Origin of the sequence: Companilactobacillus bobalius, from assembly GCF_002179915.1 — a bacterium.
Taxonomy (GTDB): Bacteria; Bacillota; Bacilli; order Lactobacillales; family Lactobacillaceae; genus Companilactobacillus; species Companilactobacillus bobalius.
Window position 1 is genome coordinate 1 of the sequence record NZ_MYFM01000010.1, and the last position, 57,671, is coordinate 57,671.

Here is a 57,671-nt window from a genome sequence, read left to right on the forward strand (position 1 = left end):
AATGATATCGGCAACGCTATTTTGCTTACAAAAATCATTAACTTTATTCAAAACATTAGTCTCAGCCCAAATTGCTTGATCAGGAATAAATTCTTTTACTAATTTCATTTTTCCACCTCATAGCCGTCGAATGCTGCTAAATATAGTTTCATGACTAAACCTCCAAAGCAAATGCCATGTAGCGTGGATCAATAGCTTTGATTTCATCTTCAGTAAACTCATATTTATATCTTTCTTCTGGATAATCGCTCCAATCAAATGTTCCGTTTTCTTCTTCAATTAAAAATGGATATTTAGATTTAGCAAGGAATACATAATACTTTTTGAGCCCTGGAAATTTGGCGGTGCCGGCAAAGTAATCGATCACATCTTGGACTAAATGGTTAATAGCTGAATCATCATATTTGTTATCCATCAATTTCTTATACTTCTCTCCTAAGGGAGATTCACATCGCATATTGCCCGTCCCACATGTACGAACATAATCATCATTAATTAAAAAACATAAATTAATTACATTATAATGACCTGATTTTTTACATTTTTCTAATTGTTCACGTTCCTCTTTAGTCCAAGCCTTTAAAGTTCTTTTCTCATTCATTACTTTCTACCTCGAATCCATTAACTATTGCATCAACACAAATCTGGTATCTCCAAGGGTCCCGATTGATCCATTCCCTTAATGTGGCCTCATTGTCATCTGATAATGCACCACTAAAAGCGACTTTTGCCAATAAATACAATTGTGCACAAATGTCTCCATAATTTTTGTCAGTCCACAATTTGAAGAACTGTGGCATTTTGGGTTTCTTATCCATCACATCAAGTTCTTCGGCCAATTGTATTGATAGCTGTATTGCTTCGTGCCACTCTTTTGGAGTTTTAGCACTTCTGACAGCAATTGAACCTAAGAAATCAATTTGAGATCTCATCGTTGTTTTGTTCATAATCTACCTCTAACTAAAGTCACTAAGACTTAATCGTCCTAATCTAATCATTTCCAGCTTGGCCACGTATTCTTGATTAGCCTTATCAACAAGTTCAACGTCCTCATCACTAATGTGTAGAGCATCAGCAATCTCAATAGTCGGATACTTGTTACAACGCATTTCGTACACGGCGCAATTTAAATCTGTAATCATCTGCTGATCTCCAATGAAATATCTCTAAGAATTTTATTTTTAACTTGGTTTGGTAACTCACGTTTCGCGTTATGAAAATCGGTGGATATATAATGACGTCCCAAATAATTTCCAACACTTTCAAGGCTGCCATTGAATCGTCTATATACTATTTGACACTCGTGTCTGTATATTTCTTCGTAATTCATAGTTAAGTCTCCTATTCATGTGCTTTGGCAATTTCCCAAAGGAATTCACTAGATACACGCTGTCTGTGTGTTCCTGTACCTTCACGCTGTGTATAAAGTTTTGACCAATTTTTATCTGGAACTAAGACCTGATCAACTTGCCAAGGTATTATCATTTTTTCATACAGCTCTTGGCCAAACTCCTTTGTGGTTACTAAATAATTTTTATCTCCATAAAATGTTAATCCATTGCCAGATTTAAAATCTGCCATACACGACTTGACCTCGTAGCATTCAAATCTGCCTAATTCAACACTATTGAAATCAGTAACCATGTCAGGCGTGTACGGCTTAAAACCAACAAAATCAATTCTTCGTTCATTTTGCATCCCTTTATCAAAACTAACTTCTGAACTCCAATACATATGGTTAGAGTTCAATCGCTTTTCAACTAGCTTGCTTAGTTTCTCTGTTATTTCTGGCCTAATACTCAATTAATTCTCCTCCTCAAATCCGAATAATAGTCGTTGCCGGTAGCCATCAAGTGTCCAAAATCACTAACGTTAAAAATATGGCCATCGTTAATCTAAAGCTATTTCCGAACTAATCAGTATCAATGATTGCAACATCCTCCGGATAAACTTTTCTGATACAACGGTTACTAATTGCAACTAAATACACTGTCTTATATTCATAATCAGATTGAATAATTTTTTCTGGATTATATGAATCAAGCCCATACTCTAGAACCATCCATACTTTTAAATTTCTGACCCCAATTAAAATACCTTGTTCTTCGGCTTCTATACGTTTGTACTTTTCTATGAATAACTCTTCATCAAGACCGTGTACATACTCATCCAACGACTGCCTATCGCTATTAGGATATTCAATGGGCTTCTTATTCAAATGTGCATGTATATTTACTTTTGACCCGAAAACAAACTTATTTTTCATTAGTTATCCCCTTATTCCGACCGTTGCAAAATATGCAAATATCGAGTTTAGAATGGCAAATCGTCATCTGAAATGTCTATTGGCTTGCTGTTGTCAGCAAACGGATCACTATTCGTTTGATTTGCGTTCGAATACGTTTGATTTGCGTTTTGTTTCTGTTGGCCATCTGCACCTTTACCGCTAAAACCGTTGCCATTACTTGGTTTATTCTGCTGGCTATCTGTTGGTTTTCTGTCACTTCTAGATTCAAGTAATGAGAAATTATCAACAACAGTTTCAGTCACATAGACACGCTGTCCTTGCTGGTTCTCATAGTTACGTGTTTGAAGTCGTCCATCAATTCCAACAAGTGAACCTTTGTGGGTGAAATTAGCAAAGTTTTCAGCTGCCTTTCTCCAAATAACACAATCAATAAAATCGGCTTCACGCTCACCTTGAGAATTAGTGAATTGTCTATTTACGGCCAGTGTAAAACTTGCTACTGCTGCACCATTAGCTGTGTATCTTAATTCAGGATCACGTGTTAAACGACCAACCAATACAACTCTATTTATCACTGTATTTCACGTCCTTTAGCTTATCTAGTAGCAATGCTTTCATATGAATTCCGGAATGATCAACATGATGTTTATCAAGATATTCCTTAATTTCATTGATAGTGCTAAATTCATCGGGAACATTTTCTTCCTTGGTTGAATAGACAATACTGTCAGTAGAATCATTGTTGCTATTGCTAAAATTGTGGTCCTTTTCTATGTACACATCTTCAGCCCTGTATGTCATACCTCTGGCATCCTTAGCGCCCCATTCAACATTGGCTGGTCTAAGGAATAATTTAACGTGACAACTGGGACAGTACGTGTATCTCAATCCCATTCGTACTTCGTGAACTCCAACGAATCCACATTTACGACAGCGTATAGATGCTTTTACATTCGAATCAAATTTGTTAACTGGTCCTTCTGATTTTTTCGTGTCCATCACATCAGCATGATCAGTTTGAGGTTCTTCATCGTCTTCCTCAGTAACCGATAAATCATCGTTGCTATGAGTTACCAAGTTGTAGACCTTAAAGAAGTCTTGAAACTCTAAATCGTTTGTTGAATCAAGTTTCAAGTTCATATCTTCCGTACTAATTTCTAATTTCATAATGTTTAGCTCCCTGTTATTTAGTTGTTGCCATTTTTAAAAAATCTTGAAAAAATAAAGAATAAAATTACTATTCCGATAGCTGCTCTCATGATAATTGCCTCTTACTTTCATATCCGAATAATTGATTTGGCGTGACGTCCAAAGCTTTACAGATTTTCTCAATATCAGTAATCTTGATTGACTTGTACGTTCTCTGTGACATATGAGCTATGGTCCAATAATTGATTCCTGACATTTCAGATAAATCCCTTAGCGTTAAATTTCTTGGTATTAACAAACCTCTCAAATCAAATCTAATCACTTTCAGCCACCAACTTTCTAAGCTCAGCATCGTAACATTTCCGCAAGCTGTAGGCATTAAGAAGCGAGCCCTCAAGTTTCAGCATTAGAAATGGACTTGAAAATAAATCAGAATAATTTTTTCTAAGTTGATCCATGTGTTCAAATTGGTGCTGTAAATTATCAATTGCTCTTTCCAAGTACACACTCTCTTTGGATATTTCGTCTATAACTGTCTGTCTTTCATCTGAAATGGGTGTCTGTGAACGCCTATATATCACACTTTTTGGCTTAACTTGTAACATTTTCTTCATCCCTCAACTTCTTTAATCTATCTTGTAAATTGCTCGAGTCATCCGAAGGTTCTTTAGCTTTCAATTTGTCCCAATCAGTTGCCTGTTCTTTAGGCTTATGGCTGAAATTCTTGTAGCTTCCTTTCGGCTTGCGTGACTTATTTTGATATGACTTGATATTGTCCAAATCAAATAAACTATGATTAACCCAGTCATCAAGTATCTTGGCTGTATAATTCCAATACCGCTTGTTATAACTAACAGCAATGCTAATGGCATACTGGATAATTTCAGAAGCCTGTTGATCAGTTGCCCCACCTTTAGTAAAGTCGTTGACTGAATCAAATAGCTGCTGCTTTGCTGTCGGTGACATAATTCCGAATTCCTGTTGGTACATTTGGAAAAGTGGAACGAATGTATTGTCGTCATCATGATTATTATTTGATTTAGTTTTATTTACTTTACTTTTATTTACTTTACTTTGTGAGTTAATGTCGTCATTAACCCCCTTTGAACTAGGGTTAATGTTTACATTTACTTCATTTGAACCATTATTATTGTCTTCATTTATTAAATAAGGCATTTTCCCACGATTTTTTCTTCTTTTTGTGGCTTCTAAATATGTCTGTTGAATATTGACGCTTGTTAGAACCTTAGCCGAGCTGTACAGGTCTTCATTAAAGAAACCCCACGCAACCAAGCGGTCTACAACTTGATTTGCTAAATCTTTGCTTACACTAGCATCGTTAGCAATCTTCGATTGTAATAAATCACTCCACACAGCAAAGTATCCTTTTCGGTATACCGTACATAGCAGCTTGACCACTACAATCTCGCCTTTAATTCCAAACATTCCAGAAATTCCACCTATAATTTCATTGTCAAAAAAATCAACCGGGAAGGGAAAATAGTCTAGTCCTTGTTTTGAAGGAGCTGCCATATATAACACCTCCTCCTATTCTATTAAGTCATCCATATCCACGATGTCATTTAGTATTGCTGTGGACTTGCAATAATCACAATGTTCACATCTTGTGGGCTTAACAATGCCATTTCTAACATCTTCAATATGTTCTTGTACTCCATCAATCTGATATTCCGCTTCTTGTAGCCTTTCATCCGAAATAGATATAATTGCTTTAGCTGGCACTTTTTCCTTCGTGACAGCCACAATATAAGGTACACACATAACTCCATATTGCTGATAAATTAGTTGCTGATAAACGTACATTTGAAGTTGATAGTTGTATGCCGCTACAAAGGATTCCCAAGAATGCTCATCGTTGTTCCAATACTTTTTATTGATATCTCTCGTTGTTTTCAGATCAATGAAGTAACCGCGTTCAAGATTTAAGCAATCAATTTTGCCTTTCCAATCAATGTCATTAATCTTTCCTCTAACAATTACTTCTTTGCGTCCCTTGTATAACTTTTTGAACATTTTGTCTGATGATAATGTGTCTATCATTGTTTCAGCCTGTTGATAGGGGGCTCTTAGCGTCCCTGAACGTGTTACAATATCGCTTTTGTGTTGATCAATGAAAGCTTGGTGAGCCTTGCTACTCTCAAAATATGAATGTAAGTAATTTCCTACGATCAATGGAGTAGAATCAGAATCGGGCTTATAGTTCAATTGAAGTTCCGCGAATGCTTCAGCTTCACATGACAGAAACTTTTTAAAAAAAGTAGGTGACTGATAGTATCTGTCGGTTGAAATATTATAGTAAGTTTTCTTGTTTAAAGTCTTGGCCTTGTGTCTCAGTTTCACTGTTTTGAATCTTTTCGTTTCCATCATCATCAATCGCCTCTACACTGTTGTCTGTATTTGTTTTTGTGGTTTTAGGTTTCAATCCTAATAGTTCATTAACGTTCTTTTTAGGCTCTAGGTTTGATTCAGTGCCATTAACTTGTTTAGGGCTACTAATATCTTCGTTACGCTTATCATCTTCTGTATACATAGCCCCTAAGTCTTGAGGAAATGCCTCACGTAAAGCGTTGACCATTGCAGTTTTACGAATCATTGTTGATGGCATTGAAGCCCATGTAGAAGATGGTTGACCATTTTTTGTTTTCTCAAATTCATGTAATGATATTTCAATTCTTGTAGGTGTTAGTCTATCCTTGCGATATACTTCAGCCCAGCCACCTACCAATTGATCTGTGGGTAGTACAAATGCGCCTTTCGTATAGTTCACCTCATTATTTCTTAGGACAATACAGCCAGCTTTTATGCCGTCATAATTAACATTTGATTCAGCACGTTTCATGAAAGCTTCCTTAGAAACGATAATTTGTGCTGGTGCTGATCCGAATTTAATAATGTATGCTTCATTTAAAAAAGGATTTAAATGTTGATATCTGCATAGAGACATAAACATCATGGTTTCTTGTGGTGTAATCTTTGAATTTCCTTTAGTTATAAAGTTTTGAACCATATTAGCAGTTAGTTTTATTTCTTCGCCATTGACTTCATAGCTAATTACTTTTTCTTCTTTTGGAGCTGTCATTTCTTGCATTAGTATTCCTCCGCCATATCTTCTTTAATTGACCATTCTTCTTGCTTACTTTCATATAGTGACTTTTCAGCATTAACAGAGTCTTCGTCGGCTAATTGAGTGTCATAATTTGAATCATGCATGTTTAAAGCCCCTTTTCGTGCTATAATTTTCATATAAAATATTTATTTAAACCTTGGACTCTCTATTTAGTAGATAGAGAGTCTTTTTTTATGACCTCAGGCGTTCTGTCTGTGTACGTCTCAACCTTGTTTGGAACGTCTGGGCCAAAGAACCAATCATCTAATTTCTTCCAAAACTTTTGTACGCTTTGAATCGTATTTTCATCGAAGTCGAATAGGTTCATAAAGCCATGTTCCTTAGATGCTGCATAACCGAAAACATAGCCGGTTCCTAAAGTAACGATCAATAATCCCATTATTTACACCTCCTTAAAATGTGAAATGGTATGTATATCTTCCCAGCTCGGCGCGCTTAAGCTCTGCTTTTAATCCTGCTTCCGACCACTCCCACAAAATTTCTTCAGGAATTTCCGTTTCAAATGATTCTTCCATCGTTGAAAATCCTTGCTTAATTAGTAGTAATGTCTTTTCTGGAACTTGCTCAACCTTAAAAGATGTTCTAGCTAGTTTTCTTTGTTTCTTGTATTCTTCTGGATCAAACATTTAAATTTCCTCCGATTTTGCAAATTCCTTTTTATGTTCCAATACAAACTTTCTGAATTCGGGTGCTGAAAACTTCCAAGGGCTACCAGAACCAGTAGAATATCTAACGCACCCACCCTTATCCATATCTAGGACATCACGGTATCTTTCTAGTTTTTTTACTAAAGTTGGGGCTGAACAACTAGCAATTTTACATGCCCAAGGAAGCAATTCGATACCCTCGTCAGCAGGCTTGCTGATCAAATCCTTCAGTTTATCTTTTCGTACCCAAGCCAGTACGTATCCATCTTTTTCCGGAATACCAAATGGTAAAGTCTCTGGTTCTTGCATTTATTTCACCCTCTTTCGCCTAATGCAACTTGTTTAAGTGATATGTGGTACCTATGTGACATTGCTGTCGCACATGCTTGCATAATCGAGCTTGTTCTGAGCATTTTGAATATTCCAAACTTTATTACATTCTCATCAGGATTGCTTTTGCTTATTTCCTTGAGTGCATTTTCGATTGCACGATCACTATTCAAATCTTCAATCTTCGTGCCTATCAGCAATGATGATGTTTCTTGGTTATAATTATTAGAAATATTTAGTAGAACCGGTGGCAAGTTGAATAGATAACAGTTAACTGCTAACGAGAACCTTGTATCATCGATTTCATTTGATAAATTAACCAAATATTCATCTTTGATTGGGGTACCCTTAAACCATTTACCAACAGTCGTTTTTGACGTTCCTGCTATTGCGGCCAAATCGGTATCACTAAAGTTTTGACGATTTTGCATTTCTAAAACTTCTCGTACTATATTTATATCTCCCACTACTTATCACCTCCTTTAAGGACCTTTCGTATTCAGACATAACGTCTATAATTTGAATAAGAAAGGTGGTGAAATTTATGGCTTATATACAACCAATAAATAATCTTAAAAAATTAAATCTGAAGTATAGATATGATTTTTCTCATAGTAATATGATCATAAACGGTGGTCCTAATGCTAGTACTGCCACGGAAATAGTTATTCAAAAAGCAGAAGACTTTCATGCTGGTTGGGATAAGAGCATACTCATATATCAAAATGGCTTTATTATTTATACCGAAATGGAGCACGAAGATTCAGGCGCTTTAAAATCAACCTACGTTTATACCAATCTAAAATTGCAGAACATATCAGACAACGAGAGTATGTATGAACCGCTATTCCCTGAACAGAATTAATTTGAATTTCTCCATATCGTCCCAGCGATAATTGAGTTAATTCGTATTGATCTGTTTTATAAGTAACAATCTTGCCACCTTTAATTAGGTGGCTTTTTTTTATTGTCTTCATCCCTATCACCTCCTTTAAACACCTTTCGTATTGAGACATAACGTCTATAATTTGAATAAGAAAGGTGGTGATTACTCTTGATAAATCCATTGAGCAAAGAACTTATTCTCCCTGAAGAAAGAAGAATCCTAAAAACTCTTAATAAGAAATTTAAAAATCCAAACGTTAAATATATGACTTATGAGGAATTAAATGTCGAACGTCAAGATTATTATTTAAATTATCTACGCCATAGAAAACTAGTAAAAACTGTTGACTATCCTGATAGTGATCTTCTTGATCATCGTTCCATTGGCATTGCCCCAACAATTGAAGGAAAGCATTATTTTGAATGGACCTCTGAAAAGTTCAAAAAAATATTAATTAACAGTGTGGCTTTACCAATTGCTGTAACAATAATTACCAACATTCTTATAAAAATTTTTTCCTTTTTATTCAAATAATAAGTTGAATATCAACGTAGTAATAACTGACACGACTATGGGAACCACTACTTCCCAGAAAGTGTCTTTTTTCATCAATCTCACTCCCTTCTCGTTTATTTGTCTCCGTACCCTGTCTACAACTGAAACAGCTTATTAGTAAACTTGAGTTAACGATTAGACATGGATGTGTTAATCGGTTTTTTTGTACTCTTAATGTGTAAATATTATTCACTACATTTTGTAGCTAAAAGCTGTAAAAAAAATATCTTCTTTTGGAACGTTGAAAATATCTTCAATTTGTTGCATGAATTTTGGAGACGGCGTACGTCTCCCTGTTTCCCATGCACTTATGGTTCTTTGTGATACATTAAGCATTAAAGCAAGATCAATTTGTTTCATATCTTTATTTTCTCGGATCTCTTTTAGCTTATTCGTATTATTCATTGAATCACCTCCTAACTACGTTTTGTAGTTATTACAGTTATTATAATAAACTACGTTTTGTAGTATGTCAACATGAAAACACTACTTTTTGTAGGTTCTTTTTATACTACATATTGTAGTATCATTAATACTAAGAGGTGACAATATGTTCGGTCAAAAACTAAGAGAACTTCGTGTTCAAAATGGATATACCCAAGAGACACTTTCAGATAAAATTGGGGTGTCCTCTAAAACAATTGGTGCTTGGGAACGTGGCACAAGAGAGCCATCTCTATCCACAGTTGACAAACTAGCTGATATATTTAATGTCTCTACTGATTATTTATTAGGTCGTAATCAGACCCCCGAATGGGCAACAAAAAAAGATACTCTTGAGCTTAGAAACTTCATTGATGAAAATTCCCAGGGTGGAATGACTTTTGATGGTGAGGACTTAACTAAAGAGGAAAAAGAAAAAGTTGAAATTGCCATGACTCAAATTTTTTGGGAAAAACTTAAAAAGATTAAGGCAAAGGAATCAAAGAAAAATGGGGAAAACAAGTGATTTAAATAAGCTTGTCTTCACCATCGGCCAAAGGTATGGCACCTTTGATCCTTTCACTTGGGCGGACAAGCTAAATTTAGATATTCAATGGAAAGAACTATTACCAAAACCATTGGCAAAAACGGTCTATTTCTTTGATGTACCAGTAATAATGATGTCAAATAATATCAAATATTCAAATCAACGTTATTTTGTTTTGGCTCACGAAATTGGACATGTTCTTGAGCATAATGGCCTAGCAGCCTACTACGTATCAAATAAGGTTCATGAACGTAAAACTGAGCGTGAAGCAGATACCTTTGCTATGGCTGTGGTTACTAACCTTTATATAGAAGAGAATGGTCATTTACCTGATACTTATTCAGATTTGAGACGGAATTATGGACTACCAAATTTAGAAAATTAGCTTTACAAATATGGGAGATGAAATTATGACACTAATCAGTAAAGCAGATATCTACGCTCTTTACCAACTCAACGGTAAGAAAGATGATTATGAATTGAACGAATTTACTTGGCAATCAATTTTCAATATGTCTCCAAATGGAATCATAGACAAATTAATTGGGAATGGATTTGTAGAATTGGTAAGTGATCCTCAAATTGCACTTCCTCAATTACTCGTCCCTGACTTGAAATCAATTTTGAAAAATAAAGATTTGAAAGTTTCTGGTAGAAAAAAAGAGTTAGTGACTCGCATTTTAGATAATTTAGACGCTACAGAAATAGATGAATATATTCATTTTAAGACGTTCAGACTTACAGACACAGGTTTCAATCTACTCAAACAACATTCAGCAGTCCCAATTATCGCAAAATATTACGATAACGATATAATCACTTTTAAAAATGCCGAAATAGCAGGTATAAAAGAAACTGAAGACGATCCAAAAGAAATATTACATAATCTTACCGATTATTTTTATCATATTTATCTAACTAAAAATAAATGGCACAAACTATATCGTGTTTTACTTTCCAAAGAACAAACTGGACGACACCTTGATAATTCTGATGAAAAATTAAATATATATCTTCAAATAATATACTTATGCATTTCTGGTCAGACTTCTAACTTTGACGATAGTCATCTACAGGAAAGATTTCAATACGTTGATTCATTAGATGATCTTAAAAGCTATTATTGTGAAATTCCTGAGTTCTATATTGATTCTATTCAAAAAATCCAATCAGGAACTGGTATCACTGATCAAGAAATAATTCAAAGATTAAAAAAGATAGAACCTATTTTTAACAATATGGAAAATATATTTTCAAATAATGAAATTGAGAAATTATTACTTTTTAGCTTACAAGGAAATTCTACTGAAAAAATCAACTCAATTTATGTAAGGACATTTAATAGTCTAAAGAAAAAGACTATTTCGACAAGGAACGTTCATACAATCACTAATGATGACTTTACTAAGAAGGTCTTAATCACAGAAAAGAATAAAATTGATGATCTTTTTAACGAGAAGATAAATAGTGATGCTTCGTCTGTCGGTAGGAAAAAGAAAACCAATCCTCCTAAACATAAAAAATCTGTTTGGTCCCAACTAATTGACTCTTTAAAAAAGCTATAGGAGAAATTATGAAAATTAAACAATTATTATTAGCAACTGCAATCGGAATTGTATTAATCAGTACTGGTTCATCTACTGTTTCAGCAAGTAATACTTCTAACTTTAAATCCAATAGTAATGATAATACATATCTTGCGATGAATAAGAAAATTCTTGGATCAAAGCATATTACTAAATTAGTAACTACTGATAACGGCTACAAAATCATTGGATTAAAGGGATATAATTTCAAAACTGCCAAAGAATATAACACATTTATGAAAAATGAGTACAAAATTATTAAAGCTACTAAGAATTATTCTGTTCCAGGTATCGGATTTGCTCAGATGACTGAAGATAAACAGTTTATGGCCACATATAAAATCGATAAAGCTCATTCCTTAAAAATCAGTAATAAAAAATTTAAGAAATACCCTAATTCTCTGTTAAAATCAGCAACAAGCTATTATGTTGACCCACTTTTTCAACAGCATTCTAAAGGATTTAATCTTGATCAAGTTAAAAAAGATGGTCCTAATAATGATAATGGTGAAAATAACAATACACAGATTCTTATGAACATGTAAGTGAATTTGATGCCAAAAAGAAACAAATTTTGGGTATATAAAGTTAATCAAGGTATAGGGGGATATAAATTGAAAAAAATAATAACATCTGCTCTGCTAATTGCTACTACTCTTTCACTAGTAGCATGTTCAAATAACAAGTCAGCCAGTTCTTCTGCTGAAAAAAAGGATAAGACTACCCTAGTTTCTAAGAAGAAAACTGACAAAAAGAAAAAGACTTCTTCAACTAAGAAGAAGTCCCCTAAGAAAAAGTCCTCTAAAAAAACTGATCAAAAGAATGCCGATGAAACTAATCAACAAGCAAATAATCAGACTAATACGCAACAAAATAACACCAATCAACAAGCTCAAAATCAGACCTCTAATCAATCTCAACAAGCTTCAGGTACAAGTACCAATAACCAACAGCAAACATCTCAAAACGATCAAAATACACAGCAACAATCTAGTGGTATTTCTTATGATGAAAATACTTTGACAGGATTCGTTAATAAATATGGTGAGTCCCCTGCTGCTTATAAAGTTGACCACGGCATGTCTACTTTACAAGCATTGCAAAGTACACCAGAGAATATGAAAACATTTGGCGAACAACAGTTACAGACAGGTATGGAGCAAGGGTATATTGATGAGAATGGCAATAGCACTGGTTCCAATGGATACGGACAATAAATTTCATAAGGGGGATTATATTATGAGCGATAATAGTGAACATAAAGAGATTATCTATTTAGACAATGTAGAAATGTCATCCACATTAGCACAATTAGATCATGGCTTAATGGAATCAATTCAAAGAGGAAATTCATCATCAAATACTGATGAAAGTTCAAAAAGTAAAAATGGTGATTTGGGTGCTAGTGCAGTACTAAAAGCTGAATTATCTGCAAGTCGGTCATCTTCAGAATCAAGAACTGAATCAGAACAAAAATTCGTTAACGTCGTTTTTAACGATTATCAACTTGATATGTTAATTGATGATTTAATTGAAAAGAAGATGATTGCCAGCGTAGAAAAAGCTGGTGCTGGTGAATTTGTTAAAATAAATTCTGACTTTGATTTCTTTGACTTCAATATTCTTGCTGGATTAAATCCACAGCTTTATGTAATATTCATGAAATTAACGCATCAATCCTCTGAGTCCATAAAAGATACAAAGATTGCTTTTAAAAACATTCAAACACTTGGTGAAATTTTTTCAAGCATAATGCCTAATACATACCTGATAAAAACAGATGGCTCTTTATCTATGCTAGAAAGAAATAATTTCAGAATGAATCAAGGCCAAATACAAATGTTATCTGGATCAAATAGAAAAATCACAATTATAGGTATAGTTGAAAATACTGCACTAACTAATGATCGTGGTATGGATAAATTTGCTAGTGGTGACTTAAGCAAAATCGGTGGTATAATGCCGAGTTTTGCTGATACTATGCTACAAAGTATAGGTATATTAAATAACGGCGATAAGCTAATTAAGCCCATCGCCGCATACTTATAACTTAGAAAACCACTTATCATTCTCCTTCTTCAATTTTTGATGGTTTTTATTCATTTCTTTTAATTCAGAATTTACTTTTTTATTAAACTTTTCTTCTTCACGAGATAAATTGTGATAATTATTAATTACTTCGTGTATCAACTTTTTCACTTTATTCATCTCCTAACGATATTTAATCTAAGTAAATAATACTTACCTTATTTCATTAAATCAAGATATTTGAAAAATATTAAGCCTTTCTTGGCTTTTTATTTTTAGCGTCAAAAGAACGTATGTGCCCCTAAATTTACAGTAATCCCTTAAATGTCAACTTAGAACGCAAAAAAAGCTTAAATATGGCTAAATCATTAAATAAATTTACATAAGAAAGGCGCTTGTAAACATGGCAACAATTCATAAACGCAATGGAAAATGGGAATATCGTGTTTCCTATAAAGATCCTACTACTGGCAAATATAGAAATAAAACAAAGGGCGGTTTCGTCAGGAAAACAGAATGTGAGGAAGCCGCTAGGAAAATTGAATTGCAAAAATCAAATCATGCTAACTTAGCAAAGCAAGATATGCTCTTCTCTGACTACTTTAAAGAATGGGTAGAATTATATCGCATTAAGGGCAAATCACATTCTACGGTTAATAGATACTATTTTGCGATAGATGTAATCAAAAAATACTTTCCAAACATGAGACTAGTTGATGTTACTAAAGCAGACTATCAGCATTTTTTAAATGAGTTTGGCAAAACTCGCACAAAAGTAACCATTAGCAAATATAATAGCTTCTTTAGATCTATGTGTGAAGATGCAATAGCTGAACAATTAATCTATACAGACTTCACTAGAAATACAACCATTGTTGCCGGTAAGGAATCAAAAAGCCCCGATGAAAAATTTCTTGAACCTGATGATTACATAAAACTGATTGAAGTTGCTAAAATGCGTACTTCTATTAATGATATATCATCAGCTGAAGTATATTTAGTAACACAAACAGGAATGAGATACGAGGAATGCGCGGGGCTTACTTGGAATGATATCAATTTTAATAAAAAAGTAATTCGTGTCAATAAAGCCATCGAAAATGATACCCGCAATCAAAAGGCCACTAAAACACCTGCTGGTGTTAGGTATGTTGATGTTAGTAGTGACTGCATTAATGTACTTAAAAAGCTCAAAATTGGTCAGGAAGAATACTTTAATAGAATTAATTACACTGATCCTTACAATTATGTTTTTAGAAGCAGACGTAAAGAAACTCCTACTTCTCAATCAGTCAATCAGCAGTTAAAAAAATTGCTAAATGAAATCGGTGCAAGCAAAATAATTAATTTCCATGGAATTAGACATACTCACATATCCTATCTACTTGATCAAGGCTTTAATCTTAAATATGTATCAAGACGTGTCGGTCATAAAACAACTGCTACTACATTAAAATATTACACTCATATGTTCGATTCAACATCGCTTGAGCAAAGTAGTGATCTTAGAAAATTATTTAACGGCATTGAAGAAACTAATAATAATGATTAGTATTAATGCAATATTTTGCGCACACCTTTTTTGCTGATTTTTTCCTGCGCAAAATGGGACAATTAATCTTCTGCTGCGCAAAATTCTGCGCAAATAACATTTAAATTCTCTTACATTTTTTATAAAGCAAAAAAAGAGGAACACCGTTAATTCGGTGTTCCTCTAACTATTTTTGAGAACTTTTGTTCTCTTTTATTCTAAAAAAGGAGAGTACAGGATTTGAACCTGCGCGCCTGCTATAAAACAGGTTCGTCGGATTTCGAGTCCGATGCATTACCACTCTGCCAACTCTCCATAATAAAGGCCTTTAGGCCCCTTTTACTAGTATTGCATAAGAGTAAACATATCATACCCTTTTATTTTATCACGTCCGTGCAAATCAGTTAACTCAATTAAGAAGGCTGTTCCAACTACGATACCACCTAATTTTTCGATTAACTTAATTGTAGCAGCTAATGTGCCACCAGTTGCCATTAAATCGTCAACAACTAAAACTTTTTGACCGGGTTTAATAGCATCCTTTTGCATGTACAATGAGCCTTGACCGTATTCTAGGTCATATGTGACCGAAACAGTCTCACGAGGCAATTTACCCTTCTTACGAGCAGGAGCAAAGCCAATACCCATGTTATATGCTACCGGACATCCCACGATAAAGCCACGTGCTTCTGGTCCTGCAATCATTTCTGCACCACGACTTTTAGCATACTCAACAATCTTATCGGTTGCTGCAGCATATGCCTTGCCATCAGCCATTAATGGTGAAATATCTCGAAATAGTACACCAGGTTCTGGAAAATCTTGAACATTAGCAACATATTTCTTAAAATCAATATCCATTTTTAAAATTCCCCATTCAACCTAACAATGGCAATCATAATCACTCATCCAAGATAAGAGATCGTCAAAGTTGGATTCAATTAATATTTTTTCAACTTCATTGCGTTGTAATCTCTTCAAGTATGTCGGAGATTCAATCAATTCGCGTTGTTGTGAAGCATCAGCTTTTTCAACAAAGCCATTTACCATTTTAACAAAATTTAGCTCAAAAAACACTTTTAAATAAAAATCAACGTCATTTTTTTCAAAATTTAAGTATTTTGCGACTAAATCCATCTGATTTACCTGAATATTTTGGTGAGAATAAATATATTTCAATAATTCTTTCATTCTCAACATATCAGGTTTCAAATAACCACTAGCCAAATTCGTATGGAAGAACAAAGCTGTATGTTGTGACTTATTCTTCTTAATGAATTCCTTAAACAGATCCATATTATGTGGGCGATCATAAATCAAAATGTTATCGCCAGAAACATCTTCATCATAACGAACCATATTCACTTGTAGCTTAGAACGTTTAGCGGCTTCATAATAAGCTTCATTGAAGAAAACCACATCATCGAAATGGTTGATTATTTCAGTTGATATACGTTTATTTCGATAATCGAGATAAACCTTTTTCAACTCTTGCACTTTTTGAGCAGCTGGTGAGACTTGAAAATCATCCAACATCAATTGGAGATTCTTGCGTCCAGCCCACTCATTAATACCTAGTTCACCATAAACGTCGCAGACATCAGTTTCCTCTTCTTGAGATTTCTGATACATCCCAAAACCAATTGCATCAACTTGATGACTCTGATCAGCCACTTGAGTCTTCAAATGCGTACCATCTTTACCAATTGAACGAATCTGAGTTAACTCAGCATTGGTCAACTTAATTACTGGTTTAGGGTTACCCATTCCAAATGGTGCCAAACGATTGATCTTTTTGATCAAGTCAAAGTTCAAATCAGCAATCTTCAAATCAAGATCATACTTTTTAACTACGGGTGCATGTGGATCAAAGTCCTGTTTAGCGGGTTCAGCCTGTATCAATTCAGTCAGTTTATCCAGTTGGCTTTCCTCAATTGAAAAACCACAGGCTTGTGCATGCCCACCAAAAGCCGTGAATAAATCACGATATTGATCCAATGCTGTAAACAAATTGAACCCCTCAGGACTACGACCAGAGCCTTTCATTACACCACTATTCTCATCAAACTGCGTTGCCAAAACTGGCTTATTTTCTTGATCCATGGCACGACTAGCCACAATTCCTAAGACACCTTGATGCCAACCATTACCCTTTAAGACCAGTACACCATTATCTTTTTGAGCCGCAATCTGATCTTGAGCATCATTGAAAGCGGAGTCAACTAGTTCTTGTCGATGAGAGTTGATATCTTCAGTTTCGTCAACAATTTCTTTAGCAAAATTTTCATCACCCGTTGTCAACAATTCAACACCAGACGAAGCATTGTCCAGGCGTCCTAAAGCATTGATGCGGGGTGCAATTTTAAAACCGATATCCTCTTCTGAAATATCGTTAACTTTAATTTTACATTTTTTAATTAGTGCACTTAAGCCCACATGATGATTCTGACGCATCTGTCTAAGGCCTTCAGAAACAATGACACGATTCTCGCCTTTAAGAGCCACTGAGTCGGCCACAGTACCAATTGCTGCTAAGTCTATTAATTCCAAAGCTTCGTCACCTAAAAGGGCATCAGCTATCTTAAAAGCCACTCCTGCACCAGATAAGTATGGGCAGACATATTCTGCACCGGGAATTGTTGGATGAACGATTGCATCAGCTTCCGGTAACTCTTTAGGTAAATCATGGTGATCAGTCACAACAACTTGAATTCCCTGATCTTTTAAATATTTGATCTGATCTTTACCACTGACACCATTATCGACCGTAATCAATAAATCAATTCCCTTATCAGCTAACTCCTTGTAACGATCCAAATTAGGACCGTAACCATCTTTAAAACGATCTGGAATGTAAAAGATAGGTTTAGCCCCCAATTTTTGTAAAGTTAACTTCATAATCGAAGTACTTGTAACACCATCAGCATCATAATCACCATAGATGGCAATTTTCTTCTGTGATTGCACAGCATCATCGATTATTTCCAGGGCCTTGTCCATATCATGCAAACCAAATGGATCCTGTAGTTCATCTACATTGCTATTCAAAAAGGATTCAATCTCTAAATTGTCAGTTATACCTCTTTCTATCAATAACTGAGCTACGATATTGTCGACCCTTTTATCTGTCGCAAATTTTTCTATTTCTTGTTTTGAGGGATTTTTACGCTTTCCCCAATTTATTAATGTCAATCCATCACCTACTGTCAATTAATTATAGCAATTTTCGAACGTAAAAAAAAAGCCTTGAAAACATCATTACAATTTAATTTTGTAAATTCTGTTTTCACAAGCTTTTAAGTTACTATTAAGAAAAGACGGCTAAAGTAGCTTTATTCGCTGGTTCATTTCTAACAAGTGATCCTTGTAGAGCCCAACGATTGGTGCCTCCATCAGCACATGTGATCAAAGTTAAAATATTTTGCCCCTTCACATCATCTAATAAATAAACCGCTGTTGGTGGAACAATTTTCTTATAGTAAATTTTGTAAGTATAAACTCGTTTCATATCTGTAATATAAGCTAAATCACCTATTTGAGCATTTTCCAGTGGTGAGAAAAGTGCACCTTTGTTAGTCATATAATGACCTGCCAAGGCATAATTGTTCTTGCCCATTTTCTCGTCTTCTTTCATCGTACCACCACCGGTTGATAGAGCATTATCACTCAAACCAACAACGATTGGTAAACGAAGATTAACTGACGGAACTGACATTTTTCCGATTACTGCGGCATCATTATTAACAGCAGCCTTAGCTACCTGACCAGCGGAAATAGGCTTCACCTTGTTAAAATCAAATTGTCCTTTTTTCTTTTGATTTGCTTTAACCTTATCAGCTGTCAAACTGCTTAAGTTATGATTAGAAATCTGCTTAACAGCATATTCCTTAATTGGTTGATTAAAAATCAACGCTAGAGCTATCAAAAGAACAAGGATAGTTCCAAAAATTGAAAAGAATTTCTTCATCTTTTTCATTCCGTTCCAATAAATTTACAATATGCAATACAGTTTTAATATTAAAGCATCTGTCCAAAAAAGTTAAGTCCTTAATCTTTTTCTAAAAACTTCAATAATATCAACATTTAAAAGCTTATAAATAAGCTATAATGTAGTTATAAATGAATCTGGAGGTAATTTTATGAGCATTCTTGTTTTAGGTGGTGCCGGATACATTGGCTCACATACAGTAGACCATTTGTGCGAGCTTGGTTACGACGTCATTGTAGCAGATAACTTATCGACTGGTCATCAACAAGCTATCAATCCAAAAGCTAAATTCTATCAAGGTGATGTCCGTGATAAAGAATTTTTGATCAAACTATTCCAAAATGAAGATATTACTGATGTCATTCACTTTGCGGCCTTTTCAGTTGTTCCTGAATCAATGAAGGACCCTCTTAAGTATTTCGACAACAATACAAGTGGTATGATTTCATTACTTCAAGTAATGCATAATTTTGGCGTTAAACATATTGTCTTCTCATCAACTGCCGCAACTTATGGCGAACCTAAACAAATTCCTATTAAGGAAACTGACCCTACCGTACCTACTAATCCATATGGTGAAAGTAAATTAGCCATGGAAAAAATCATGCACTGGTGTGACGTAGCTTATGGTATTAAATTCGTTGCCTTGAGATACTTCAATGTTGGTGGCGCAAAACCTGATGGTACAATCGGTGAAGATCACAATCCTGAAACTCACTTGATTCCTGTTGTCTTGCAAGTTGCTGCTGGACAACGTGATGAATTGACAATCTTCGGTGATGACTATGATACTAAAGATGGTACTAACGTCCGTGATTACGTCCACGTTGAAGATTTAGCCGAAGCTCACCGTCTAGCTATGGAATATCTCCGTAGTGGTAATGACAGCAATGTCTTTAACCTCGGCTCATCTACCGGATTCTCAAACAAGGAAATCCTTGAAGCAGCTCGTAAAGCTACTGGTAAGGAAATCCCTGCTAAAATTGGTCCAAGACGTCCCGGTGATCCAAGTACTTTGATTGCTGATTCAACAAAAGCCAGAACAGTTTTGAAGTGGCAACCTAAGTATGATGACGTTGAAAAAGTTATCAGTGATGCTTGGAACTTTAAGTCAAAACATCTAAATGGTTATGAAGAAAAATAATTAATAAAAAATGTCGGAATTCTAATTTGAATTCCGACATTTTTAAGTGACCAATAAAAATTAATTCTGAACACTTTAATTACTTTTTGAGAACAGTTAATAACGGGTCTGATCCACTTAAAGTATGTACTGCCAATGGCGGTTCTTAAACTCAATCTACCATCCAGTTGATTTGATAAACAACTTTATGTGTGCCTTTATAGAATGTTGTAGTTAAAATTATTAATTAATATAGGAAAGGAGGTATACAATCATTAAAAATATTATTGCTTTTGTCACACATCATCCAATACCAATAATATTCGTTATTATACTGTTAATAATAATAGTATTTTTTTGGAAAATCGAACCCTTTCTCAATAGAAACCAATATATGCAAAGAGGAAAACTGATATCTATGCTATCGGATAAGAAATTTCAATATTATGATAAAAGTGATTTCTGTACAATGATATTTAAGAAATCAATTCTGGACTTAAATAAATATTCAAGAACATATTCATCACTAACGCCTTTAAAAAGAAAAATAATGGTTAAGAATCTTAAGTCCATGGATAACGATACATTAGATCAGCTGTATGTAGACTGTGTTAACTACCTAAGCAACCCTTTTCACACATCAAATTCTATTTCTGTCAGTTTAATATTTGCCGTTATTGCTATATTCGTATCTATAACCATCTCTACACACGAGGAAATCTTAACCATTATACTGATGACTCTTACATTCTTCATGTACACTAGATTTAATCACAACAGAAAAGTTTATTCATACGAACTTTTCATAATTGGCTTGCTACATTCTATTAATCATGATAGATATCCTTTCCCCTAAGAAAATAGAACTATTATTTTCTCAACTATCTGACATAATCAGTTAATAACAACATAAAAAAGCACAAAATATTGGAATCCGGTTTAATTTGAACTCCGATATTTTGCACTTTTTTTATTTTATTATTTTACCAATACATATGTTTAAAATAAATATTCCAAATCACTACCAGCAGTTGGATAAGCTAAGATTTCTTTCTTAACATCAGCATGAGTCATCTTCTGTTCAATTGCTTTTGTTAAGAGATTGATCATACTGTCGGCTTCATTGCTTAGAACCGTTGCACCAATAATTTGAGATTGATCATTCAGCACAATTCTGATCATAGCCTTAGGTTCATTGGTATGGCTGTATGTGAACCAGCTAGTTACATCCTGATCAACCACCTTAGTACCATTCTGTTCACCAACTTGAGCTAGTTTAGGCGTTCCATAAACAACCGTTGGTATCAATGGAATCTTGATATCATCTGTAGTCTTTCCTGAAATAACATCACTAACATAGCCAGCTTCAAAACCGGCAACTGGTGTCAATTTAGGAGTTTTTGTTGAAACAACATCCCCAATGGCAAAAATTTTATCATTGCTTGATTGCAACTTTCCATTCACAACTACACCATGGCGGTCTGTTTTGACATTAGCCTTTTCCAAATCGAGAATATCTATATTAGGAATTCTTCCTGTGGCGCCAATAATCAAATCACTAGTCAAACTGAAATCATCTGCCTTCAATGTTAGTTGTCCAGCTGATTTTACAACTTCTTTCGTATCAACATTGAAGTGGAATTTAACGCCCTTAGCTTCCAATTGATGAACTAACTCTTGAGCATATTTCTCATTGAATGCTTTCAAAGGATGATCATTATGGTGAACTACATGAACCTCCGCTCCGGTTGCATTAGCAATTGTAGCCAATTCGAAAGCAATATAGCCCGCACCGATAATTGTAATTGTCTTAGGCATCTGTTTGAGTGACAAGAAGTCGGTACTAGATAAAAGATACTCTTTACCAGGAATATCTAAATAACTAGGACGTTGTCCTGTCGCGATAATAAAGTGATCGGCCTGATAGGTAGACTCATTAACACTTAATTCTTTTTCTGAGACAAATTTAGGTGAGCCATCGATAGCTGTAATACCAGCATTGATGGCTCCTTTTTTACTTCCAGCAGACACTGGATCAGTAAAACCTGCTTTAAACTTCTCTAACTCTTCCCAATTGACATAAGGAACATCACCAAATCCCCTTCCCTTCAATTGAGTCATTCTATCTCTGGCCTCAACGGCACTTAAAAGAACTTTCTTGGGATCACAGCCACGGTTAGGACAAGTTCCACCCCATAGATTATTTTCAATCAAAGCTACATTTTGACCAGCTTCACTCAAATCATAAGCCGCCGCTAAACCACCTGGGCCAGCACCAATGATGATCGTATCAAATTTTTCCATATGAATCCCTCCAAATAAAAAAGCACTTATAATGTAAACACTAATTACATTATAAGCACTTATCTAATTTTTGCCGTCTTCTTTGCCTCGGTTAAGGTTCAAAACAGCCATGAAGGCTTCTTGAGGAATAGAAACTTTTCCGACTTCCTTCATACGCTTCTTACCGGCCTTTTGCTTATTCAATAGCTTATCACGACGGGTTCTATCACCACCATAAAGTTTAGCAGTAACATCCTTACGATAAGCCTTAACATTGGAACGAGCGACTACCTTATTACCAATAGCAGCTTGAATAGGAATTTCAAACATTTGACGAGGAATAACTTCCTTCAATTTAGCAACGATGTCACGACCACGCTTTTGAGCAAAGTCCTTATGAACAATAAAGCTCAAAGCATCGACGGGTTCACCATTAAGCAAAATATCCATTTTAACCAATTCACTTGGTTCGTAATCATCGACATCATAATCTAGTGAAGCATAACCTTTAGTATTTGACTTCAAATCATCGAAGAAATCAAAAATAATTTCTAGCAATGGCAACTTATAAACTACGTTTACCCGATACTTATCCAAATAATCCATTGTGACGAACTCGCCACGCTTATGTTGACAGAGTTCCATAACGGGACCAACGAAGTCTTCGGGAACCATAATTTCAGCTCGAACAAATGGTTCACGAACTTCTTTGATCTCAGAAACATCAGGTAACTCAGCTGGATTATCGACTACGATTTCCTCACCGTCAGTCGTTGTTACATGATAATCAACTGATGGTGATGTGGTAATCAAATCAAGATCAAAGTCACGTTCCAAACGTTCTTGAACAACATCCATATGCAATAGTCCTAGGAATCCAACACGGAAACCAAATCCTAAAGCTTGGGATGTTTCTGGTTCATATTCCAAAGCAGCATCATTTAATTGTAATTTATCTAAAGCTTCTTTTAAATCTTCATATTTAGCATTGTCTACAGGATAAAGTCCAGCATACACCATTGGTGTACTCTTACGATATCCGGTCAAAGGTGAATCAGTTGGATTATTGGCAAGTGTAACTGTATCACCAACTTGAGTATCCTTAACGGTCTTAATACTTGCAGTAATATAACCTACATCCCCAGCCATCAAATAATCACGTTTAACGGCTTTAGGAGACATCACACCAACTTCTGTAACTTCGAAGGTCTTCTTATTACTCATCAATTGAATCGTGTCTCCGACCTTTACAACGCCTTCTCGAACACGTACATCCAACACAACGCCACGATAACTGTCATAAACAGAATCAAAGATCAATGCTTTGAGTGGTTTATCCAAATCACCTTCAGGAGCTGGTACATCAGAAACAATTCTTTCAAGCAATTCGTCGACACCAATACCAGTCTTAGCACTCATCAAAATTGACGATTCGGCGTCTATACCGATCATCTCTTCAATTTCTTCTTTAACTTTATCAGGTTCAGCTGAAGGTAAGTCAATCTTATTGATAACTGGTACAATTTCCAAGTCATTATCAATCGCTAAATAAGCATTAGCCAAAGTTTGAGCTTCAACACCTTGAGCAGCATCAACCACCAACAAAGCTCCCTCACAAGCAGCTAGAGAACGTGAAACTTCATAGGAGAAGTCCACATGTCCTGGAGTATCAATTAGATGGAAGATATAGGTCTTACCATCTTTTGCTTCGTATTCAAGTTCTACCGCGTTTAACTTAATAGTAATTCCACGTTCACGCTCCAAATCCATATCATCTAGGATTTGGGCTTTCATCTCACGTTTTGAAACAGTCTTAGTTCTTTCCAAAATTCGATCAGCAATCGTTGATTTACCATGATCGATATGCGCTACGATAGAAAAATTACGAATTCTTTTTTGTCTTTCTTTTAACTTATCGAGATCTAAATCCATAAATTATTCCCTTCTATCAGAAATTTATCATTCTTTCTATTTTACACTATTGTACTACTATGTTCTATATGTAAAAAAGAAGAGACCAACGGCCTCTTCTTTTTTATTTTTATTCGCCTTTAAAAGCATCTCTTACTTTGTTGAAAAAGTTACTATCTTTTTCTTTAACTTTGTCGCCACCAGCTTCAGCAAATTGTTTCAAAGCACTACGTTGTTCACTAGACAACTTACGAGGTGTAACGATATTAACTGTTACCTTTTCATCACCGATACTCTTACTGTTTAGAACTGGAGCACCCTTACCACGTAATCTGAATGTTGTTCCTGTTTGAGTACCACTTGGGATATTCAATTCTACAGGACCATGAACTGTATTAACTTTGATCTTATCGCCTAATGTAGCTTGTGGGAAACTGATATTTACTGATGCATAAATTGTCGAACCATCACGTCTGAACTCCTTACTTGGAGCAACGTGAAAGACAATATACAAATCACCATAAGGTCCACCGTTTGTTCCGGCTTCACCTTGACCATCTAAGCGCATTTGTTGTCCATCTTCAACACCAGCTGGAACTGTAACCTTAAGTTCATGCTTTTCATTTACCTTACCTGAACCATGGCAAATGTTGCACTTTTCTTTGATTTCTTTACCAGTACCATTGCAGACATCACAAACAACTCTTGTACGCATACGGCCAAGTGGAGTTTGACGATCTACTTCAACATAACCTGAGCCATGACATTTAGAACATGTTTCTGGATGTGTACCAGGTTTAGCACCTGAACCACCACAAGTTGAACATTCCTCTTCACGATTATAGGAAATGTTAGTCTTTTTACCAAAGACACCCTCTTCAAAAGTCAAATCCATGCGATATTGTAAGTCGGAACCTTGTCTTGGGGCATTAGGATTTTGACGAGCAGCACCGCCGCCACCAAAGAATTGGCTAAAGATATCTTCAAAGCCACCGAACTGATCACCAGCACCGGCACCACCGAAGCCGCCAAATCCACCTTGGCCACCATTCATACCGGCAGAACCATATTGATCATATTGAGCACGCTTTTGTGGATCCTTTAAAATTTCATAAGCGGCATTAACTTCCTTAAACTTTGCTTCAGCATCAGGCGCTTTATTCAAATCAGGATGATACTTTTTTGAAAGTTTACGAAATGCTTTTCTTATATCGTCATCAGAAGCGTTTTTATCAACGCCTAGTACGTCATATGGATTTTTATCTGCCATTAAATCACCTTTGCATGACAGGACATTTGAGTCCTATTCCTTTTTAACGCTCAAAAGAGCAGTTATGTTCTTACTATACCATAATTGGTTTTAGTAATTAAACGACTGCTCTTTATCACAATTATTATTTCTTATCTTTATCAGGATCTACTTCTGAGAAGTCGCCATCAACTGTATTGTCATCGCCTGACTTCTTATCATCAGCTGAACCTGTACCAGCAGCACCTTTATCGCCACCAGCTTGTTGTTGTGCTTGTTGAGCTTGTTGATAAAGTTTTACAGAAAGATCTTGAACAATCTTGTTCAAATCGTCACGTTTCTTCTTCATATCTTCAAGATCACCTGAGTCTTGAGCTTTCTTCAAAGCATCACGAGCATCTTGGGCTTTCTTGATTTCATCGTCAGAAACTTTGCCTTTAACGTCTTTTAGAGTCTTGTCTGTTGCAAATAATGTTTGTTCAACGTCATTCTTAACATCGACTTCTTCCTTACGTTTGTTATCTTCCTCTTCGTGTTCCTTAGCTTCTTTCATCATCTTATCAATTTCTTCATCACTCAAACCTGATGAACTCTTGATAGTGATCTTTTGTTCCTTGTTTGTTCCCATATCCTTAGCAGAAACATTTACGATACCATTCTTATCAATATCGAATGTAACTTGGATTTGAGGTACACCACGAGGTGCAGCAGGAATATCTGTTAATTGGAAACGACCTAAAGTCTTATTGTCAGCAGCCATTGGACGTTCACCTTGTAGGACGTGAATATCAACAGCACTTTGATTATCGGCAGCAGTTGAGAATACTTGTGACTTGCTTGTTGGGATAGTTGTATTTCTATCGATCAACTTAGTGAAGACACCACCCATTGTTTCGATACCAAGTGATAGAGGTGTAACATCAAGTAAAACAACATCCTTAACATCACCAGAGATAACACCACCTTGGATAGCAGCACCAAGAGCAACAGCTTCATCAGGGTTGATTGAGTGGTCTGGAGCTTTGCCAGTCCATTTAGCAACAGCATCTTGAACAGCAGGAATACGTGTTGAACCACCATTTAAGATAACCTTGTCAATATCTGAATTTGTAAGATTTGCATCTTTCAAAGCATTGTCAACAGGAATCTTTGTTCTTTCAACAAGATCTGATGTCAATTCATCAAACTTAGCACGTGTCAATGTTTCTTCCAAGTGAAGTGGACCATTAGCACCTGATGAAATAAATGGAAGACTGATTGATGTTTGAGCAACACCTGATAAGTCCTTCTTAGCTTTTTCAGCAGCATCCTTTAATCTTTGAAGAGCCATCTTGTCTTGTCCCAAATCAACGCCATTCTTAGCCTTGAATTGTTCAACTAACCAGTCGATGATCTTTTGATCAAAGTCATCACCACCAAGATGTGTGTCACCATTTGTTGAAAGTACTTCGAAGACACCGTCACCTAATTGAAGAACGGAAACATCAAATGTACCACCACCAAGATCATAAACAAGAACTTTTTCGTCACCCTTGTCATTATCTAGGCCATAAGCAAGTGCTGAAGCTGTTGGTTCGTTAACGATACGTTGAACGTTCAAACCAGCAATCTTACCGGCATCTTTAGTAGCTTGTCTTTGTGAATCATTGAAGTATGCAGGAACAGTGATAACAGCATCTGTAACTTTTTCACCTAAGTAGTCTTCTGAGAACTTCTTGATGTGTTGTAGAATGAATGCTGAAATTTCTTGTGGTGTATATGATTTGCCGGCTACAGTAACCTTGTAACCTGCTTCACCCATATGACGCTTGATTGATGAAACTGTATCTGGGTTAGTGATTGCTTGACGCTTTGCAACTTCACCAACTTGGATTTCACCGTCTTTAAAAGCAACAACTGAAGGAGTAGTTCTTGCACCTTCTGGGTTTGTAATAATCTTTGGAGAACCGCCTTCAAGAACGGCTACAGCAGAGTTTGTAGTACCTAAATCAATACCAATAACTTTTGACATAAACCTTAACCTCTTTTAATTTTCTTATTTAATTATTTACTATTGAGCAACAACGACCATTGCTGGACGAAGTACACGATCTTCTAATTTATAACCCTTTTGTAAAACTTGAACGACTGTATCCTTCTTATGCTTATCATCAGCAGGAACAGTTTGAACAGCTTGACTATCTGCTGGATCGAATTTCTCACCAGCATTGTCAATAACAATCACATGGTTATCTTCCAATGCCTTAGCCATATGTTGTTGAACCATTTCAATACCTTTTTTAAGTTGCTTACTGGCATCATCGTCAGCATCAACTGCCAAGGCACGTTCAAGATTATCAATAACGGGAAGAATCTCAGTTGCCAATTTTTGACCATCATACTTAAGAATATTAGCAACTTCTTTACTATGACGCTTGTTCATATTTTGAAGTTCAGCTTGTGTTCTTAAGAGATTGTCTGACAACTCATCATTCTTAGCCTTAAGATCTTTGATTTCTTTATCTTTAGGATCAACCAAAGCATCCTTTTTAGCTGATTTTTTATCAGCTTTCTTATCAGTCTTGGGAGCTGCTTCTTTAGCAGTCTTCAAATCTTGATCTTTTTCTTTATCTGCCATTACTTCCTCCTAAATTTCAAGAATCATCATACCTTGAATAATAATCAATTAATCTTTTGGCTAATTCAACTCTGAACTCACCAAGTAAACCTATCAACTGTGAATAATGCATTGTCGTTGGCCCTAATAAAGCAATAACACCTTTACCATGATGACCAACATCATAATTAGCAGTAATAATACTGTAATTCTTCAATGCATCACTCCCAAGTTCACTTCCTAAACGAACCTTAATGGCATCGTCAGAAATACTTGGATCAATCAATTTTCTTAAATCAGTACTTTGATTGATGATTGAGAACAACGATTGAACTTGCGATAGATCATCATTATTAGCATAATTTAACAAATTCAATTGTCCATCAACGTAATACTTCTCAGCACCAGCCTTCTTAAAGAGCTGATCCATCATATCCAACAAACCATCAGTTGAATACATATATTCGGAAAGAATTGCTGGAACATCGGTATGAAGCATCTGAACAACTTTAGGCAAAGGCTGTCCAACTAACTTATCGTTTACAATGTTAACAATCTTTTCAATTAATGAAGTATCAAAATCATCATCGATTGTATAAATATTATTCTCAACATTATTATCACTTGTGACAATGATTGCCATAAGTTGATGTGGATTCAAGGGAACGATTCTAAAACCTGTTAAAAGAACTGAACTGCTCTCCGGTCCTAATGTGATTGCTGTATAACTAGTTAGATGAGATAAAATCTTGGCAGATTGTTCGATAATATCATCAATTTGATGATATGTTTTACCAAAGTCATCGTCAATTCTCTGTGCTATATCTTGCGGTACACTAGTTGGTTGTACCAGATGATCCAGATAATAACGATATCCCATCGCTGAAGGAATTCTGCCTGATGAAAGATGAGTTTTCTCGAGGTAACCCACTTCTTCAAGCACTGCCATTTCATTTCTGATTGTCGCAGAACTTACATGAAAAGGTAATTCATTCATCAATGTCTTCGAACCAACCGGCTGGCCGGTATCTGTGAATATGCGCACGACTTCTCTCAAGATTGCATCTTGACGTTGTGATAGCATTATACCGTCCTCCTTTTTAGCACTATTCATACCTGAGTGCTAACAATGTAAAATATAACAATCTATCCCTATAGTGTCAAGTATGCACGCCCAATTTTTGGAATTATTTGCTAAAAAGTTTCAGAAATCAAAAAAGAGAACTCTTGATGACATCTCTATTGTCATTTACTCAAGTTCTCTTTTTTTTTGGTAAAACTTTAAGCGAATTAATCTTATCTAATTCCAATTGTTTGACTAAACCTTTTGCTCCATCAAACTTAACTTCACCACGTAAATATTTAACCCATTCTAGTGCCACATGCTCACCATAAATATCAGCGTCAAAATCGAAAATATTAGTTTCAATTGTAACTCCAGTATTCTCTTTGAAGGTTACATTATAGCCCACAGATGTCATCGAATTGTACCAAGTATCGCCGACCTTAATTCTTGTGGCATAAACCCCAATTGAAGGAATTAACTGATTACCCTCGGTTGCCAAATTAGCTGTTGGATAACCTAAAGTTCGACCTCGTTGTAATCCATGAACCACCGTTCCCTGATTCTGATAAGTGTAGCCTAAAAATTTATTGGCTTCTTCTACTTTATTCTCGGAAATAAATTTCTTAATCGCACTAGAGCCAATCTTTTGATCATCTAAAACTTGTTTTGGTACAGTTACAATTTCAAATTTATTGTGTGAGTACTGTGGCAAGGTCTGCATATTGGCAACATCTTTCTTCCCATACGTATAATCAAAGCCAGCTACGACAAATTTAGCGTTTAAATCAATCATATATTGATCAACAAACTCTTGAGGTTTCAATTGTGCAAACGTCTGACCAAATTCAACAAAATAGAGCTGATCAACTCCAAGCTTTTCTACTAACTCAGCTTTTCGGTCCATTGTCGAAAGATATTTATAATCGTTTTCGTATTGATACACCGTTCTGGGCGAACGATCAAAGGTCAATAACACTGATTTTAATCCATGCTTCTGAGCAAGCTCTACCCCTGTTTTGATAACCTTTTGATGACCAAGATGTACCCCATCAAAAAAACCCATGATCAAAACTGTGTCCTCAGTTGGACGTTGCTGCTTGAGAAGCGGATGTTTAACTTTAATAATCTGCATTTTCAATCTCTTTTATTTATTATTTAATAACATTAAATCTGGAATCCACATATTTCTTACTTTATCATACTTGTAAAGTGCTTTGGTTACTCCTGCTCTTTGAACTCGCAAACGATCTTCTATATCTGAATCGATTTCCGGTTCTAAGAAGCCGCCATGCGATACACGTACTTCCCACTCTTCATCTGTTAATTCATGCTTAGGGACATAGCTCAGGACCTCATCAATTGATTTTAAAAAGCTTGTATCATTGTTCTCAAGCATCTCTTCAATTTGTCTCAAAGTGAAGGTCTCCCCAATTGAAAAGCCAGCACTCTTTACTCGTGTAAGTTGGGACATAAAAGCGGGATATCCTAAGATGCGACCGAATTCAACTGCTAATGTTCTTACATATGTGCCCTTAGAACACTTAACATGAAACCTCAATGTTTGATATCCTGTTGTTTCATCGTAAATTGAATCTCCCATAATATGGAAATCATAAATATGAATCTGTCTCTTCGGACGTTCGACTTCAAGCCCAGCACGAGCATATTCATAGAGTTTTTTGCCATTAACTTTGACTGCCGAAAACATTGGTGGAATTTGTGTTAGATTCCCTGTCATTTGTTGGAAAACTTTCTGTAGATTTTCACTCGAAATTGGCTCAGTTAATTTCTTCTCTTCAACCGTGTCGCCTTCACGATCTTCAGTTGTGGTTGATCTACCTAAAGTTATCTCTCCCTCATATTCCTTAGGAGAGCCTGTCAGAGTATTTACTAACTTAGTAGCTTGCCCTACACAAATAGGCAAAACTCCGTCTACCAATGGGTCCAGGGTCCCCGTATGGCCAATTTTCTTAGTATGCAATACTTTTCTTAATTTATAAACATAATCGGAACTTGTTTGTCCGATTTCCTTATTTAATGGAATTACTCCGTCCATAATAATCTCCGTATCTAAATTGTCATTAACAATGATTTTACTAGTATTTTTATATAATGAAAAGAAAGTCACAAAAAAAGATAGGAAATCCATTTCGGGATTTGCCTATCTTTTTTATATCAAATTGTATTAACGGTTTGCTTCATCCTGATGCAATTTAGCAATCAATTTATCAATCTTTTCACCATAGCGAACTGATTGATCTTGCTTAAATTCCAATTCAGGTACTTTATACAACGTTAAGTTTTGACCCAATTCTCTTCTAATTAGTCCAGTAGCTTTATCTAAGCCGGCTTGAGTTTTTTCAACATCACTAGCTTTTTCAGATAAGATACTAAAATAAATGGTTGCTTGTTGCAAATCACCAGTCATTTCAACACCAGTTACTGTAACCCCTTGAACTCTAGGATCACGAACACGTTTTAAAAGAATATCGTTAACTTCTTTTTGAATCTCTTGTTCAACTCGACCAATTCGATGTTTTACCATATTCTCATCTCCTATTTAACTGGAACTTCTTCCATTACATAGGCTTCAACTTCGTCACCAATCTTGATGTCGTTATAATTCTCGATTGTGATACCACATTCGAATCCAGAACCAACTTCCTTAACGTCATCCTTGAATCTCTTAAGTGAAGCAAGTTTACCTTCTGTGACAACAATACCATCTCTGACAAGTCTTACACCACTATCACGTTGAATCTTACCACTGTTTACGTAACAACCAGCAATTGTACCAATCTTAGAAACATTGTATGTTTCGCGGACTGTTAAGTTACCAATAACTTTTTCTTCATAAACTGGTTCTAGCATACCCTTCATGGCAGCTTCGATTTCATCGATAGCTTTATAAATAACTCTATGTAGACGAATATCAACCTTTTCATCCTTAGCTTGAACCTTAGCTTGAGCTGTTGGACGAACATTAAATCCAATAATGATGGCATTACTTGCAGCAGCAAGGTTAACATCACTTTCAGTAATAGCACCTACGGCTGAATGGATAATGTTGACACGAACACCCTTAACTTCGATCTTCTTCAAACTTCCGGCAATGGCTTCAGCAGAACCTTGAACATCGGCTTTAATAATAACGTCGACTTGTTTAAGTTCTCCTTCTTTCATTGTCTCAAATAAGTTATCAAGTGTAACAGGGTTAGTGTTTTGACGTTCCTTTTGAAGAGCACGACTAGCACGTTCTTCACCGGCTGCACGAGCTGTCTTTTCATCATCGAAGACAACAAACTTATCAGCTGATTCAGGAACATCATTCAAGCCAGTAACTTCCACTGGTTCTGAAGGTTTAGCAGCATCGATTTCTTTACCATTGTAGTTTGTCATTGTTCTGACACGACCAAAGGTATTACCAACAACAATTGGATCACCAACATGCAATGTACCTTGTTGTACCAATAGTGATGCAACTGGTCCACGGCCTTTATCCAATTTAGCTTCAATAACTGTACCAATGGCTTTTTGCTTAGGATTTGCCTTAAGTTCCAAAACATCAGCTTCAAGTAGAATCATTTCTAGCAATTCGTCAATGTTTGTACCCATTTTAGCTGAAATATCAACAAAGATAGTATTCCCACCATAATCTTCAGGAACAAGATCATACTTCATTAATTCTTCAGTAACATGTTGTGGGTTAGCACCCGGCTTATCGATCTTATTGATAGCTACGATGATAGGGTCATTTGCGGCCTTAGCATGGTTAATAGCTTCAATTGTCTGTGGCATAACACCATCATCAGCTGCAACAACTAGAACAACGATATCAGTAATATCAGCACCACGAGCACGCATATTAGTAAAGGCAGCATGTCCTGGAGTATCCAAGAATGTGATCAATCTGTCTTGAAGACGTACTTGATAAGCACCAATATGTTGTGTGATACCACCAGCTTCGGAAGCTGTAACATGTGTATGTCTCAAATGATCAAGCAAGGTTGTCTTACCATGATCAACGTGACCCATGATAGTTACAACTGGTGGACGTGTTACTAGATTTTCACTTGTATTAACTTCTGCATCAAAGTACTTGTCAATATCAGCAACATCTTCTTGTACTTTTTCTTCAGCCTTAATACCATAATCAGCGGCCAACAATTCAATAGTATCCTTATCCAAGGACTTGTTTTGGTTAATCATAATACCAAGCATGAATAACTTCTTAACAATTTCAGCTGGTTCTCTATGGATTAACTTACCAATATCTTGAGCGTTCATACCAACAGAGTAAACAAGTGTTTCTGGTAATGGACGTTCCTTTCTTTGTGGCATTGGCTTCTTAGGCTCGGTACGTTGACGTTGTTGACGTTTACGTTCCTTTTTCTTTCTACGACTACCAAATGGGTTAGCAAGATTTTGCTTGTGTCCAAAGTCACGATTATTATTAGTTGGTTTTGCCTTCTTGTATTCTGGCTTTGGAACATTAGTATTTGCTACATTTGCCTTTGGAGCTTCTTTAGCTTTAGCAGCTACATTGTTATTGTTGTTAGGTCTTCTGTTTTGGGAATTGTTACTGTTGCGATTATTGTTATTGCTATTAGTACTGTTGTTATTATGGTTGTTATTGTTGTTTCTATAACGGTTTTCAGTATTAGGACGGTGATTGTTCTTATGATTATTATCACTACTACTGTTGTGATTATTGTTATTGTGACTGTTATTTCTAGTTGGATGACTAGGAATACGACTAGCATCTTGAATATTTGTCTTAAATTGTTCTAGATACTTGTTACCAGCACTTTGTCTTGGACGTGGAGCTTGTCCTTGTGTAGTAGAACGATCACGTCTGTTATTGTTGTTACGATTGCGATTATCACGTGATTGAGAATTACGGTTATCATTTCTTCTATTCTCATTATTGTTGTGATTATTGCGTTCGTTACGGTTGTTACTGTTAGTACTATTATTGTTATTACTATTGTTGTTAGCATTATTACTATTTGGGCGATGGTTATTGCTGTTTGGACGATTACCATTGGAGTTGTGATTATTATTGCGATGGTCAAAATGACCCTTACCCTTATTAGCATCTCTTCTTACAGCAGTAATCTTAATCTTAGTTTTGTGATCACCTGAATTTTGGTTACCACTTTCATGTTTCTCACCTGTAGATTTTTGCACATGATTTTGTGCATGATTATTGTGTTGAACAGGGGCAGGTCTACTACCATTATTACTTGTGTTGCTTGGTTTTTTACCACTCTTTAAGTTACTTACAATTTTCTTTTCGTCATTTTCATCTACTGATGACATATGGTTCTTCACATCCATACCCAATTTTGTGGCAGCATCAAGAATTACTTGATTCTCAACACCATTTTCTTTTGCAATAGTATAAATTCTCTTTTTGACCATCCTATCACTCTCCTTAATTGTTAATTGTCCATAATATCTTTTAACCTTTTAGCAAATCCAAAATCTGTTATTCCCATAACTTTTCTGTCTTTTCCAATAGCAGTTTTTAACGAAGCACTATCTACCGTATCGATTACTGGTACTTTATAGTAAGTCGCTTTATTATGTAAATCTTTCATTGTTCGCGGACTACAGTCACTAGCCATAATAACTAGCTTTACCTTGCCATCACGAATGCCGTTTATTGTTAGTTCTGTTCCACTGATAAATTTACCAGCTCTAACAGCTAACCCTAAAAAATTATAAAATGAGTTCATTAATGTTTCTTTCCTAAATCACCAAAAAGATCCATTCTAGCCTTTTGATGATCGACAAAATCAAATAATTCATCATAAAAATTCTCTGGTACTGCATGTGAGAATACTTTTTCTAGTGATTTTTTAGATTTTGCATTTTTAATGGCTTCAGGATCTAATCCAACATAAGCGCCACGGCCGGCTTTCTTTCCAGTTGGATCAATAGAGATGTTACCATCCTTATCCTTAACAATCCTTACCATTTCTCTTTTTGGATACATCTTATTCGTTAAAATATCTTTACGCATAGGTATCTTACGAGTTGGCAAATCTATCACCTCTCTTATTCTTCTGAGTCTGTTGAATCGTCTTCGTCATCTACATCTTCTGAATCATTTGCAGCAGGATTCTGTGCATCATCAGCATTAGCAGCATTTTCACGAGTCTTTTCAATATCGATCTTGCCACTTTCAACATCATTGATGTCAACATCTTGATCGTTATCGTCAACAAATTCAACTTGTGATTCAGGCTTGATATCAATCTTGTAACCAGTCAATTTAGCAGCTAAACGTGCATTTTGACCTTTCTTCCCAATAGCTAATGATAAATGATAATCAGGTACAATTACAATACATTGTTTCTTATCATTTTCATCAAATTGAACGGCAATAACTTCAGCAGGGTTCAATGCATTAGCAATAAAGTCGACAGGATCATCAACATATGGCACAACATCAATGTTTTCACCATTTAATTCATCAACAACTGCTTGTACACGGGCACCCTTAGGACCAACACATGTACCAACAGGATCAACATCAGGATTGTCAGATTTTACAGCAATCTTAGTTCTATCTCCAGCTTCACGAGCAATTGAAACAATTTCTACAGTTCCATCATATATTTCTGGAACTTGTTGTTCAAATAGTCGTTTAACCAAACCTGGATCGGTTCTTGATACAAAGACTTGAGGTCCCTTTGTAGCATTCTCAACCTTAGTTACATAAACACGAATTCTATCACGTGAATTGTAAGTTTCGCCAGGCATTTGATCATTCTTAGACATAACAGCTTCAATCTTACCAAAGTTGATATAAACGTATCTATTATCACTACGTTCAACTGTTCCTTGGATGATTTCATGTTCATATTGGCTGTATTCATTATAAATGATATCACGTTCAGCTTCACGAACACGTTGCATGATAACTTGTTTAGCAGTTTGAGCCGCAATACGTCCAAAATCTTTTGGTGTTACTTCTTCTTGAACGTGGTCACCAACTTCATAACCTCTACTCTTCTTTTGAGCATCTTCGAGACTAACTTCCAAACGATCATCTACAACATCTTCAACGACTTCTTTAACCGCATAAACATGTATATTACCCTTTTTAGTGTCAAATTCAACATTAACGTTTTGAGCTTGATTATAATTTCTCTTATAAGCAGCTACTAGAGCAGCTTCTAGTGATTCAATAACATATTCTTTTTTGATGCCCTTTTCGCTTTCAAGCGCATCAAGTGCTTCAACCATTTCTTTACTCATGATTTTCTCCTTAGAATTCGATTGCAAGTCTGATCTTAGCAATGTTGTCTCGACTAATTTCTACTTGTTTCCTTAAATTCTTAACTTTAACGTTCAAAGTTATCTTAGTATCCGTTACCTCTAATAAAGTTCCCTCAAAAGCTTTTTGACCATCTTGTTTTTGATAAAGAGAAGCATGCACATAGTCGTCAACATAATCAGTAAGACTTTCATCATTCTTTAAGGGGCGCTCTGCACCTGGAGATGAAACCTCTAAGTAGTAAGCAGGTTCAATTGGATTCAATTCATCCAACTTCTCACCGTACTCTTCACTAATAAGCGCGCAATCATCGATGCTGATACCGCCCTTCTTATCTGCATAAACTCTCAAATACCAATCTCCACGTTCATGAACGAACTCCAAATCAACAAGAAAGAAATCATGTTGATCCAAGATTGGTTTTAAAATGGCTTTTAATTCTTCAACTTTTGTATCCAAGGACATTCCTCCAAAGTAATCGGCAATAAAAAGAGTGAGCATTTCTGCTCACTCATTAATCAGTAATTAACTAGTAGTTAATTTAACATATATTTAATATTAAAGCAACTTATAACAACCATACCTAGAACAATGATAACTGATTTTCGTCTGGCATGCCATCTAAAACATGATTTTCTGTCATATATTCAATAACTGTCTTTGAAACTTTACCACGAGTTCCTAAATCCTGTTTAGATAGGAATGGTTGTTCTTCACGTGCAGCCACAATCTGTTTAGCAACGTTATCACCCAATCCAGGAATAGCATTGAATGGAGCCAATAAAGTTTTATCATCAATAATTTTAAAATCAAAGGCATCCGATTTATCCAAATCAACCATCTTGATTGTAAAACCACGTTCCAAACATTCATTAGCTAATTCCAAAACTGTCAAAAGATTCTTCTCTTTAGTAGAAGCATCCATCCCTTTATCATTGATAGCTTTCATTGAGGCCTTAACGGCATCTTTACCCGTTGTCATCGCAACCAAATCAAAATCATCGGCACGAACTGAGAAATAAGCACAGTAATAATAAAGTGGATGATGAACCTTAAAGTATGCAATTCTTAACGCCATAATAATATAAGCTGTCGCATGGGCTCTAGGGAACATATATTTAATTTTCAAACAAGAATCAATATACCAATCAGGCACATCAGCATCTTTCATGGCTTGTTTCCAGTCATCAGGAATACCACGTCCCTTACGAACATGCTCCATAATTTGGAAGGCCATCTGTGAATCCATACCATAGTGAATCAAATCCATCATGATATTATCACGACAACCGATAACTTCCTTCAAAGTCACAACACCTTTATCAATCAACTCTTCCGCATTACCTAACCACACATCAGTACCATGTGATAATCCAGAAATTTGTAGTAATTCGGCAAAAGTAGTTGGATGCGTTTTTTCCAACATCCCACGAACAAAACGTGTACCGAATTCAGGTACACCCAAAGTTCCAGTCTTTGAGAAAATCTGTTCAGGTGTTACATCTAGTGAATCAGTTCCTCTGAATAACTCCATAACCCCAGGATCTTTGACTGGCAAGGTCTTAGGATCAATTCCTGACAAATCTTGAAGCATACGAATCATTGTGGGATCATCATGTCCCAAAATATCAAGTTTCAAAATATTATCATGAATAGAATGGAAATCAAAATGAGTTGTTTTCCACAAAGCAGTTTGATCATCCGCTGGATACTGAATTGGCGTGAAGTCAAAAATATCCATATAATCTGGCACAACAATGATACCAGCCGGATGTTGACCAGTAGTACGCTTGACACCAGTTGAACCCATAGCCAGACGTTCTTCCTCAGCATTACGGAAATTCTGACCAGTTAACTCTTCATAATTTTTAACATATCCAAAAGCCGTACGATCAGCAATTGTACCAATAGTACCAGCTCTAAATACGTGATCTTCCCCAAACAATACCTTGGTATAGTTATGTGCTACCGGTTGGTAGTCACCAGAGAAGTTCAAATCAATATCAGGAACCTTATCACCCTTGAAACCAAGGAAAGTTTCAAACGGAATATCCTGGCCATCTTTTTTCATATCTGTACCACATTTTGGACAAGCCTTGTCTGGCAAGTCATATCCTGAACCAACTTCACCTTTAGTAAAGAATTCAGAATACTTACAGTTAGGACAACGATAATGCGGTGGCAAAGGATTAACTTCAGTAATACCGGTCATAGTGGCAACAAAACTAGATCCAACGGAACCACGGGAACCAACTAAATATCCATCTTTATTAGATTTATAAACTAAACGTTGAGCAATTAAATAAATAACTGAGAAACCATTTCCGATGATACTCTTTAATTCACGATCCATTCGCTTTTGAACTAACTCTGGCAAGGGATCACCATAAAGTTCATGCGCTTTGTTCATCGTTAAACTACGAATTTCATCTTCGGCTCCATCCATCTTAGGAGTATACAGTTTATCCTTAACCGGAGAAATTTCATCAATCGAGTCCATAATCTTCTTTGGATTATCAACAATGATCTCTTGTTCTGTTTGTTGATCCATATAATCGAATTCATCAAACATTTCATTAGTAGTTCTAAATTGAACATCAGGCAATTCCGGTCTACGAGCTAAAGCATTACTCTTCACGGCTTTAATAACAATATCTCGATAAACTTTATCATGTGGATCAAGATAATGAACATCCCCTGTTGCTACAACTGGTTTGTCCAATTCTTTACCTAATTTAACAATATTTTTGATAATTTCTTGCAAAGCATCTTCATCTTTAATAATTTTAATATCAATTAGATGTTGATACAGAGTCTGTGGCATAACTTCCAAGTAATCGTAATACTGTGCTAATTCACGAGTATCGTCATAACCCTTTTGCATCATACTAGTAAAGACTTCACCGTTTTCACAGGCTGATCCAACAATGATACCTTCGCGATACTTATTTAACAGTCTTCTAGGCACACGAGCTGTTCGGTAGAAGTAACGTGTCATTGAATAAGAAACAATCTTAAACATATTCTTCAAACCAGCTTGAGTCTTGGCTAAAAGAATAGCATGACTAGGACGAGCCTGTTTATAAGCTTCTTCTCCACCAACGTGGTCGTTTAACTGGTTAACATTTCTAGTTCCAAACTTATCTTCCAATTCATCGAACAACTTATACATTAAGTAACCGGTTGTTTCAGCATCGGAGTCAGCTCTATGGTGATGTTCCAAAACAATATGATAACGTTTAGCCAAAGAATCCAACTTATGATTACGATACTCTGAATGCAAAGTTCTCGACATTTCCAAAGTATCAATAACAGGCATTGCTAGACGTGGACGACCCATTCTTGTTAGGGCCGCATTCATGAAGCCCATATCAAAGGTAACATTATGACCTACTAAAATATCATCGCCAATGAAATCCATGAATTCTCCAACAATTACTGTTTCATCTGGCGCATCCTTAACCATATCATTCGTGATACTAGTCAAATTAGTTGTTACTTCTGACAAAGGATGACCCGGATTAATAAATTTATCAAAGCGGGCAATTACTTCACCATCTTTCATCTTAGTAGCACCAATTTCAATAATTGAATCATAGACAGCAGACAAACCGGTTGTTTCGGTATCGAAGATAACATATTCTGAACCATTTAATGCTTGATCTCGCAAATTGTAAGCAATCGGATTACCTTCATCGACTAAATCAACTTCCACACCGTAAGCAATTTTAACGCCAAATTTTTTACCAGCATTATACGCTTCTGGGAAAGCTTGCAAAGCACGATGGTCAGTGATGGCAATTCCTGTTTGTCCCCAATCACTAGCACGCTTGATCAAATCAGTTGCACTAGGAATAGCATCCATTTGACTCATGTTAGTGTGAGCGTGCAATTCAATTCGCTTATTTTCATCTTCAGCTGTATCTTTACGCAACTCATGTTTGATTACATTGATATCATTAGCCATAATTACTAATTCACGAGAGAAATTATCCTCTTGAACGTTACCACGAACCCTGATCCAAGAACCTTCATCCAAACTGGCAAAGAAATTCTCATCATCCTCACCATTAGAAAATTTCTTGATACTGAAGGATGATGTGTAGTCAGTAACTTTCATAATCAAAAGTGATCGACCAGATTTCAACTTACGAACATCAATGTCAAAAACATATCCCTCAACGACTTTATTACGATCTTCCTCAATAATATCAACCATTTGAGTGATTTCTTGATCATCAGGAATCTTACGACCAACTTTAGAAACATTACCTGCTGGTTTCGCCGCCTTTTTAGCACTAACCTCTTTAGCCTTAGCTTGAAATTGCTTTGTCTTCTCGGCATTAGCAGCTTTCATAGCCTCGGTCTTCTCTTGATACTTGGCCTTATCGACATTTGTTCTAATTCTAAAATCAGGAAAACCAAGGCTACTGTACTCAGACTGTAATCCATCAATAACTTTGCCATCGACAAAATCAGCCATAAAACTATTGGAAACATCTAAAAAGACTTGACCGTTTTCAACATGTGGCGGTGTTTGACTAATTTTATCTAAAACCATTGGAGATTGGACATTGCAATCATTCAAAACATAATTCCAATAGTCCTTGATATCACTTTCAGACAATTCTGAATCAGTTGTTTTGATTTCAAAATCAATCTGTGCAATACCATCAAAACTAGCCTTTAGTGCTTTAACAAATGTCATGAAATCATTGAATGGTAACACGCGTTTAAATTCAAAAAAGAATGTCCAGCGTTTACTGTTCTTATGTACTTCAAGTTTATTTAATTTTCCATCGATAAACGCATCATTAGATGGTAATAAACTATCTAGCTTGATTTGTTTAACTAAAATTTCAAAAAGTTGTTTTGTATCTGACATATGACATATTCTTTCCTTCAAAAAATAAAAAAAGGCCTAAGCCTCATTACTGATTCTTAAGCAATATTTTTACTGAATTTACTAATTCATCTTTACTTACTTCAATTGTCTCGCCAGTACTTCTAATCTTTAGTTCAACAATTCCATCGCCAGCTTTTTTACCAACCGTGATTCTAATAGGAATACCAATTAGATCTGAGTCAGCAAACTTAACGCCAGGACGTTCTTTACGATCATCAAGTAAGACGTCATATCCTTCATTTTGTAGCAATTCAACGATTTCGTCACTTAATTTACCTTGAACATCGTTGTTGTACTTGATAGGAACAACATGTACTTGGTATGGAGCCAAACTAACTGGCCAAATAATACCATTTTCATCACTGTGTTGTTCGATAATGGCTGTCAATAGACGAGAAATACCAATACCATAACTTCCCATGATCAATGGATTAGATTTACCATTTTCATCTAAGAAATTAGCACCAAGTGCCTTAGAGAATTTAGTACCTAATTTGAAGATATGACCAATTTCGATACCACGTGTAAATTTGATATGACCATGACCATCAGGTGAAACTTCACCTTCCTTGATAACACGGAAATCTCTAAATTCTGGTGTTTCGTCAACAATATCTTCAAAGTTAGCATTGAACATATGAACATCAGCCTTATTAAAGCCGACAACGAAGTTCATCAAACCAACTAATGAACTATCATAAAGTACTTTAACCTTATCATTGATACCTTTAGGTCCAATGAATCCAGGTACACTACCGAAGACGTCCTTAACTTCGTCAGGGGTTGCTTCACGTAAGAAGTCAGCACCAAGATAGTTCTTTAACTTAACATCATTAACATCGTAATCTCCACGAATCATAACCATAACTGGTTCATCATCAGCCATGTAGGCAACAGCCTTCATAATTCTTGATGATTCAACCTTCAATAATTCTGCCAAAGCATCAATTGTATGCACATCAGGTGTATCAACAACTTCTGCTTCTTTCTTGTCTTCAACTAAGTTCTCTTCCATCTTACTTGCAGCCATTTCAAGGTTAGCTGAGTAATCACTATCGTCTGAATAGGCAATTGTATCTTCACCAATTGAAGCAATAGCGGAGAATTCTTTAGAATCAGTACCACCCATGGCACCGGCATCACCGATAATAGCACGATAATTTAAACCACAAATATCAAAGATATTACGGTAAGCTTGTTCCATTTGATTGAAGATAACATCAAGTTGTTCTTTGTTAGCTGTGAAAGAATAAGCATCTTTCATAATAAATTCACGGCCACGAAGTAAACCGTTACGAGGACGATCTTCATCACGATACTTCATTTGCATTTGATATAAAACAAGAGGTAATTTCTTGTAACTATTCAAACTTTCCTTTACAACACTAGTAAATGTTTCTTCATGAGTTGGTCCCAAGATGAAATCACGTTCGTGACGATCCTTAAATTTGAATAAGTTATCGCCATAAGTTTCATAACGACCACTTTCTTTCCAAAGATCTGCTGGCAAAATTGCTGGCATACGCATTTCTACGACATCAATTTTTTCCATTTCTTTACGAACAATATTTTCAATTCTTTGGATAACTGACCAAGCTAATGGTAAGTAAGCATATACCCCTGCAGAAACTTGTCTGATATAGCCAGCTCGCAACATCAACTGATGACTTATTGCCTCAGCATCTGAAGGAGTTTGCTTCAGTGTTGGAATATATAATTTTGATTGTTTCAAGTTCTTATCCCCCTATTTTATAAAGAAGCGCTGAATATCATTCCATGTAACAGCAATCATCAGCAAGACTAAAATTCCGACACCAATCAGTGTAATAACAGTCTCATACTGTTCTGGAATAGGTTTTCTTCTAATTGCTTCAACGATATTCAATAAAATCTTCCCACCATCTAAGGCTGGAATTGGAATTAAATTAACAATACCTAGGTTCATCGATAGCATCGATGTAAAGAGAATAATATTAATAATACCTTGTGATGCCACTTTTGAAGTCATCGAGTAGATCCCCACCGGACCAGATAATTGATTAATATTAAAACCACCAGATACCATCTTGCCTAATGCATGGAAGACCATTACAGTCGTTCCCCAACTATATGAAAAGCCATATTTGATTTTAGCCAAAATGCTAGAATCGGTCTTTGGCATAATACCAATAAAGCCATAACTTTGACCTTGCGACTTAACGGACTTAGGAGTTAATTTAACTGTTCTAAGTTTTTTATTTGATTCAACTTTTAAAGTAACTTTCTTACCAGGGTTATTTTGAATGTTAGTTGATAAAGCAGTCCATGAACCAGTTTTCTTGCCATTAACACTCACAATCGTATCGTTAACTTTCAAACCTGCTTCTTGAGCAATTGAATTTTTTTCGATATGACCTAATTGATTAGTAGCAACACCATTCATCATGAAAGCAGCTAAAATAGCTGCTAAAACTGCTAAAACGAAATTATTGAACGGACCTGCGAAATTGGTAATCATTCGCTTCCAAACAGAAACGGACTGAAGTTGAACATCGCGTGGAGCGATTTGAACCTCAGTACCGTCTTCCTCAACAATTGTTGCATCATGATCAACTGAATATTTCTTCACGACAGTTTCATCGCCATTTTCGTACCCTTCAATTACCAAATCATCAACTAAATCTGATTTAGATATTTGAACGGGGACCGCATTTGCATCATAAACCTTACTGGAAGTTATTATTTTTATTACTTTATCTTGATCATTTAATACTAAAGATGCCATCGTTCCTGGTTGAATATCAGAATCATCTTCTTGAGCGCCGGCCATACGAACATAACCACCCAAAGGTAATAATCTCAAGGTATATGTCGTATGATTCTTGCGATAAGCGACGATTTTTGGACCCATCCCTACAGAAAACTCACGAACCAAAATTCCTGATTTTTTTGCAGCATAATAATGTCCAAATTCATGAACAATAACTAATATTCCAAAAACGATTATAAATGTAATTATCGCGGTCATTTTAACCTCCACGAGATGCTTAGACTAAACCGAATATGTGTAACAAAGGTAATACGATTAACATACTATCGAATCTATCTAGAATTCCACCATGTCCTGGCAAAATATTTCCTGAATCTTTAACTTTATAATATCTCTTATAAGCTGATTCAATCAAATCACCCATTTGACCCATGATTGATAGGACAAAGGCAATCATCAACATTGTTGTCATTGAATACTCTTGAGGTACAAAGTACATGTAAACACCAGAAAGAACTAAGGCCATGATGATACCAGCAATTGTTCCTTCCCAAGTCTTATTAGGACTGATTGCAGGCCACAATTTATGCTTACCAATTTTTCTACCAAAAGTATAAGCAAAAATATCAGTTGACCATACAACAATCAAGGCATACATCAATAATCCTAAACCTGGATCTGAATTTCTTACAGCTGCTAGATAGTGGAATCCTGTACCAATGTACAACATTGAAACCACTGAAACACCTGCATCCTCAAAGTTAAATTTGTTCTTTGTTAATACTGTAATAATTAATAAAATTACCGCAAAAACATAGAATAAATCTAATCTTGAAAAACTTTTTGGAAACCATCCTCGATAAAAGCCGTTAGGAACTACTAGAGCTAGTGTTCCCAAGATAGTTACTAAGAAGTCAAACGAAACGATGATACGTTTACGCATGATATAAACTTCAAAAACACCGACTGCGGCTAAAGCTGCGGCTGCAACTTCTAGCCAAACTCCACCTGCAAGCAATATGGGAATAAAGATTGCTAGTGCAATAACGGCAGTAATGACACGTTGTTTCATAATTTTCCCCCAAACTAAACAGATCCGTAACGACGATCTCTTCTGTCAAATTCTTTAATATCCTCGACTAAATCATCAACCGTAAAATCGGGCCAGTAACTGTCGTCAAAGATCATTTCTGTATAAGCTAATTGCCAGAGCATGAAGTTAGAGATTCGTTCTTCTCCACTAGTTCTGATTAGCAAATCAGGATCGGCTAACTCTTTTAAATGATTAGTCAGCAAATGATCTGCAAACATAGCATCGTCAATATCGCTTGGATCTATTGAACCACTAGCCGCTTCGATTGCCAAATTTTTAGCAGCATTAACAATTTCAGCACGACCACCATAATTAAAAGCAAAATTGAGGATCATTCCAGTATTACCCTTAGTATCCTCAACTGCTTTTAAAACTACTTTTCTGGTTTTGTCAGGTAAGTGATCAGTAAATCCGGTTACGAACACTCGAATATTTTCTTTGATTAGATCTGGCATAAAAGTTCCAAAGAAGTCTACCGGTAACTTCATCAAGAAGTTAACTTCTTTGCTAGGTCGACTCCAGTTTTCAGTAGAAAAAGCATACAAGCTCAAAACTTTAACTCCAAGATGACTAGCTGCTGTAGCAATCGTCTTGACATTGTTCATACCTTCTTTATGACCGGCAATACGAGGTTGGCCTTTTTTCTTAGCCCAACGTCCGTTACCGTCCATAATGATAGCAATATGCTTAGGAACTGATATGTCTGAATCTAACTGTCTCTTACTCTCTGTCATAAAGACTATTATCCTTCAGTAATTTCTTTTTCTTTGGCTGCTGCTAATTCGTCAACTTGTGCGATAGCTTTGTCAGTAACCTTTTGAACTTGATCTTCAACATCATGGAATTCATCTTCAGTTACATCGTTAGCCTTTAATTGCTTCTTAAGATCGTCCATAGCTTCACGACGAACGTTTCTAACAGCAATACGGCTTTCTTCGGCCTCTTTACCTACTTGCTTAGCAATCTCTTGTCTGCGTTCACCAGTAAGCTGTGGGATAACCAAACGGATAACCTTACCATCATTAGCAGGGTTCAATCCTAAATCAGATGAATTGATAGCATGTTCGATATCATCCAATGATGATTGGTCATAAGGTGTGATCATCAAAACACGTGCTTCAGGAATATTAATTGAAGCAACTTGATTCAATGGTACATCAGTACCGTAATATGAAACCTTAACGTTACTCAAGATAGAAGCATTAGCTTTACCCGCACGGATATTAGCTAATTCTTTTCTAAGAACGTCAATTGATTTTGACATATTTTCTTGTGCTTTTGTAACAGCTTTGTTAGTCATCATTACCACCCTTTATTATTGTTCCGATATTTTCTCCTTGAACAACCTTCTTAATGTTTTCAGCTTTGTTCAAGTTGAATACGATCAATGGAATATCATTATCCATTGACAATGATGAAGCAGTTGTATCCATAACTCCAAGATTCTTATTAATAATATCAAGTTGTGTTAATTCTGCATACTTCTTAGCATTAGGATCCTTCTTAGGATCAGCTGAATAAACACCATCAACGTTGTTCTTAGCCATTAAGATAACGTCGGCTTCAATTTCAGCGGCACGAAGTACAGAAGTAGTATCTGTTGAGAAGTAAGGATTACCAGTACCACCAGCAAAGATAACAACACGACCTTTTTCTAGATGTCTGATTGCCTTTCTTCTGATGTAAGGTTCAGCAACCTGGCGCATTTCGATTGATGTTTGTACACGTGTTGGGACACCAATATGTTCCAAACCATCTTGTAAAGCAAGTCCATTCATAACAGTGGCCATCATACCCATATAATCTGCTTGGGCACGGTCCATTCCCATTTCAGCACCTGTTTCACCACGCCAAATGTTCCCACCACCACAGACGATGGCAACTTGAACTCCTAGATCATGAACACTCTTAATTTGTTCAGCTATTGTTTTGATAACTGGTGGATTAATACCAAAGCCTTTCTCACCGGCTAAGGCTTCTCCAGAAACTTTTAAAATCACTCTTTTATACTTGATATCAGGCATAAGTTCTCTCCTTTAATTTTGCTACTAAATATTTTAACATATTCGCTACACTAAATTTATCCAAACACTATTTTTAAATAAATTTTGTGTGGATACAACCCTAAATATAAAGAAAAAGCCGTTTAATTCAAAATGAATTAAGCGACCTTTCCAAAAAATGTTTTTAAATTACTTCATTTGGTTCTTTACTTCTTCAGCAAAGTCTTCTTGTTTCTTTTCGATTCCTTCACCGACTTCGTAACGAACAAATGAAACAAGTTTAGAATTCTTTGATTCAACGAATTGTTGAACAGTCATGTCTGAATCCTTAACGAATTCTTGGTCAGCCAAACTAATTTCTGACAAGAACTTGTTTACACGGCCTTCAACGATTCTTGGGATAATCTTTTCAGGTTTACCTTCAGCCTTTGTTTCTTCAGTAAAGATAGCCTTTTCGTGTTCCAAACGATCTGCAGGAACTTGATCACGATCCATGAATTCAGGGTTGATAGCAGCAACGTGCATAGCAACATCCTTAGCAGCATCTTCATCGCTACCTTCAAGAGTAACGATAGCACCGATCAAACCACCATTATGTAGGTATGAGCCGAATACTTGTGAGTCTGTCTTATCAAGAACCTTGAAACGTCTCAAGGAAATCTTTTCACCAATAACAGCTGTTAAGCCTGTGATGGCGTCGTTAATTGTTTGGTCACCAATCTTAAGTGCCAAAGCTTCGTCCATTGTCTTTGGTTCGTTAGCAACAATAGCCTTACCAATTTCGTTTACAAGATTGATAAATTTGTCGTTTGATGAAACAAAGTCAGTTTCTGAATTAACTTCGATGATAGAAGCTTTGTTACCTGAAACTTCAATATGTGTTAAACCTTCAGCAGCAATGTTTCCACTCTTCTTAGCAGCTTTAGCTACACCCTTTTCACGAAGTTTGTCGATAGCCTCTTGCATATTACCGTCAGCAGCAACCAATGCCTTCTTAGCATCCATCATACCAACGCTTGTCTTATCACGTAATTCTTTAACTTGAGCAGCAGTAATTTTAGCCATTAGTAATCCTCCAGTCGTATAAATAAAGCCATCTTACTCAGATGACTCTATTTTACGCTTATTATTATTTGTTATCTTCGTTATTGTTCTTAGCTTCTGCTAAATCTTCAATAGATTTTGCATCGGCAGCATTTGAATTTTCATCTTTGTTGTCGTCTTTAGCGAAGTCTGCATCTGTAACAGCTTCTTCACCTTGCTTACCTTCAACAATAGCATCTGCCATCTTAGATGTAATTAATCTAACGGCACGGATAGCATCATCGTTTGAAGGAATGATAACATCGATAGGATCTGGATCTGTATTTGTATCAACCATAGCTACGATAGGAATGTTAAGTTTCTTAGCTTCGTTAACAGCAATGTTTTCCTTATGAGGGTCAACAATGAACATAACATCAGGGATTCTTGGCATATCTTCGATACCACCAAGGAATTTCTCTAACTTAGCTTGTTGCTTTGTAAGTAAAGCAACTTCTTTCTTAGGTAGACGATCAAAAGTACCATCTTGTGACATTGCCTTGATGTCCTTTAATCTCTTGATACGTTTTTGGATTGTGTTCCAGTTAGTCAAAGTACCACCTAACCAACGATGGTTAACATAGTATTGGCCAGCACGTGTTGCTTCTTCAGCAATAGCATCTTGTGCTTGTTTCTTTGTACCAACGAATAGGAAAATACCATCATCACCGGCAACGGCCTTCATATAGTTGTAAGCATCGTCGATCATGCGTACTGTTTTTTGTAAATCAATGATGTAAATACCATTTCTTTGTGTAAAGATAAATGGCTTCATCTTAGGGTTCCATCTTCTTGTTTGGTGACCGAAATGTACACCGGCTTCAAGAAGTTGTTTCATAGAAATAACTGACATAAAAAGTTCCTCCTGGTTTTTACCTCCACCTAAGTCATGTCTAGTTGAAACACGTCTGTGCACCAACAACTAAATCGTTAAGTGTGTGTATTCAATACAGCTAAATATTATAAGGGAATATTATTACGAAATCAAGTAGTCGTTCCAATTTATTCCATTACTTTTTAATAATGCCTCTTTTTGGGAGCGTGATAGCTTTTTGATAGCAATCTCCCGCTTTAAGGCCTGCGATTTATTTTCTAATTCTTCAGTGTACATTAATTTAACGGGTCGTCTAATTTTAGTATACTTAGCACCTTTTCCAGCATTGTGTGTTGCAACTCTCTTTTTTACATTATTACTTGTACCGGTGTAAAAAGTTTTATCACTGCATAGCAATATATAGACATAATACTTACTTGTTTCCATTAATTATCTGATTAGCCTCTTTAGTTAACTGATGATTTTCATCATAAATTGTTAAATCTGGTTCAACTTTTAATGACGCTTCTTTGACTGTTTTAATAACATCTAATAAAACCAAATTAGCATCTTTTTGCGAACTAGTTCTGACAAAACGTATGCGCTTTGGCTGCAATCGCTGCTGCAACATTAAAGAAAGTAGTTCACTCAAACGCTCTGGTCGATAAACTAAATATGCATGAGAATTCTCTTTTAGTAAAACCTTAATTGCATATAAAACATCTTCCAAATTAGCCTTCAATTCATGACGAGCAATCGCCAACACTGGATTTTCTTTCAACGCTGTTTGATCTGAGACTTTAAAATATGGTGGATTGCAAACAATCATGTCGACCGTATCATGATCAATATATTTTTGAACATTCTTCAAATCATCATTAACAAGATGTACTTGTTTTTCCAGACTATTATCTTCAATACTTTTTTGAGATAGATTGGCCAGTTCTTTTTGGATTTCAACCAAATATATTTGAGCTTTAGTTTTAGAGGCCAATGACAACCCAATGGCTCCATTGCCTGAACATAAATCGACTATTTTTCCTTTTTTAACAGTTTTAGCAAAATTATAAAGTAAAATAGTATCGAGATTAAATGAATAAAGTTTTTTATCTTGATTAATAATTATTCCGCTATCCGAAATAATATCTTGAGAATAAATCGACATGTTGCACCTACTTTATGGTATTTTAAATAAGTTAAGATTATTTTAGGGAGAATGATAATTCTATGTTTTATAAATTTATCCGTGTAATAGCGAGAGGCATTGTTTTCATTTTAAATGGCCGTTATAAAGTCGTGGGTAAAGAAAATCTACCCGACAAGCCCTTCATCTTAGTAGCTCCACATCGTACTTGGTGGGAACCAATTTTCTTTGCATTGGTGATTTCTCCACGTGAAGCTACTTTTATGGCTAAGAAAGAACTTTTTAAGAATCCTATTTTAAGATTCATTCTTGTGCACGCACACGCTTTTCCTGTTGACCGTGCTCATCCAGGTCCCTCAGTAATAAAAACGCCAGTTAAAGCCTTAAAAAAAGAAGATAAAGTTTTAATCATGTTTCCATCAGGAACTCGTTACTCTGAACAACTAAAAGGCGGAGCCTCACTGATTGCTAAACTTTCAAAAGCCCCATTAGTTCCCTTTGTTTATCAAGGACCTTTATCTTTTGGTGGTTTAATGAAACATAAACAAATTACTATTGGTGTAGGACCCGAAATTGACTTTGATTTCAAAGCCAAACTTGACGAAAAACAAACTAAACAGGTCAACGACGATATGGAAAAAGCTTGGGATAGAATTGATGACGAAATTGATCCATCTTTTGAATATATCCCACCTAAGAAAAAAAACAAGTAATTATATAATATACTAAAAATTGAATATATTAAAATAGCCCTGGTACTCCAGGGTTTTATTGTATAAAAATGGACATGAATTATTCACCTATATATTTAAACTACTGCAGCTAAATATATATAAGTGGATTCATGTCCATATTTTTATTTCCGTGGAAACACTGCTCTTATTTTTGATACAGATAGAAATTCCATTAAATCATTCCCTATATCTATAGGGATCACTACAACGTGCTGGTCGTTTACATCGACATGATAGAATCATCCCTATATACATAGGGAGCACACTAAGAAAAAGCCGCTATATCAACATTCTAAAATTAGAGAATCACTTATTTTTATCAACTTGAAAATAAGGTTCTCAATTTCTTAAAGCATAACTTTCCTTTCTATTCTAAGCAACTCTTTTTCCATATTTCAATAACCAATAAAAACATTCTAAATCCATTTGCTCATTGATTTATCACAAAAACTACAATTCTAAAATATCGGTTCAAATAAAAAAGATAGAAGTAAAATTTCAAATGAAATTCTACTTCTACCTCTTCATTTATTAAATGGAGTTCTTACCAATATCACGTCGGTAAAAAATATTTGTTTGATCCATTTTTTCTAGTTCTTGATAAACTTTTTTCTGAGCATCTTCAACTGATTCAGCCTGTGCCTGCATCAAATATAAACGGCCACCGTGACTAAACAATTGCTTTTGCTCTCGCTTCACAGCTGCATAATTGATTGTTAATGAACAATTCTTAAAATTGTCTCTATCTCCCAATGAACCAAATACAGGTTTTGTAGGGTAACCCTTGCTGACAGCAAAAACACCTAAGTTTAGACCTTTTTGTTGCCATTTTATTGATTCAATCTTTTTATGATTTAAGATGGAAAAAATCATTTCAGATAAATCCGACTCTAGGCGTGGCAAAACTACTTCTGTTTCGGGATCACCAAAGCGAGCATTAAACTCGATAATTTTGATACCCTTCTTTGTCAAAATCAAGCCAGCATAAAGGATTCCAGTATACTTGATACCTTGATCATAGAGTTCTGTCACAAATGGTTTCAAAACAGTTTCTATGGCTTCTTTCTCAATATCTTTAGAGATATTAAGAACTGGACAAACGGCTCCCATACCACCAGTATTAGGTCCCAAGTCACCGTCAAGAATTTTCTTGTAATCTTGTGCCAATGGCATCGGATAGAAACGTTTATGATCAACAAAAGCCATCAATGAAAACTCTTCGCCTTCAAGAAATTCTTCAATCACAACTTTCTTGGTATCAAATTTATGTTCGGCTAATAAATCCGTTACTGTTTCAGTAGCTGAAATCAAATCATCAGCGATAAAGACACCTTTCCCAGCAGCTAATCCATCTGCCTTAATAACAATTGGAAAGTCAGGAATTGACTTCAAATACTTTAGAGCATCTTCTAATTTTGTAAATTCCTGATATTGAGCAGTTGGAATACCGGCGTCTGCCATCAATTTCTTGGTGAAAGTCTTAGACCCCTCCACTTGAGCTGCTTGCTGATTTGGTCCAAAAATTTTCAGATTTTGACGTTTAAAGAAATCCACGATTCCGTTGACTAATGGTTCCTCCGGACCTACAACTGTAAAGTCAATGAAATTGGTTTGAGCGAAATTTGCCATTCTTTCAAAATCATTTTCTTCTATTGAAATGGTTTTGATTCCAGATAACTTCATTCCGTCGTTACCAGGGGCACAAAAAACAACATTCTGAGTGTTCTTTAATAAAGATTTGCAAATAGCATCTTCTCTTGCTCCAGAACCGATAACAAGTATTTTCATTAATAAACCTCTCTAGTGTTTGAAGTGTCTTCTACCAGTGAAGACCATGGCAATACCATATTTATCAGCCATATCGATTGAATCCTGATCTTTAATTGAACCACCTGGTTGGATAATAGCTGTAATGCCGTGTTCAGCAGCATAATTTACACAGTCATCCATTGGGAAAAAGGCATCAGAAGCCATAATTAATGGTTTGTGTTCCTCAGCTTGTTCTTCTTGTTCAATCGAAATCTTCACTGAACCAATACGATTCATTTGTCCAGCACCAATACCAAGAGTCTTATCAGTTGTTGAAATAACAATCGCATTACTCTTAACATGCTTAACAACTTGTTGACCAAATAGTAAGGCCTTCATCTCTTCAGGAGTTGGGGCTTTTTTAGTTACAACTTGGAATTCATCTAAGTTATCAACTGTGGTATCTCTTTCTTGAACTAGAAGACCACCCATAACAGAAACATATTCATATTTATCAGCAGCTTGAGACTTAGTAAAGTCCAAAGTCATTAAACGAATATTTTTCTTAGATTCTAGGATTTCCAAAGCTTCAGGTGTAAAACTTGGAGCAATAACAATTTCCAAGAAAATCTTATGCATTTCTTCGGCGATTTCTTTAGTTACCTCACGATTAACTGCAACAATTCCACCAAAGATTGACATTGTATCGGCTGTATAAGCCTTACGCCATGCTTGATAAATTGATTCATCATCCACACCAACACCACAAGGATTCATGTGTTTCAATGCAGCTACACAAGGTTTGTCAAAATCAGCGACAATTCTTAAAGCAGCATCAGCATCCTTAATATTATTGAAGGAAAGTTCCTTACCATGTAATTGTTTGGCTGAAGCAATCGAATATTCACTAGGCATAGCACTTTGATAAAAAGCGGCCTTTTGATGTGAATTTTCACCATATCTTAATTCTTGGTGGAAATCATAACCTAATACTTCTACATCAGGGAATTCTTCACCATTAAGATCTGATAAGTAATGAGCAATAATACTGTCGTATTCAGCAGTATGCCTAAATGCTTTGGCGGCTAAGCTTTGTCTTAGAGCTAGATTGTCTTCATCATTTTTAATACTTGCTAGAACCTTTTCATAGTCGTTAGCATCAATAACAACGTAAACACTCTTGAAATTCTTCGAAGCTGAACGAATCATTGATGGACCCCCGATATCGATTTGTTCAATAGCCTGGGCCGGTGTAACACCATCTTTAGAAATTGTTTCCTTAAATGGATAAAGATTTACACAAACTAGATCAATCATTTGAATATTCAATTTTTCTAAAGTCTTCATGTGTTCAGGGTTATCACGTTTAGCCAAAAGACCTGCATGAACCATTGGATGAAGTGTTTTTACACGTCCATCAAGAATTTCGGGAAATTTAGTTACCTCGTCAATTTCAGTAACTTTTACGCCATTTTCTTGTAACTTCTTGTATGTACCACCAGTAGAAATAATTTCAAAATCATTTTCAATTAATCCTTTAGCAAACTCAACAACTCCGGTTTTGTCAGAAACACTAATCAAAGCTCTTTTCATTATTTACTTACCCCATTATTTTTTATTAATAAATCTCGTACTACTGTACGGTACATTTGATGTTCAGTCTGATGAATTCGACTTTCTAAACTAGCTTCAGTATCATTCTTTAATCGCACAACTTTCATTTGCTTAATGATAGGACCGGTGTCGACCCCTTCATCAATATAATGAATTGTTACACCTGTTACAGGTTCATTAGCCGCATAGGCTCGTTCAATTGCTTCTAATCCAGAATATTTTGGTAATAATGATGGATGAATATTAATAATACGATTAGGATACGCACCCAATAAGACTGGTGTGACCACACGCATGTATCCTGCTAAAAGAATGTATTCAATCTTTAGTGGCGCTAACTTATCAATAATCGTTTGCTCATATTCACCGCGATTAGCATAATCAGATAATTGATTTACAAACACAGGAATATGATATTTTTCAGCTCGTTTGATTACATGAGCATTTGGTTGATCACAAACCAATAATTCAATTTCTAAGCCTAGATTTCTTAATTCATCTGATCCAGCAATGGCTTCAAAATTACTCCCATTGCCTGAGGCAAAGATGGCTACTTTCATAGCTTATCTCCTTTCAAAATCAGATTAGCTGAATCCTTTTTAATAACTTCACCAATTGTATAGGCTAATGTTTCGTGTCGATTCAATTGTTCTAGAACTTCCATTTCATTCTCGGAATCAACTGCTAAAACCATCCCTAGACCCATATTGAAAATATGATACATATCGATAGTTTTTAATTTGCCATATTTCTGTAAAGCTTGAAAAATTGGTAATTCTGGCCAAATATCGACATTGATTTCGGCAGCCAAATCTTCAGGTAACATCCGAGGAACATTTTCAAAGAATCCTCCACCTGTAATATGAGCGGCACCATTGATAAATTTTTGAGCTAACAATGGTACTAATTCATGAGAATAAATCTTAGTTGGCATTAGTAAAACTTCACCTAAAGACTGTCCTGCAAGTTCAGGTAAATTTGTATTCAAGTCAAAATCATTTTCTCGGAAGAAAATTTTTCTAACTAAAGAATAACCATTGGAGTGTATCCCACTTGAAGTGATTCCAATTAGAACATCGCCTTCTTTGACATTCTCTTTACGTAAAAGTTCATCTTTTTCACAGATACCCACTGCAAACCCAGCAATGTCATAATCACTCGCGTCATATACTCCAGGCATTTCAGCCGTCTCGCCACCAATTAGAGCTGCGTCAGCTATTTGGCATCCATTAATAACACCTTTTAAAATCTCTTCAACTTTTTGATCAACTTTGCCTGTTGAAATGTAATCTAAGAAATATTGCGGAATAGCACCTTGAGCCAAAATATCGTTGACACACATGGCAACACAATCGATTCCAATCGTATCCCACTTTTTAAACTCATTAGTCAGTAAAAGTTTGGTCCCGACACCATCATCACTTGAGACCAATACTGGTTGTTTAAACCCAGCTGGAATTTCGTAGATGCCACCGAAATTGCCTATACTTTTGCTTTTAGTCTTCTGTTTTACAAATTGAGAAATCTTATAACCAGATTCCACGTTCACACCAGCATCTTGATAGGGATTTGACATAAAATTCTCCTTATTTTTTAGATTCGTAATCGTATAAGTAGGTTGGATAATCACCATTGAAATACGACATATCTAAACCTGAATATGGTGCATCAGCGTTTAATCCAATGGCATCAATCAATCCATCTTCACTCAAGAAACGCAATGAATCAGAACCGAAAATTTGGTTCATTTCTTCAATGCTCTTATGAGCTGCAATTAATTCACTTTTTTCTTGAATATCAATTCCATAGAAACATGGATGCATGAATCTTGGTGAAGCAATTCGTAAATGAACTTCCGTTGCACCCGCATCCCTTAACAACTGCACAATATAAGCACAGGTTGTTCCACGAACAATTGAATCATCTACTAAAATGACGCGGCGACCTTTAACAACACCTTTAACAGCAGCCAATTTTTGACGAACACTTTTCTCACGCAATTCTTGTGTAGGTTGAATGAATTCTCGACCCATATATTGATTCTTGATCAAGCCCATTTCATAAGGTAAACCACTGGCCTCGGCGTAACCACTAGCGGCTGATAAAGATGAATTAGGAACACCAACTACGATATCGCCTGGTGCAGGATACTCTTGAGCTAAATTGGCCCCCATACGTTTTCTAGCCGAATGAACATTAATTCCAAGAATATCGGAATCAGGACGAGCAAAGTAGACAAATTCCATTGAACAGATGGCTAATTGTGTTTTAGTTGTCCAATGATCGATTTTCATTCCTTCGTCAGAAATTGTAATCAGTTCACCTGGTTGCACGTCACGAACAAAAGTTGCTCCAACTGCATCTAGAGCACAGGTTTCACTGGCAACTACGTATCCACCATCTTCCAACTTTCCAATTGATAGCGGACGGAAGCCATGAGAATCTAGGGCCAATATCAAGGCATCCTTAGTTAAAAGTAGATAAGCAAAGCCACCTTGAATTTTGTTCAATGCTTCAACCATACGATCACGGAAGGTTTCTTGTGTTGATTGCTTGATCAAATGTACCAACACTTCTGAATCAGAACTTGATTTAAAAATGTGACCTTGGCGTTCTAATTCTTTTTTCAAAGTAATCGCATTAGTTAAGTTACCGTTGTGAGCTAACGCTAATTGACTATCAGTGAAATCAAAAAGTAGTGGTTGAACATTCTCAATCTTATTTTCACCAGCAGTAGAGTAACGCACATGTCCGATAGCCGACTCGCCGACTAAGTTGTTTAAATATTCTGGTTTGGAAAAAACTTGTGTCAACAATCCTAAATTACGATAAGTACGCAATTTTTTACCATCATTGGCGACAATTCCTGCACCTTCTTGACCACGGTGTTGCAAACTGTGGAGTCCTAAATAAGTTAGGTAATTAGCATTCTTAGCTCCCCAAACACCAAAAACACCACATTCTTCGTTTAAACTTTTTACTTCATCAAGCACGCAATCGCCTCTTTCCAGTTATTCAATGCTTTCTTTCCATCGATTGAAACTGTTTCATCTTTAGTTGTGACTTTGAAAATAGAATCTGCTGTAACTTGACCTAAACAATGGAAATCTCGTAAAACTAGATTTTCAAAATTAGTTTTATCTTCTGGTTTAACAGTTACTAAGAAACGTGATTGTGTTTCTGAGAACATTTGAGCAGAA

General features: G+C 35.8%; 64 protein-coding genes and 1 tRNA gene (1 of these 65 running past the window's edge). 11 read left to right on the forward strand and 54 right to left on the reverse strand.

Annotated features, from left to right (window positions below):
• Positions 1-154: 154 nt before the first annotated feature.
• The 17 genes from LKACC16343_RS13000 to LKACC16343_RS13075 all read right to left on the reverse strand — a co-directional run bounded on the left by LKACC16343_RS13000 (position 155) and on the right by LKACC16343_RS13075 (position 7,989).
• Positions 155-601 carry a hypothetical protein gene (locus LKACC16343_RS13000; protein WP_056950368.1) on the reverse strand — a complete coding sequence of 149 codons (447 nt, stop codon included), beginning with the start codon at positions 599-601 and terminating at the stop codon, positions 155-157.
• Positions 594-947, reverse strand: coding sequence for a hypothetical protein (locus LKACC16343_RS13005; RefSeq protein ID WP_056950371.1), 354 nt, complete (start codon positions 945-947; stop codon positions 594-596). Before LKACC16343_RS13005 ends, LKACC16343_RS13000 begins: the two co-directional genes overlap by 8 nt.
• A 9-nt stretch (positions 948-956) precedes the next feature.
• Positions 957-1,109 (reverse strand): hypothetical protein, encoded by a 153-nt coding sequence (locus LKACC16343_RS14410; protein ID WP_156638738.1) that lies wholly within the window; start codon positions 1,107-1,109, stop codon positions 957-959.
• 232 nt (positions 1,110-1,341) lie between these two features.
• Complete coding sequence (locus tag LKACC16343_RS13020) at positions 1,342-1,803, reverse strand: hypothetical protein (RefSeq protein ID WP_056950379.1); 462 nt, start codon at positions 1,801-1,803, stop codon at positions 1,342-1,344.
• 109 nt (positions 1,804-1,912) lie between these two features.
• Positions 1,913-2,266, reverse strand: a complete 354-nt coding sequence (locus tag LKACC16343_RS13025; protein WP_056950381.1) for a hypothetical protein — start codon at positions 2,264-2,266, stop codon at positions 1,913-1,915.
• Between the two features lie 47 nt (positions 2,267-2,313).
• Positions 2,314-2,823: a single-stranded DNA-binding protein gene (gene ssb / locus LKACC16343_RS13030; protein ID WP_056950384.1), complete on the reverse strand. Its 510-nt coding sequence runs from the start codon at positions 2,821-2,823 to the stop codon at positions 2,314-2,316.
• Positions 2,813-3,415 (reverse strand): hypothetical protein, encoded by a 603-nt coding sequence (locus tag LKACC16343_RS13035; protein WP_056950387.1) that lies wholly within the window; start codon positions 3,413-3,415, stop codon positions 2,813-2,815. The genes ssb and LKACC16343_RS13035 overlap by 11 nt, the downstream gene beginning before the upstream one ends.
• An 88-nt stretch (positions 3,416-3,503) precedes the next feature.
• On the reverse strand, positions 3,504-3,719 hold the full coding sequence (locus LKACC16343_RS13040) for a helix-turn-helix domain-containing protein (RefSeq protein WP_158106632.1): 216 nt from the start codon (positions 3,717-3,719) through the stop codon (positions 3,504-3,506).
• Entirely contained in the window at positions 3,712-4,011 is a 300-nt protein-coding gene (locus LKACC16343_RS14415; protein WP_056950390.1) for a hypothetical protein, read from the reverse strand. The genes LKACC16343_RS13040 and LKACC16343_RS14415 overlap by 8 nt, the downstream gene beginning before the upstream one ends.
• Complete coding sequence (locus LKACC16343_RS13045; protein ID WP_056950393.1) at positions 3,989-4,930, reverse strand: Lin1244/Lin1753 domain-containing protein; 942 nt, start codon at positions 4,928-4,930, stop codon at positions 3,989-3,991. The genes LKACC16343_RS14415 and LKACC16343_RS13045 overlap by 23 nt, the downstream gene beginning before the upstream one ends.
• Before the next feature lie 15 nt (positions 4,931-4,945).
• A complete protein-coding gene (locus LKACC16343_RS13050) occupies positions 4,946-5,788 on the reverse strand; it encodes a PD-(D/E)XK nuclease-like domain-containing protein (RefSeq protein WP_056950395.1) in 843 nt (280 codons plus the stop codon).
• Positions 5,709-6,506 carry a phage recombination protein Bet gene (gene bet, locus LKACC16343_RS13055; RefSeq protein WP_056950398.1) on the reverse strand — a complete coding sequence of 266 codons (798 nt, stop codon included), beginning with the start codon at positions 6,504-6,506 and terminating at the stop codon, positions 5,709-5,711. The genes LKACC16343_RS13050 and bet overlap by 80 nt, the downstream gene beginning before the upstream one ends.
• Positions 6,506-6,628 (reverse strand): hypothetical protein, encoded by a 123-nt coding sequence (locus LKACC16343_RS14645; protein ID WP_256970568.1) that lies wholly within the window; start codon positions 6,626-6,628, stop codon positions 6,506-6,508. Before LKACC16343_RS14645 ends, bet begins: the two co-directional genes overlap by 1 nt.
• A 62-nt stretch (positions 6,629-6,690) precedes the next feature.
• Entirely contained in the window at positions 6,691-6,924 is a 234-nt protein-coding gene (locus LKACC16343_RS13060; RefSeq protein WP_056950402.1) for a hypothetical protein, read from the reverse strand.
• Positions 6,925-6,937: 13 nt separating this feature from the next.
• A complete protein-coding gene (locus LKACC16343_RS13065; RefSeq protein WP_025084983.1) occupies positions 6,938-7,171 on the reverse strand; it encodes a hypothetical protein in 234 nt (77 codons plus the stop codon).
• Positions 7,172-7,501, reverse strand: a complete 330-nt coding sequence (locus LKACC16343_RS13070) for a DUF771 domain-containing protein (RefSeq protein ID WP_025084982.1) — start codon at positions 7,499-7,501, stop codon at positions 7,172-7,174. It lies immediately after the preceding gene.
• Positions 7,502-7,506: 5 nt separating this feature from the next.
• Positions 7,507-7,989 carry a hypothetical protein gene (locus LKACC16343_RS13075; RefSeq protein ID WP_025084981.1) on the reverse strand — a complete coding sequence of 161 codons (483 nt, stop codon included), beginning with the start codon at positions 7,987-7,989 and terminating at the stop codon, positions 7,507-7,509.
• Between the two features lie 77 nt (positions 7,990-8,066).
• On the opposite strand from LKACC16343_RS13075, the gene LKACC16343_RS13080 reads away from it, so the two are divergent.
• Positions 8,067-8,387 carry a hypothetical protein gene (locus LKACC16343_RS13080; RefSeq protein WP_056950405.1) on the forward strand — a complete coding sequence of 107 codons (321 nt, stop codon included), beginning with the start codon at positions 8,067-8,069 and terminating at the stop codon, positions 8,385-8,387.
• 189 nt (positions 8,388-8,576) lie between these two features.
• The gene (locus LKACC16343_RS13085) at positions 8,577-8,942 is read left to right on the forward strand and encodes a hypothetical protein (protein WP_056950409.1); all 366 of its coding nucleotides are present in this window, start codon (positions 8,577-8,579) and stop codon (positions 8,940-8,942) included.
• Between the two features lie 213 nt (positions 8,943-9,155).
• On the opposite strand, the gene LKACC16343_RS13090 is transcribed toward LKACC16343_RS13085, so the two are convergent.
• Positions 9,156-9,368 (reverse strand): helix-turn-helix transcriptional regulator, encoded by a 213-nt coding sequence (locus LKACC16343_RS13090; RefSeq protein ID WP_056950412.1) that lies wholly within the window; start codon positions 9,366-9,368, stop codon positions 9,156-9,158.
• 145 nt (positions 9,369-9,513) lie between these two features.
• On the opposite strand from LKACC16343_RS13090, the gene LKACC16343_RS13095 reads away from it, so the two are divergent.
• From LKACC16343_RS13095 to LKACC16343_RS13120, 6 genes are all read left to right on the forward strand, one after another.
• A complete protein-coding gene (locus tag LKACC16343_RS13095) occupies positions 9,514-9,912 on the forward strand; it encodes a helix-turn-helix domain-containing protein (RefSeq protein ID WP_056950415.1) in 399 nt (132 codons plus the stop codon).
• Positions 9,896-10,318 carry an ImmA/IrrE family metallo-endopeptidase gene (locus LKACC16343_RS13100; protein ID WP_056950418.1) on the forward strand — a complete coding sequence of 141 codons (423 nt, stop codon included), beginning with the start codon at positions 9,896-9,898 and terminating at the stop codon, positions 10,316-10,318. Before LKACC16343_RS13095 ends, LKACC16343_RS13100 begins: the two co-directional genes overlap by 17 nt.
• A 25-nt stretch (positions 10,319-10,343) precedes the next feature.
• On the forward strand, positions 10,344-11,498 hold the full coding sequence (locus tag LKACC16343_RS13105) for an SAP domain-containing protein (protein ID WP_056950421.1): 1,155 nt from the start codon (positions 10,344-10,346) through the stop codon (positions 11,496-11,498).
• A gap of 8 nt (positions 11,499-11,506) precedes the next feature.
• On the forward strand, positions 11,507-12,064 hold the full coding sequence (locus tag LKACC16343_RS13110) for a hypothetical protein (protein ID WP_056950423.1): 558 nt from the start codon (positions 11,507-11,509) through the stop codon (positions 12,062-12,064).
• A gap of 69 nt (positions 12,065-12,133) precedes the next feature.
• Positions 12,134-12,736: a hypothetical protein gene (locus tag LKACC16343_RS13115; RefSeq protein WP_056950427.1), complete on the forward strand. Its 603-nt coding sequence runs from the start codon at positions 12,134-12,136 to the stop codon at positions 12,734-12,736.
• A 22-nt stretch (positions 12,737-12,758) separates the two neighbouring features.
• Positions 12,759-13,568 (forward strand): DUF6414 family protein, encoded by an 810-nt coding sequence (locus LKACC16343_RS13120; protein ID WP_025084972.1) that lies wholly within the window; start codon positions 12,759-12,761, stop codon positions 13,566-13,568.
• Here the strand turns inward: LKACC16343_RS13120 and LKACC16343_RS14420 are convergent.
• On the reverse strand, positions 13,563-13,718 hold the full coding sequence (locus LKACC16343_RS14420; RefSeq protein ID WP_156638739.1) for a hypothetical protein: 156 nt from the start codon (positions 13,716-13,718) through the stop codon (positions 13,563-13,565). The two genes, LKACC16343_RS13120 and LKACC16343_RS14420, sit on opposite strands and share 6 nt — an antisense overlap.
• A gap of 232 nt (positions 13,719-13,950) precedes the next feature.
• Between LKACC16343_RS14420 and LKACC16343_RS13125 the strand changes: the two genes are divergently transcribed.
• Positions 13,951-15,099 carry a site-specific integrase gene (locus LKACC16343_RS13125; protein ID WP_056950430.1) on the forward strand — a complete coding sequence of 383 codons (1,149 nt, stop codon included), beginning with the start codon at positions 13,951-13,953 and terminating at the stop codon, positions 15,097-15,099.
• Between the two features lie 204 nt (positions 15,100-15,303).
• Here the strand turns inward: LKACC16343_RS13125 and LKACC16343_RS13130 are convergent.
• From LKACC16343_RS13130 to LKACC16343_RS13145, 4 genes are all read right to left on the reverse strand, one after another.
• Positions 15,304-15,393 (reverse strand) — tRNA-Ser (locus LKACC16343_RS13130).
• Between the two features lie 27 nt (positions 15,394-15,420).
• On the reverse strand, positions 15,421-15,939 hold the full coding sequence (locus tag LKACC16343_RS13135) for an adenine phosphoribosyltransferase (RefSeq protein WP_025085743.1): 519 nt from the start codon (positions 15,937-15,939) through the stop codon (positions 15,421-15,423).
• Between the two features lie 21 nt (positions 15,940-15,960).
• Positions 15,961-18,270, reverse strand: a complete 2,310-nt coding sequence (recJ, locus tag LKACC16343_RS13140) for a single-stranded-DNA-specific exonuclease RecJ (RefSeq protein WP_056950432.1) — start codon at positions 18,268-18,270, stop codon at positions 15,961-15,963.
• A gap of 115 nt (positions 18,271-18,385) precedes the next feature.
• On the reverse strand, positions 18,386-19,045 hold the full coding sequence (locus LKACC16343_RS13145; protein ID WP_082604463.1) for a class A sortase: 660 nt from the start codon (positions 19,043-19,045) through the stop codon (positions 18,386-18,388).
• Between the two features lie 172 nt (positions 19,046-19,217).
• Between LKACC16343_RS13145 and galE the strand changes: the two genes are divergently transcribed.
• Positions 19,218-20,210 carry a UDP-glucose 4-epimerase GalE gene (gene galE, locus LKACC16343_RS13150; RefSeq protein ID WP_056950437.1) on the forward strand — a complete coding sequence of 331 codons (993 nt, stop codon included), beginning with the start codon at positions 19,218-19,220 and terminating at the stop codon, positions 20,208-20,210.
• A gap of 978 nt (positions 20,211-21,188) precedes the next feature.
• Here the strand turns inward: galE and LKACC16343_RS13155 are convergent.
• The 25 genes from LKACC16343_RS13155 to LKACC16343_RS13275 form a co-directional block, all read right to left on the reverse strand.
• Positions 21,189-22,493, reverse strand: a complete 1,305-nt coding sequence (locus LKACC16343_RS13155; protein ID WP_056950440.1) for a dihydrolipoyl dehydrogenase family protein — start codon at positions 22,491-22,493, stop codon at positions 21,189-21,191.
• A gap of 63 nt (positions 22,494-22,556) precedes the next feature.
• Positions 22,557-24,404, reverse strand: coding sequence for a translation elongation factor 4 (gene lepA / locus LKACC16343_RS13160; protein ID WP_054641925.1), 1,848 nt, complete (start codon positions 24,402-24,404; stop codon positions 22,557-22,559).
• A gap of 109 nt (positions 24,405-24,513) precedes the next feature.
• On the reverse strand, positions 24,514-25,653 hold the full coding sequence (gene dnaJ / locus LKACC16343_RS13165; protein ID WP_025085193.1) for a molecular chaperone DnaJ: 1,140 nt from the start codon (positions 25,651-25,653) through the stop codon (positions 24,514-24,516).
• Between the two features lie 124 nt (positions 25,654-25,777).
• A complete protein-coding gene (dnaK, locus tag LKACC16343_RS13170; RefSeq protein WP_056950443.1) occupies positions 25,778-27,643 on the reverse strand; it encodes a molecular chaperone DnaK in 1,866 nt (621 codons plus the stop codon).
• Between the two features lie 39 nt (positions 27,644-27,682).
• Entirely contained in the window at positions 27,683-28,249 is a 567-nt protein-coding gene (grpE, locus tag LKACC16343_RS13175; protein WP_056950446.1) for a nucleotide exchange factor GrpE, read from the reverse strand.
• 16 nt (positions 28,250-28,265) lie between these two features.
• The gene (gene hrcA, locus LKACC16343_RS13180; protein WP_056950449.1) at positions 28,266-29,312 is read right to left on the reverse strand and encodes a heat-inducible transcriptional repressor HrcA; all 1,047 of its coding nucleotides are present in this window, start codon (positions 29,310-29,312) and stop codon (positions 28,266-28,268) included.
• A gap of 169 nt (positions 29,313-29,481) precedes the next feature.
• The gene (ribF, locus tag LKACC16343_RS13185; RefSeq protein ID WP_056950452.1) at positions 29,482-30,426 is read right to left on the reverse strand and encodes a riboflavin biosynthesis protein RibF; all 945 of its coding nucleotides are present in this window, start codon (positions 30,424-30,426) and stop codon (positions 29,482-29,484) included.
• 12 nt (positions 30,427-30,438) lie between these two features.
• A complete protein-coding gene (truB, locus tag LKACC16343_RS13190) occupies positions 30,439-31,350 on the reverse strand; it encodes a tRNA pseudouridine(55) synthase TruB (RefSeq protein WP_056950455.1) in 912 nt (303 codons plus the stop codon).
• A 129-nt stretch (positions 31,351-31,479) separates the two neighbouring features.
• Positions 31,480-31,839 (reverse strand): 30S ribosome-binding factor RbfA, encoded by a 360-nt coding sequence (gene rbfA, locus LKACC16343_RS13195; protein ID WP_056950458.1) that lies wholly within the window; start codon positions 31,837-31,839, stop codon positions 31,480-31,482.
• 11 nt (positions 31,840-31,850) lie between these two features.
• Positions 31,851-34,718, reverse strand: a complete 2,868-nt coding sequence (infB, locus tag LKACC16343_RS13200; RefSeq protein WP_056950461.1) for a translation initiation factor IF-2 — start codon at positions 34,716-34,718, stop codon at positions 31,851-31,853.
• 20 nt (positions 34,719-34,738) lie between these two features.
• The gene (locus tag LKACC16343_RS13205; protein ID WP_054641930.1) at positions 34,739-35,035 is read right to left on the reverse strand and encodes a L7Ae/L30e/S12e/Gadd45 family ribosomal protein; all 297 of its coding nucleotides are present in this window, start codon (positions 35,033-35,035) and stop codon (positions 34,739-34,741) included.
• Entirely contained in the window at positions 35,035-35,343 is a 309-nt protein-coding gene (gene rnpM / locus LKACC16343_RS13210; RefSeq protein WP_025085185.1) for an RNase P modulator RnpM, read from the reverse strand. Before rnpM ends, LKACC16343_RS13205 begins: the two co-directional genes overlap by 1 nt.
• A 14-nt stretch (positions 35,344-35,357) precedes the next feature.
• Entirely contained in the window at positions 35,358-36,563 is a 1,206-nt protein-coding gene (gene nusA, locus LKACC16343_RS13215; RefSeq protein WP_056950464.1) for a transcription termination factor NusA, read from the reverse strand.
• A 10-nt stretch (positions 36,564-36,573) separates the two neighbouring features.
• Positions 36,574-37,047, reverse strand: a complete 474-nt coding sequence (rimP, locus tag LKACC16343_RS13220) for a ribosome maturation factor RimP (protein WP_056950526.1) — start codon at positions 37,045-37,047, stop codon at positions 36,574-36,576.
• 118 nt (positions 37,048-37,165) lie between these two features.
• Positions 37,166-41,467: a PolC-type DNA polymerase III gene (locus LKACC16343_RS13225; RefSeq protein WP_056950467.1), complete on the reverse strand. Its 4,302-nt coding sequence runs from the start codon at positions 41,465-41,467 to the stop codon at positions 37,166-37,168.
• Positions 41,468-41,513: 46 nt separating this feature from the next.
• Positions 41,514-43,220 carry a proline--tRNA ligase gene (locus tag LKACC16343_RS13230; RefSeq protein WP_056950470.1) on the reverse strand — a complete coding sequence of 569 codons (1,707 nt, stop codon included), beginning with the start codon at positions 43,218-43,220 and terminating at the stop codon, positions 41,514-41,516.
• 12 nt (positions 43,221-43,232) lie between these two features.
• Positions 43,233-44,495, reverse strand: coding sequence for an RIP metalloprotease RseP (rseP, locus tag LKACC16343_RS13235; protein ID WP_056950473.1), 1,263 nt, complete (start codon positions 44,493-44,495; stop codon positions 43,233-43,235).
• Positions 44,496-44,514: 19 nt separating this feature from the next.
• Positions 44,515-45,309: a phosphatidate cytidylyltransferase gene (locus LKACC16343_RS13240; protein WP_025085181.1), complete on the reverse strand. Its 795-nt coding sequence runs from the start codon at positions 45,307-45,309 to the stop codon at positions 44,515-44,517.
• Between the two features lie 14 nt (positions 45,310-45,323).
• On the reverse strand, positions 45,324-46,064 hold the full coding sequence (locus LKACC16343_RS13245) for an isoprenyl transferase (protein ID WP_056950476.1): 741 nt from the start codon (positions 46,062-46,064) through the stop codon (positions 45,324-45,326).
• 8 nt (positions 46,065-46,072) lie between these two features.
• Positions 46,073-46,630, reverse strand: coding sequence for a ribosome recycling factor (gene frr / locus LKACC16343_RS13250; protein WP_025085179.1), 558 nt, complete (start codon positions 46,628-46,630; stop codon positions 46,073-46,075).
• Positions 46,623-47,354, reverse strand: coding sequence for a UMP kinase (gene pyrH, locus LKACC16343_RS13255; RefSeq protein ID WP_025085178.1), 732 nt, complete (start codon positions 47,352-47,354; stop codon positions 46,623-46,625). Before pyrH ends, frr begins: the two co-directional genes overlap by 8 nt.
• A 168-nt stretch (positions 47,355-47,522) precedes the next feature.
• The gene (tsf, locus tag LKACC16343_RS13260; protein ID WP_056950479.1) at positions 47,523-48,398 is read right to left on the reverse strand and encodes a translation elongation factor Ts; all 876 of its coding nucleotides are present in this window, start codon (positions 48,396-48,398) and stop codon (positions 47,523-47,525) included.
• A gap of 64 nt (positions 48,399-48,462) precedes the next feature.
• Positions 48,463-49,269: a 30S ribosomal protein S2 gene (gene rpsB / locus LKACC16343_RS13265; RefSeq protein WP_056950482.1), complete on the reverse strand. Its 807-nt coding sequence runs from the start codon at positions 49,267-49,269 to the stop codon at positions 48,463-48,465.
• A 123-nt stretch (positions 49,270-49,392) separates the two neighbouring features.
• Positions 49,393-49,677 carry a GIY-YIG nuclease family protein gene (locus LKACC16343_RS13270; RefSeq protein ID WP_056950484.1) on the reverse strand — a complete coding sequence of 95 codons (285 nt, stop codon included), beginning with the start codon at positions 49,675-49,677 and terminating at the stop codon, positions 49,393-49,395.
• Positions 49,664-50,395: a tRNA1(Val) (adenine(37)-N6)-methyltransferase gene (locus LKACC16343_RS13275; protein WP_056950487.1), complete on the reverse strand. Its 732-nt coding sequence runs from the start codon at positions 50,393-50,395 to the stop codon at positions 49,664-49,666. Before LKACC16343_RS13275 ends, LKACC16343_RS13270 begins: the two co-directional genes overlap by 14 nt.
• A 62-nt stretch (positions 50,396-50,457) precedes the next feature.
• Here LKACC16343_RS13275 and LKACC16343_RS13280 point away from each other — a divergent pair, with 62 nt between their 5' ends.
• A complete protein-coding gene (locus LKACC16343_RS13280) occupies positions 50,458-51,087 on the forward strand; it encodes a lysophospholipid acyltransferase family protein (RefSeq protein WP_056950490.1) in 630 nt (209 codons plus the stop codon).
• Positions 51,088-51,639: 552 nt separating this feature from the next.
• On the opposite strand, the gene purD is transcribed toward LKACC16343_RS13280, so the two are convergent.
• The 6 genes in view from purD to purL are tightly spaced (at most 12 nt apart) and all read right to left on the reverse strand, a layout consistent with a single transcriptional unit that may run on beyond the window.
• Entirely contained in the window at positions 51,640-52,896 is a 1,257-nt protein-coding gene (gene purD / locus LKACC16343_RS13285; RefSeq protein WP_056950492.1) for a phosphoribosylamine--glycine ligase, read from the reverse strand.
• Between the two features lie 12 nt (positions 52,897-52,908).
• The gene (gene purH / locus LKACC16343_RS13290; RefSeq protein ID WP_056950496.1) at positions 52,909-54,450 is read right to left on the reverse strand and encodes a bifunctional phosphoribosylaminoimidazolecarboxamide formyltransferase/IMP cyclohydrolase; all 1,542 of its coding nucleotides are present in this window, start codon (positions 54,448-54,450) and stop codon (positions 52,909-52,911) included.
• Positions 54,450-55,031 carry a phosphoribosylglycinamide formyltransferase gene (gene purN / locus LKACC16343_RS13295; protein WP_056950499.1) on the reverse strand — a complete coding sequence of 194 codons (582 nt, stop codon included), beginning with the start codon at positions 55,029-55,031 and terminating at the stop codon, positions 54,450-54,452. The genes purH and purN overlap by 1 nt, the downstream gene beginning before the upstream one ends.
• Complete coding sequence (gene purM / locus LKACC16343_RS13300; protein WP_056950502.1) at positions 55,028-56,047, reverse strand: phosphoribosylformylglycinamidine cyclo-ligase; 1,020 nt, start codon at positions 56,045-56,047, stop codon at positions 55,028-55,030. The genes purN and purM overlap by 4 nt, the downstream gene beginning before the upstream one ends.
• Positions 56,048-56,057: 10 nt before the next feature.
• Positions 56,058-57,464, reverse strand: coding sequence for an amidophosphoribosyltransferase (gene purF, locus LKACC16343_RS13305; RefSeq protein WP_056950504.1), 1,407 nt, complete (start codon positions 57,462-57,464; stop codon positions 56,058-56,060).
• On the reverse strand, positions 57,449-57,671 hold the end of the coding sequence (gene purL / locus LKACC16343_RS13310; RefSeq protein WP_056950507.1) for a phosphoribosylformylglycinamidine synthase subunit PurL. It continues 1,988 nt past the right edge of the window; only the last 223 of its 2,211 coding nucleotides appear in the window; its start codon lies beyond the right edge, outside the window — the gene reads right to left on this strand; the stop codon is at positions 57,449-57,451. The genes purF and purL overlap by 16 nt, the downstream gene beginning before the upstream one ends.

What these genes read in the sequence shown, in the direction of transcription:
- LKACC16343_RS13240 (WP_025085181.1), bottom strand. Translation starts at nt 45,309, where the DNA reads ATGAAACAACGTGTCATTACTGCCGTTATTGCACTAGCAATCTTTATT.
- dnaJ (WP_025085193.1), bottom strand. Translation starts at nt 25,653, where the DNA reads ATGGCAGATAAAAATCCATATGACGTACTAGGCGTTGATAAAAACGCT.
- rpsB (WP_056950482.1), bottom strand. Translation starts at nt 49,269, where the DNA reads ATGTCAGTTATTTCTATGAAACAACTTCTTGAAGCCGGTGTACATTTC.
- LKACC16343_RS13145 (WP_082604463.1), bottom strand. Translation starts at nt 19,045, where the DNA reads ATGAAGAAATTCTTTTCAATTTTTGGAACTATCCTTGTTCTTTTGATA.
- LKACC16343_RS13050 (WP_056950395.1), bottom strand. Translation starts at nt 5,788, where the DNA reads ATGATGATGGAAACGAAAAGATTCAAAACAGTGAAACTGAGACACAAG.
- LKACC16343_RS13270 (WP_056950484.1), bottom strand. Translation starts at nt 49,677, where the DNA reads ATGGAAACAAGTAAGTATTATGTCTATATATTGCTATGCAGTGATAAA.
- ribF (WP_056950452.1), bottom strand. Translation starts at nt 30,426, where the DNA reads ATGCAGATTATTAAAGTTAAACATCCGCTTCTCAAGCAGCAACGTCCA.
- LKACC16343_RS13225 (WP_056950467.1), bottom strand. Translation starts at nt 41,467, where the DNA reads ATGTCAGATACAAAACAACTTTTTGAAATTTTAGTTAAACAAATCAAG.
- LKACC16343_RS14645 (WP_256970568.1), bottom strand. Translation starts at nt 6,628, where the DNA reads ATGCATGATTCAAATTATGACACTCAATTAGCCGACGAAGACTCTGTT.
- truB (WP_056950455.1), bottom strand. Translation starts at nt 31,350, where the DNA reads ATGGACGGAGTAATTCCATTAAATAAGGAAATCGGACAAACAAGTTCC.
- galE (WP_056950437.1), top strand. Translation starts at nt 19,218, where the DNA reads ATGAGCATTCTTGTTTTAGGTGGTGCCGGATACATTGGCTCACATACA.
- LKACC16343_RS13110 (WP_056950423.1), top strand. Translation starts at nt 11,507, where the DNA reads ATGAAAATTAAACAATTATTATTAGCAACTGCAATCGGAATTGTATTA.
- purM (WP_056950502.1), bottom strand. Translation starts at nt 56,047, where the DNA reads ATGTCAAATCCCTATCAAGATGCTGGTGTGAACGTGGAATCTGGTTAT.
- LKACC16343_RS13205 (WP_054641930.1), bottom strand. Translation starts at nt 35,035, where the DNA reads ATGAACTCATTTTATAATTTTTTAGGGTTAGCTGTTAGAGCTGGTAAA.
- LKACC16343_RS13070 (WP_025084982.1), bottom strand. Translation starts at nt 7,501, where the DNA reads ATGCAAGAACCAGAGACTTTACCATTTGGTATTCCGGAAAAAGATGGA.
- LKACC16343_RS13025 (WP_056950381.1), bottom strand. Translation starts at nt 2,266, where the DNA reads ATGAAAAATAAGTTTGTTTTCGGGTCAAAAGTAAATATACATGCACAT.
- LKACC16343_RS13155 (WP_056950440.1), bottom strand. Translation starts at nt 22,493, where the DNA reads ATGGAAAAATTTGATACGATCATCATTGGTGCTGGCCCAGGTGGTTTA.
- LKACC16343_RS13060 (WP_056950402.1), bottom strand. Translation starts at nt 6,924, where the DNA reads ATGGGATTATTGATCGTTACTTTAGGAACCGGCTATGTTTTCGGTTAT.
- rbfA (WP_056950458.1), bottom strand. Translation starts at nt 31,839, where the DNA reads ATGGTAAAACATCGAATTGGTCGAGTTGAACAAGAGATTCAAAAAGAA.
- LKACC16343_RS13275 (WP_056950487.1), bottom strand. Translation starts at nt 50,395, where the DNA reads ATGTCGATTTATTCTCAAGATATTATTTCGGATAGCGGAATAATTATT.
- hrcA (WP_056950449.1), bottom strand. Translation starts at nt 29,312, where the DNA reads ATGCTATCACAACGTCAAGATGCAATCTTGAGAGAAGTCGTGCGCATA.
- lepA (WP_054641925.1), bottom strand. Translation starts at nt 24,404, where the DNA reads ATGGATTTAGATCTCGATAAGTTAAAAGAAAGACAAAAAAGAATTCGT.
- LKACC16343_RS13005 (WP_056950371.1), bottom strand. Translation starts at nt 947, where the DNA reads ATGAACAAAACAACGATGAGATCTCAAATTGATTTCTTAGGTTCAATT.
- rimP (WP_056950526.1), bottom strand. Translation starts at nt 37,047, where the DNA reads ATGTCCTTGGATACAAAAGTTGAAGAATTAAAAGCCATTTTAAAACCA.
- LKACC16343_RS13000 (WP_056950368.1), bottom strand. Translation starts at nt 601, where the DNA reads ATGAATGAGAAAAGAACTTTAAAGGCTTGGACTAAAGAGGAACGTGAA.
- LKACC16343_RS13095 (WP_056950415.1), top strand. Translation starts at nt 9,514, where the DNA reads ATGTTCGGTCAAAAACTAAGAGAACTTCGTGTTCAAAATGGATATACC.
- LKACC16343_RS13120 (WP_025084972.1), top strand. Translation starts at nt 12,759, where the DNA reads ATGAGCGATAATAGTGAACATAAAGAGATTATCTATTTAGACAATGTA.
- nusA (WP_056950464.1), bottom strand. Translation starts at nt 36,563, where the DNA reads ATGAGTAAAGAAATGGTTGAAGCACTTGATGCGCTTGAAAGCGAAAAG.
- LKACC16343_RS13035 (WP_056950387.1), bottom strand. Translation starts at nt 3,415, where the DNA reads ATGAAATTAGAAATTAGTACGGAAGATATGAACTTGAAACTTGATTCA.
- LKACC16343_RS13135 (WP_025085743.1), bottom strand. Translation starts at nt 15,939, where the DNA reads ATGGATATTGATTTTAAGAAATATGTTGCTAATGTTCAAGATTTTCCA.
- LKACC16343_RS13100 (WP_056950418.1), top strand. Translation starts at nt 9,896, where the DNA reads ATGGGGAAAACAAGTGATTTAAATAAGCTTGTCTTCACCATCGGCCAA.
- LKACC16343_RS13065 (WP_025084983.1), bottom strand. Translation starts at nt 7,171, where the DNA reads ATGTTTGATCCAGAAGAATACAAGAAACAAAGAAAACTAGCTAGAACA.
- LKACC16343_RS14415 (WP_056950390.1), bottom strand. Translation starts at nt 4,011, where the DNA reads ATGAAGAAAATGTTACAAGTTAAGCCAAAAAGTGTGATATATAGGCGT.
- LKACC16343_RS13125 (WP_056950430.1), top strand. Translation starts at nt 13,951, where the DNA reads ATGGCAACAATTCATAAACGCAATGGAAAATGGGAATATCGTGTTTCC.
- purN (WP_056950499.1), bottom strand. Translation starts at nt 55,031, where the DNA reads ATGAAAGTAGCCATCTTTGCCTCAGGCAATGGGAGTAATTTTGAAGCC.
- purD (WP_056950492.1), bottom strand. Translation starts at nt 52,896, where the DNA reads ATGAAAATACTTGTTATCGGTTCTGGAGCAAGAGAAGATGCTATTTGC.
- LKACC16343_RS14410 (WP_156638738.1), bottom strand. Translation starts at nt 1,109, where the DNA reads ATGCGTTGTAACAAGTATCCGACTATTGAGATTGCTGATGCTCTACAC.
- LKACC16343_RS13245 (WP_056950476.1), bottom strand. Translation starts at nt 46,064, where the DNA reads ATGACAGAGAGTAAGAGACAGTTAGATTCAGACATATCAGTTCCTAAG.
- tsf (WP_056950479.1), bottom strand. Translation starts at nt 48,398, where the DNA reads ATGGCTAAAATTACTGCTGCTCAAGTTAAAGAATTACGTGATAAGACA.
- grpE (WP_056950446.1), bottom strand. Translation starts at nt 28,249, where the DNA reads ATGGCAGATAAAGAAAAAGATCAAGATTTGAAGACTGCTAAAGAAGCA.
- LKACC16343_RS13080 (WP_056950405.1), top strand. Translation starts at nt 8,067, where the DNA reads ATGGCTTATATACAACCAATAAATAATCTTAAAAAATTAAATCTGAAG.
- dnaK (WP_056950443.1), bottom strand. Translation starts at nt 27,643, where the DNA reads ATGTCAAAAGTTATTGGTATTGATTTAGGTACTACAAACTCTGCTGTA.
- LKACC16343_RS13280 (WP_056950490.1), top strand. Translation starts at nt 50,458, where the DNA reads ATGTTTTATAAATTTATCCGTGTAATAGCGAGAGGCATTGTTTTCATT.
- LKACC16343_RS13090 (WP_056950412.1), bottom strand. Translation starts at nt 9,368, where the DNA reads ATGAATAATACGAATAAGCTAAAAGAGATCCGAGAAAATAAAGATATG.
- bet (WP_056950398.1), bottom strand. Translation starts at nt 6,506, where the DNA reads ATGCAAGAAATGACAGCTCCAAAAGAAGAAAAAGTAATTAGCTATGAA.
- LKACC16343_RS13045 (WP_056950393.1), bottom strand. Translation starts at nt 4,930, where the DNA reads ATGGCAGCTCCTTCAAAACAAGGACTAGACTATTTTCCCTTCCCGGTT.
- frr (WP_025085179.1), bottom strand. Translation starts at nt 46,630, where the DNA reads ATGACTAACAAAGCTGTTACAAAAGCACAAGAAAATATGTCAAAATCA.
- infB (WP_056950461.1), bottom strand. Translation starts at nt 34,718, where the DNA reads ATGGTCAAAAAGAGAATTTATACTATTGCAAAAGAAAATGGTGTTGAG.
- pyrH (WP_025085178.1), bottom strand. Translation starts at nt 47,354, where the DNA reads ATGCCTGATATCAAGTATAAAAGAGTGATTTTAAAAGTTTCTGGAGAA.
- rseP (WP_056950473.1), bottom strand. Translation starts at nt 44,495, where the DNA reads ATGACCGCGATAATTACATTTATAATCGTTTTTGGAATATTAGTTATT.
- purH (WP_056950496.1), bottom strand. Translation starts at nt 54,450, where the DNA reads ATGAAAAGAGCTTTGATTAGTGTTTCTGACAAAACCGGAGTTGTTGAG.
- LKACC16343_RS13105 (WP_056950421.1), top strand. Translation starts at nt 10,344, where the DNA reads ATGACACTAATCAGTAAAGCAGATATCTACGCTCTTTACCAACTCAAC.